The sequence below is a fragment of the Cohnella nanjingensis genome (assembly GCF_014212125.1).
GTDB classification, from domain to species: domain Bacteria; phylum Bacillota; class Bacilli; order Paenibacillales; family Paenibacillaceae; genus Cohnella; species Cohnella nanjingensis.
In genome coordinates this window covers 1-57,212 of sequence record NZ_JACJVP010000036.1, presented here as the reverse complement: position 1 = coordinate 57,212, position 57,212 = coordinate 1, and the positions used below count along the sequence as shown (strand labels likewise).

Sequence of the window (57,212 nt, the reverse complement as noted above, 5' to 3'; positions counted from 1 at the left end):
ATGTCGGTTATTCCGGCGGGGAAATGAATGCGCAGCCCTAAACGCGCCCCGCAAAAAAAATCCTCCGCCCGGCGGGACGGAGGATTGGTGCGCGGTTCGCGGCGTCTTACAGCTTGATCTCGTAGATGTCCGCCAGCTGATCGACCATCAGGTTGGCGGCGATGATGCCCCCCGCCGTGTTCCAGACGGCGTCGTCGACACGGTAGACTTTGCCGTTCTTCACGGCGTTCAGGCTCTTCCAGATCGGATCGGCCGTCGTCTCCTGCTCCAGCGCCGTTCCTTTGCCGTCGCCGGTCTCGTACGTGAAGTAGAACAGGCGGTCGGCGTCGGCTTCGGGCAGGCGCTCCTTCGTGATCTCGTCGACGAATTGCTCCTTCGCGTTCAACGTCATCGGGTTGCGGGCAAGGCTGATTTGCTTGAAAATGATGCCGGTAAACGTATCTTGATGATAGACGCGCGTCTTGCCGGCCATGAACCGGACGACGGAGACCGTCTCCTTCAGCTTGTCGCCGGCCTTGGTTCTAAAGTCGTCGACCTTGGCGTCGAAGTCCGCGACCAGCTTGTCTCCTTCGGCTTGCTTGTTCAATGCTTCGGCGTAGAGCTTGAAGTTGGTCTTCCACTCGCCGCGCAGCGTCTCGGATTCGACCGTCGGCGCGATCGCTTTGAGCTGGTCGTAGATCTTCTCGTGGCGCATCTTGTTCGCGAGGATGAGGTCCGGCTTCAGGCCCGCGATGAGCTCGAGGTTCGGCTGGCCTTCGTCGCCGACGACCGTCACGCCTTCCATCCGATCCTTGATGTGATCGTACCAAGGATCGGCCGTCCACGACTTGACCGCGCCGACCGGCTTGATGCCGAGCGCCAGCACCGCTTCCGTCCCTTCGTTCGTCAGCACGACGACCCGCTCCGGGTGCGCCTTGACCTGGGCGTCTCCCATCGCGTGCTTCACCGTGCGCAGCCCGCCGTCGTCCCCGGAGGCCGAGGCCGAAGCCGACGCTGTGCCGGTCGCCGAAGGCGAACTCCCCGCGTCGTTTCCGTTTTTATTTCCGCATCCCGCCATAACCACGACGAGAATAAGCGCCAAGATGCTCCAACCCAACTTCTTTCTGTTTGCCACCGTTGCTCCCCCTTATTTCCCATAACCGTTGATAATCATTATCACTCACAGGGTCCACTATATCGGATCGTTCCTGCCGCTGTCAACGATTTTGTGATAATCATTCTCATTGACATCAAATCGACAATAATCTAGAATTCTTCAATGAGACATGATGCGCCCTCCGGGGCTATTAGATAGGAAGCAGGCCGCCATGAAATGAAATCTCTTCTCTTCGCCTTGTTCGCGCTCCTCCTCGCCGTCGCCGTCGCTTGCAGCATCGCCTTCGGGATCACGAACATCTCCTTCGCGGAGATCGTCCGTTCGTTCACGCACTACGACGCCTCCCAAGCGCAACTGATCATCCGCACGGCGCGCGTCCCGAGGGCGCTCGTCGCCGCGTGCGTAGGCGGCAGTCTCGCCGTCGCCGGCGCCCTCATGCAGGTCATCTCGCGCAACCCGATCGCCTCCCCCAGCACGCTGGGGATCAATTCGGGCGCCGCGTTCTTCGTCGTGCTCGGCTCCGGGCTGCTGGGCTTCACCGGCATGCGCGCGCTGACGCTCGTCGCGCTGGTCGGCGCGGCGGTCAGCGGCGCGATCGTCTACATCCTCGGCAGCATGGGACGCGACGGCATGACGCCCGTGAAGATTACGCTCGCCGGCGCGACGATCGCCGCGTTTTTCTTCTCCCTGACCCAGGGCTACATGCTGGCGGACGGCCGCATGTTCGACCAGGTGCTCATCTGGATGGTCGGCTCCGTCGCCGGCCGGGACATGAACATGCTCGTCGCCGTTCTCCCTTATATGGCTGCGGGCATGGTCATCGCGCTGCTGCTGTCCCGGCACTTGAACGTGCTGGAGATGGGCGACGACGTCGCCCAGGGGCTCGGCCAGTCGACCGCGAAGATCAAAGGCTTCGCCTCGCTCGCGGTCATCCTCCTGGCGGGCGCCTCCGTAGCGGTCGCGGGTCCCATCGCCTTCGTCGGCATCATCATCCCGCACATCGTTCGTTACTTCATTAGCGGCGACTACCGTTGGCTCATCCCGTTCAGCGCGCTCTTCGGGGCGATCCTGCTCGTGGCCGCCGATCTCGGCTCGCGGTATATCGCGATGCCGTCGGAGATTCCCGTAGGAGTAGCTACGGCCATCCTGGGCGTTCCGTTCTTCGTCTATATCGCACGGAAGGGGAGACGCATCGGATGAGCAAATACGTCGCGTGGCGGACGGACAAACCCCGCCTCTCGCTCTTGGTCGACCGGAAAGCCGTCCGCTGGACGGTCATCCTCTTCCTGCTGACGGCCGCCGTCATGATCGTCAGCACCGGCATCGGCAGCACTTGGATCTCGCCGACGAATGTCGTCCGCGCGGTGTTCGGCGGCGGCGAAGCCATGAGCCAGATCGTCGTCAATCAACTGCGACTGCCGCGCATCGTCGTGGCCGTGCTGGTCGGCGCCTCGCTCGCCGTCGCCGGCGCCGTCCTGCAAGGACTCGTGCGCAACCCGCTCGCTTCCCCGGATGTGACGGGCATCACGGAGGGCGCATCGCTCGGCGCGGTGTTGTTCCTCTACTTCTTCTACGGGACGCTGTCCATCAAGTGGATGCCCGTAGGGGCGATCATCGGAGCGTTCGCCGTTACCGCCCTGCTCTACGCGCTAGCCTGGCGGAACGGCGTCTCGCCGATCCGGCTGGTGCTGATCGGCACCGGGCTATCGGCCGCGTTCAAAGCCGTCGCCTACATGCTCATCATCTCCAGCCCGTTCATGCTGGCCGTCAAGTCGGTCACGTTCATGACCGGCAGCATCTACGGCGCCTCCTGGCAGAAGGAAGTGCTGCCGCTGCTGCCCTGGGTGGCGATCCTGCTGCCGCTGACCTGGCTGCAGGCGCGGCACGTCAACGTCCAAGCGCTCGGCGAGGAAGTCGCCGGCAGCGCGGGCGCGAACGTGCCGCGGCAGCGGCTGATTCTGCTCTTGCTGAGCGTCGCGCTGGCGGGCGCGGCCGTCGCCATCGGCGGCGCGATCTCCTTCATCGGGCTGATGGCGCCGCATATGGCGCGGAAGCTCGTCGGGCCGTCCTTCGGCGGCCTGCTGCCAGTCAGCGCGCTGCTCGGCGCGCTCATCCTGCTCGGCGCGGATCTCGTCGCGCGCACCGCCTTCTACCCGCAGGACGTGGCGGCGGGCGTATTCACGGCCGCGGTCGGCGCGCCGTTCTTCCTGTTCTTGTTGTACCGTCAAGGGAAAGCTTAGTAGCGAGGAGGGATACGCATGGCAACTTTGGAAGCCAAGCAGTTGACGCTATCCTACGGGGGAACGTCGATCTTCAAGGAATTGAGCCTCACCATCCCTTCGGGAGAGACGACCGTGCTCATCGGCAGCAACGGCTGCGGCAAGTCGACGCTGCTCCGCGCGATGGCGCGGCTCCTGAAGCCGCAGACGGGCTCGGTCGTCCTGAGCGGCGAGGATATCGCCAAGCTGACGACCAAGGAAGTCGCGAAGCGCATGGCCATCCTCCCGCAGGGGCCGACGGCGCCGGAAGGGCTCACCGTGCTGCAGCTCGTGAAGCAGGGCCGGTACCCGTACCAGAGCTGGCTGCAGCAGTGGTCGGCCGAGGACGAAGCCAGCGTCAAGGCAGCGCTCGCCGCGACCGGCATGGACGAACTGGCCGAGCGCTCCGTCGACTCGCTCTCCGGCGGCCAGCGCCAGCGGGCTTGGATCGCGATGACGCTGGCGCAGCAGACGGACGTCATTCTGCTCGACGAGCCGACCACCTATCTCGACCTGACGCACCAGATCGAGGTGCTCGATTTGCTCTACGAGCTGAATGCGCGCGAGCAGCGCACCATCGTCATGGTGCTGCACGACATTAATCTTGCCTGCCGCTATGCGGACCATATCGTGGCGGTGAAGGACGGTGCCGTCTACGCGCAGGGCAATCCGTCCGAGATGGTCGACGCGCGCCTCATCGAAGCCGTATTCGGCCTGCAGTGCGACATTATGGCGGACCCGCTCTACGGCACGCCGCTCTGCATTCCGCACGGCAAGGGCAAGAAGCGGGCCGCGCCGCCGGCATCCGTGCTGGCTGGCACGGTGTAGCCGCGGCAGCGAAGGGGTCCGGCACAAGCCTTCGGCCATGCCGATAGACGCAGCTGGACGGGGATAACCGCTTTCTGCGGTTATCTCCCGCAGAATGAGGCTGGCACGGGCCGAGATAACCGCTCTCTGCGGTTATCTCCCGCAGAATGAGGCTGGCACGGGCCGAGATAACCTCTCTCTGCGGTTATCTCCCGCAGAATGAGGCTGGCACGGACCGAGATAACCGCTTTCTGCGATTATCTCCCGCAGAATGAGGCTGGCACGGGCCGAGATAACCTCATTCTGCGGTTATCTCCCGCAGAATGAGGCTGGCACGGACCGAGATAACCGCTTTCTGCGGTTATCTCACACCGAGGATGGTCGCACCTTGGCCCCGGTATACCTCATGAACGGAGATTCTGCGGCATAGAGCTGGCTCATCCCTACTGACGAACGAAAAAAGCTGGCTCGGCGGTCGACTCCATGACCCCGGACCAGCTTTTTTACTATACGATCCGCCGCTCTCGTTCAATGCCCCAAGACTTCCGCAGCGGCCGGCGCGCCGTCTTCAAGCGCAAGCAGCCGCTCCTTGATCGCGAGCCCCCCGCCGTAGCCGACCATCGCGCCGTTGGCGCCGATGATCCGGTGGCAGGGCACGACGATCGGGACGGGGTTGCGGTTGTTCGCGCCGCCGACGGCCCGGACCGCCTGAGGCGCGCCTACGGCGGCGGCGATGTCCCGATAGGCGGCCGTCGCGCCGTAAGGCACGTCCCGCAGCGCCTGCCACACCTTCCGCTGGAACGGCGTCCCTCTCATATCGAGCGGCAGATCGAACGCCTGCAGCTCGCCCGCGAAGTAGCGCCGAAGCTGGCTGACGGCCTCCCGAAGGACTTCGTCTTCGGCGTCCTCGCGGAACGCGAAGGACGGCCACCAGCGGTGCGCCCAAGCCTTGGCCGAGCAGCTCCGGGTCTCCCAGCCGCCGAATTCCACGCGGCAGATCCCCGCGTCCGTCCGGCAGAGGGTCAGCTTCCCGAGCGGCGAGTCCATCTCCGTCCATACGAGCGCTTGGGCTGCTGAAGTGCCGCCGGCCGCTGCCGGCGCTTTCCGGCCGATTCGATTCATCATCCTAGTGGACGCCTCCATTATCGTTCGCTTTCTCTCGCGTCGTGCGCAGGCTTGGATCGGCGAGTGCGGCTAACGCCCGGTTCGCCGCCTCGACCACTTGCTCGTGCTGCTCCGTCTCCGCGGCTTGCCGCAGCGCCGCTTCCGCTTGATCGCCGCCGATGCGGCCCAAAGCCCAGGCCGCCGTCGCGCGCAGCTCGAAGCGCGGGTCCTCGCGCAGCACGCGCGCGACATCCGGCACGGCCGCCGCGTCGCGGAAGTTGCCGAGGCCGATGAGCGCGTTGCGCTGGATCGGCTTGCGCCCCCGCCAGGCCGCGCTGCTGGTCCCGAACCGCTCCTTGAACTGGCGGTTGCCGAGCGCGAGGAGCGGCTGGAGCAGCGGCTTGGCGACGTCGGGGTCGGGCAGCAGCTCCGCGTGGTGCCTGGCGTCCTTGCCCCGGTTGACGGGACAAACGATCTGGCACGTGTCGCAGCCGTACAGCCGGTTGCCGATCTTCAGCATCATCTCGTCCGAGACGATCCCTTTGTTCTGCGTCTGGAAGGAGATGCACTTCTGAGCGTTCAGTTGCCCCGGTCCCACAAGCGCCCCCGTCGGGCAGGCGTCGATGCATTTGGTGCATTCGCCGCAGCCTTCCTCGACCGGCGTATCCGGAGGCAGCGGAAGGTTCGTGATCATCTCCCCAAGATAGACCCACGAGCCCCATTCCTGCGTCAGGATCATGGTGTTCTTGCCGCTCCAGCCGATACCCGCGCGCTCGGCGACGGCCCGGTCCGACAGCGCGCCGGTGTCCACCATCGATAGTCCCCGCGCGTCGGGCACCCGCTCCGCAAGCCAGGCCGAGAGCCGCTCGAGACGCCGATTCAGCACGGCGTGATAGTCCTCGCCCCACGCCGAGCGTGACAGGATGCCCCTGCGCGCGCCCGGCTCCGATATCGGCGGATTTTTCAGCTTCGACGGATAGGCGACCGCGATGGCGATGATCGAGCGGGGCTCTTCGAACAGCAGCGACGGATCGGTCCGTTTGTCCAGATCCGGTTCTTCGAAGCCGGATTCGTATCCGAGCTCGCGATGCCGGACGAGGCGCTCCTTCAGCTCGAGGAACGGATCGACGGTCGTTACGCCGATCTTGTCGATGCCAAGACCGGGCGCCGCCGCGACCATCTCTTCCTTCAAGTGGGTCCAGAAAGCCCGGTCCCGCTCTCCTGCGCGCAAGGTCATGTTCGCGTCCATCCGTCGTCCCTCCGTTCTCTGCCGGCGGGCCGGATGGATCGCTTTGCGCGCCAGCGCGTCGCCGTCGTTGTCGATTCTGCGTTGTTCGTGATTAGAGCTGGGTCCATCGCGTGATCGGCCACAGGATGAATTCCGCGCGGCCGATGATCGCCTTCTCGGGTACTTCCTTGAACGTTCGGCTATCTTTGCTGGCGTCCTTATGGCGGTTGTCGCCCATGACGAAGTAATGTCCGTCGCTTACCTTCACCGGCCCGAAGTCGCCGTCTTCGATGGCCGCGTCGGTGTAAGCCTCGACCTTCAGCTCGCCGTTCAGATAGAGCTGGCCGCCGCGCGCCTCCACCGTATCTCCGGGAACGCCGATCACCCTTTTGACGAGAAACTTCTTCTTGCCGTCGTCATTGCTCGGGTCCTTGAGGACGACGACGTCGCTCCGCTTCGGATGCCCGGTCTCGTAGACGATCTTGTTAATGAACAGCCACTCCCGTTCGTACAGCGTCGGCTGCATCGAGATGCTCTTGACCGTGGACAGCTGGAACACGAACGTCTTCAGCAGGAACACGATGACCAGCGCGATGGCGATCGCCTTGGCCCAATCCACTACTTCTCGCAGCCATGCGGGTCGGGGCGGCTTCACGGCGCGCGATCTCCCCGCCGGGGCCGAACTCACGGGATCACTCATACGTGTCTCTAGTCTCCCTCGCTAGCGATCTGTTGTCGTTTCCATTCTTCGTAGTACCGGCGTACCTGGCCGTCTCCGAACGGAGAAGCGTAGGCCGCGATTCGTCCATGCAGCGCCTGCAAGCCTCTCTCCACCTGATCCTGCACCGACGGGCTGTAGCGGTAATCCTCTTTGTGCCTGTCGTACTCGTCGCGGTCCAGTTCCTGGCTCGTCCCGCCCGGGAGCAGCACGACGTCCAGATCGTAATCGATGTAGGTGAGCACGTCGCTGTAACGGTATGGCGGCGAAGCCACATTGCAATAGTAACGGACCCCTCGGTCCTCCAACAGCGCAACGACATTGAACCACTCGCCGGGAATGAAGAACGAGACGGCCGGCACGCGGCTGACCCACTCCTTGCCGTCCGCCTCCCGGATCGGCGTGTGATCGTTCACGAATACCATCATCGCTTGATCGGCGTGCATGGGATGCAACTTCTCCGGCGGCACCTGCCAGTTCTCGAGCCACACGCGGTGAACCGAGCCGTTATGTTTGAAACTCTTGATCGTACAGCGCTCGTAAGAAGACGGAATCAGGCCGCTGCGCTCCATGCCAAGCCTCCTGCCGAAATCCGGATAAGATAATATAAGAAAAGCATATCTTATGGCCAAAAGCAACCGAATAATCGGTCCCTATCGACGCGTAAGATATGCTCTCCTTAGCCAAGCTTGTCCGCTCGAAGATCGTCAGCCGGCCACGATCGACAACGGACGCGACAGCTTCACGAGATCAAGCGCCTGCTCGCCTACGGATTGGTAGAACGGAAGCAGCATTTCATTATGCTTGTCCCCTGCAATCAACACCTTCATCACGTTGCGCTGACGGAATCGCACGTTCATGGCGGAGACTAGCGACCTCCCTACGCCTTGGCGGCGGTTGTCCGGATGGACGGCGATGCGATACACATACCCTTTGCTCTGGTCGATCGTGCCGATCATGACGCCGACGATCGCGTCTTCCCGCTGGGCGACCAGAACCAATTCGCTGTCCCAAGAGAGCTGTCTGGACAAAGCCGACATCGTCTCTTCGCAGCATTCCTCCGATAACGCAATTTCAAGAAGCTCGGCAACGGAACGGTAATCCGATAGTTGGAACGCTCGAATCTGCATGTGTGATCTCCCCGGATTCAGTTAAAGTAGAGGCGGCGGTGTTGATTTAACGTCGCTTTAACGTAATTTAATCTTACGACAATTTTTCGAAAATTTCCTCCCCTTTTGTTAAGAAAACATAAATTTTTTTGTAGAAATCGAGGGAATTATCGTGAAAACGCTTTAAATGAAGCGGTTACATGGTGTAAACCTCAATAAATCTGCCAATTTCGCCGAATTCGGCGAAATACGGGGATTTCGCTTGTATCCTGCAGGACCCTTCCTGCGCCGTTGGCCCTATCGCATAGCCGCGAGCGAATAGGACATTCTAACCGGGTTGATCATTTTCGTTCGACTTTCTAAACATCCTTGTTGATTTACTATGTAAAATCAGAGATAATACGGAGGAAGGTTACTACCCAGTTTATGAAGGAGGTTTTCTAATCATGGCACACGTATTGCCCGCTCTTCCTTACGCGAACGACGCACTCGAACCGCACATCGACGCACAGACGATGGAGATTCACCACGACCGTCACCACAATACTTACGTAACGAACCTCAACAAGGCGCTGGAGTCCGCTCCCGAGCTTGCTGAGAAGAGCATCGAAGATCTGATCTCCGATCTGAACGCCGTTCCCGAATCCATCCGTACGGCTGTTCGCAACAACGGCGGCGGCCATGCGAACCACTCCCTGTTCTGGGAAGTGATCGGCCCGAACGCCGGCGGAGCTCCAACGGGCGCCCTGGCTGCCGCGATCGACAGCGAGCTTGGCGGCTTCGACAAGTTCAAGGAATCGTTCGCCGCTGCGGCGACGACGCGCTTCGGCTCCGGTTGGGCATGGCTTGCCGTAGGCAAAGACGGCAAGCTCAAAGTATACAGCCTGCCGAACCAAGACTCCCCGATCATGGAAGGCGACACGCCGCTCCTCGGTCTGGACGTCTGGGAGCACGCTTACTACCTGAAGTACCAGAACAAACGCCCGGACTACATCGGCGCCTTCTGGAACGTCGTGAACTGGGACGCCGTCGCGAAGCGCTACGACGCCGCGAAGTAAGCAACCCACTTGAGGCAATTGAAGAGGCCACCCGCGCGGGTGGCCTCTTTTTCGTGGGCGGGGTGTTGTCTCGAGAGGACTGCGGCTGCCCTGGATGGCGACAGCCGATGATCGCGTAGGGTCCGGAGGGTGGATATTGGCGGGTGGATATTGGCGGGTGGACGATGATATGCGCTGTGGTCAGGCGGCAATATGCCCGAATGTAGGTAGTTTAAGTACCCTCTTTGGCGGTCGGGCGGCAAAACGTGCGAATGTAGGTAGTTTAAGTACCTTCTTTGGCGGTCGGGCGGCAAAACGTGCGAATGTAGGTAGTTTAAGTACCTTCTTTGGCGGTCGGACGGCAAAACATGTGAATGTAGGTAGTTTAAGTACCTTCTTTGGCGGTCGGGCGCCAAAACGTGCGAATGTAGGTAGTTTAAGTACCTTCTTTGGCGGTCTAGCGGGCAGGCAAAGCCTCGTCACTGCCTCTCCCCTTGTTCGCGCTCCTCAGCACGCTGTTCGTCGAAGCGCCTATCCGCTTCGCGGATCGCTTGAGCGGACCGCTTCACTAACGGAGCGCCCAATTCCCATGCATAGAACAGCAAACCGACAACGCCTAGCCATATGGCGATCCTGTGCCCCGCCATTCCGCCCGTGGCTTGCAGCGACGTCGCATACGGTCCCGGCGGCGTACTCCAGCCCGATAATTGCGACATATAATGCGCCGCAGGGATATGAACCCCGATGTAGAGTGCGATGCCGCTCAGGAGCAAGACGCTGCCGATCACGATCTTCTTCATGCTCCCCCTCCTTCTACTTCCGGTCAACGCTTATGGGCCGTTCCACCGCGTACAGTTCGTCCTCCAGCTCAGACATCTTCAACAGCAGCGACTGGCGCGCATCCCCGATCGCTTGATTGTAGATCGGTGCGGCCAGCTCTCCGATCATGAAGTCGAGCAGCTGCTCGGCAGCCAGCCGGCCGAACTCCTCGGATCGCTCTGTCTCGAAGTACGATTGCACACGGTCGACGATCCGGTCTTTGTGTTCCTTAGGCAGCTTCAACGGTACGGTCATACGGCGCCTCCTGTCCGGTATCGCTTCGCGCCTTCATCCAGGGCGAATATCCGGCGTTCTTACCGACTATCGTATCACGAAAAAAAGATCGCACCAACCGGCATAGCAAGCCGTGGAGCGATCTTGAGTGCTGGCTCGGCTATCCGATGAAGCGATCTTGGTCGCTGGCCCTACCAGCCGATTGACCTGCGTTGCCACGCACAAAGTCGGCGCCGATCCCAAGGGTCAGTATGCTTGTACAGCGATTCCCTGCGCTAAATCCGCCGCTCCGCTCCGGCCGCGGCTTCCAGCGCCCCGGAGAAATGCTGCGCCAGCAGCTTGCGAAACAGGTTCGGCCAAGCGAGCTGCTCGAATTCGGCCGGCCCGATCCACCGGTATCCCTCCGGCAGCGAGCCCGAGCCCGTTCCCGCCGCCTCGCCTCCGTCCGTCAGCTCGGCCGTCCAGACGCGGACATACCAGTGCAGATGCGTAAAGATGTGCTCCGCGTCGGCGATATGCCGCTCGGCGCGTATGGCCAGCCCTTCGGCCGCCATCGCCGCTTCGAACAGCGCGGGCGCCGCCTCCGCGGAGCGCCACTGCTCCGCGTCCGGGATCTCCGCATGCGGCAGCTCCCAGAGCCGGGCGAGCAGCCCCTGCTCCGGCCGCTGCCGCACCAGCACGCGCCCTGAGGCGTCCAGCGTCAGCGCTGCGAGCCGATACTGCGGCTTGGGAGGCTTTGCCTTGGTCTTGATCGGCAGCTCCTCCTCCCGGCCGGCTTGGCGCCCCTGACAATGCTCCATCACGGGACAGACCAGACAGCTCGGCGACTTCGGCGTGCAGATCATCGCGCCGAGCTCCATGAGCGCCTGGTTGAAGTCAGCCGCTTCGCCCTCGGGAATCAGCTTCCGGGCGAGTCCCTCCATCCCGATCCGCGTCGCCGGCCGGGCGATGTCCTCGTCGATGCAGAAATACCGGGACAGCACGCGCATGACGTTGCCGTCCACCGCCGGCTCGGGCCGGTTGAACGCGATGCTCATGATCGCGCCCGACGTATAAGGCCCTACGCCTTTCAGCCCGGAGACAGCCGCTTTGTCGTCGGGCACCCGGCCGCCGTAACGCTCCGTCACCTCGCGGGCCGCCGCCTGGAGATTGCGGGCGCGGGAGTAGTAGCCGAGTCCCTCCCAAGCCTTGAGCACGTCCTCCTCCGGCGCCGCCGCCAGATCCGCGACGGTGGGGAACCGCTCCACGAACCGGTTGAAGTATGGGATGACCGTATCCACCCGCGTCTGTTGGAGCATAATCTCCGAGATCCAGATATGATAGGGATCCCGGCTTCTGCGCCATGGCAGATCCCGCTTCGCGACCTTGTACCAGCCCAGCAGCCCTTCGCTGAAGGCTGCCTTCAGCGTCCGTTCATTCATGCCGATCATCTGTCAGCTCCTCCTGCCGTGCTCTGCGCTCTTCAGATATCGCCGTCCGCTCCGCTCGTCCAGCCGCCTTCTCGTCGGGCGACGCCGGCTTCTCCTGCCGCACGGCCGACTCCTCGGCCGCCGCGGTCTCCGCTTGGCCGGGCACGCCGGTCCCCAGCGATCCGGAGGCCGCGAGCTTGCGGTACCGGCTCGGCGTCAAGCCGGTGTGCGCCTTGAACATTCGCGAGAAATAGTAGATCTTCATGCCGATGCTCGCCGCGACGTCCGAGACGTTCCAATCGGGCTGCGCCAGCAGCGCTCTCGCCGTCTCCATCCTGCGCTGGTTCACGTATTGGATCGGCGAACAGCCCATCATCCCCTTGAAAAAGACGATGAAGTAGTTCGGATGCAAGTAAACCAGGCCCGCGAGCTCCTCTACCGTAATGCTGTCGGCGAGATGCGCGTCGATATATCGCAGCACGGACTCGATCTTCACCATCTCCGGCGAAGGCGCGACGTCGGACAGGACGAACTCGCTATGTTCGAGATACAGGCTGATCAGCTCCAGCAGCGCGGCCTTGATCCGAAGCCGCGACGTCAGCGCGGACTTCACGGCCCAAGAGGCGATCCCGTCCAGCAGCGCGGCCGGCTCGCCCCAGGGCTCGAACCGGACCGCATGGGGAATCCGCAGGATCCTGTACAGCTCCCTGTCCGTGTAGCTGGCCCGGAAGTGGCACCATTTGTAGGTCAGCGTCCCTTTTGCATCCGCTTCCACGGCATGCGGGACGCCCGCCTGCAGAATGCTGCAGACCCCCGGAAGGAGTTCCTCCGTCCGCTCCTCCAGCCGGAGCGTTCCTTGGCCGCCGGTCACGAGCAGAATCCGGTTGCAATCGTAGGCGCGCGACTCTTCGGCCGGCTGGCCCGGTTCGAGGCTCGTTTGGGATGCCGCCGTCAATTCCACTTGCATATGTTCGAGATGGTTCATAAGTATGGTAAAATAATGAATGGTCATTTGCGCTCCTCGTGATGTCGTCGATGCCGTTGATTCAAGCGTGTATGTACTTCACTCATTATACGGAACTAAAGGAGCAGGGTACATTTGCAAAAAGACCCAATTGTCCTTCGCCGGCTTCGAAAGGCCGGATGGACCGGAGCCATCCTGGCGGCCATGGCTTTGTCGGCCTGCGGCGGAGGCGGCGGCTCAGGCAAATCCCAGACCGGGGCTACCCCCGCCCCCTTGGATGGACCGAAGGAGACCGTCGCCCTCTATCGCAACAACTGCATCTCCTGTCACGGAGGCGAACTCCAAGGCAAGATGGGGCCGGAATCCGACCTCCGGGAGGTCGGCGCGCGGATCGATCAGGACCAAATCCGCCGGCAGATCGCGGATGGCGGCAGTCTTATGCCCGGCTTCGGCAAACGCCTGAAGGCCGAAGAGATCGACGCCCTCGCCGCATGGCTCGCCGCCCGCAAATAAAGCCCGTACGTCCCTCGGACGCCCGGGCTTTCCCTCTTAACCTGCGTTCACCGTCTCTACGATCGCCGTCGCGGCCGCCAGCTTGCGTTCGTGCGTGATCGCGACGTGGATCGAATGTCCCGCCTCCGGCAGGCCCAGTCTCTCCCACGCATCCGCGCCGAGGCGACACATTGGCCGCCCGCTCGGATCCGGGAGCAGCTCGATGTCCCGAAAGCCGACGGTCGCGCCGATGCCGCAGCCGAACGCCTTCACCACGGCTTCCTTGGCCGCGAACCGGCCCGCGGCGAACTCGACCGCGCGGCGGGGCTGCATGCCCGCATAATGGACGAGCTCCGCTGCCGTGAGCACCCGCTCCGCGAACTTGCGGCCGGTGTCGCCGGCGAGCAGCCTCGCCATCCGTTCCATCTCTACGACGTCGAGACCGATTCCGATGATCATCCGCCGCGCTCCCGTCAGATGCCGGGAATGGCCTGACGTTTGTGCTGCGTGCGGAGGTAGTGCTTCTCCAGCGTCTCCCGGGCGGCCGGATCGATCTCCTTGCCCTCCAGATAGTCGCTATTGGCTTCATAGGAGACACCCAGCTCGGTCTCGTCCGTCTGGCCGTCCCACAAGCCTGCGGTCGGCGCTTTGTCGATGACCTCGGCGGGCACGCCCAGCGCCCGCGCGAGCTGGCGGACTTGACGCTTGTTCAGCGAGCTGAGCGGCGTGATGTCGACGGCGCCGTCTCCCCACTTGGTGTAGAAGCCGGTCAACGCTTCCGAAGCGTGATCCGTCCCGACGACGAGCAGGTTCAGGTCGAACGCGAGCGCGTACTGGACGACCATGCGCGTGCGCGCCTTGACGTTGCCCTTGCCCCCGCGGCTGATGTGGCGGGAGAATCCGATCGACTTCAAGGCGTGCTCCGTCTCGAGCGCGATCTCGTCGACCGCTTCCTCGATGTTGGTCTCGGCCTTGTGCGTCAGGTTGAACGCCTCGGCCACCGCGTAGCTGTGCGCGATGTCTTCCTGCTGCCCATAAGGCTGGAACACGCCGAGCGTCATATATTCCTTGCCCGTCTCCGCGGACAGCTCGTCGGTCGCGCGCTTGCAGAGTCCCGCGGCCACGGCGCTGTCTACCCCGCCGCTGATGGCGATCAAGAGCCCCGTCGCGCCGGCCTGCTTCACGTAATCCTTCAGGAATGCTACGCGTCTCGCGATCTCGGCTTCGGGATCGATAGTCGGCTTGACGCCCAGCAGGGCGATGATGTCCTGTTGCAAGCTCATCGTCATTCACGCTCCGTTCTTATGTAAGGAGGCGCGCCTAGGCGGACGGCCCCAGATAATAATACACCCGCCGGTTCGTCTGCCAAACCCGCGGGTGGTCGATGATTAACGGCAGAAGCGATCGAACGCGCCCGTCAGGTCCGCTGCGATGTCCGCGGCGCTGCGGTTCTCGATCTGATGCCGCTCGATGAAGTGTACGAGCTCTCCGTCCTTCAGCAGGGCGATCGACGGGGAAGACGGCGGGTATGGGGCGAAGTACTCGCGAGCCTTGGCGGTCGCTTCCTTGTCCTGACCGGCGAATACCGTGTACAGGTGATCCGGCAGCACGTCGTGCTGCAGCGCCTGAGCGACGCCGGGACGGCATTGGCCCGCCGCGCAGCCGCAGACGGAGTTGATGACGACCAGCGTCGTTCCCTTCGCTTCGGGGATCGCCGCTTCGACTTCCTCTGGCGTCCGAAGCTCTTGGATTCCGATCCGGGTCAGATCGTCCCGCATCGGCTGGACCATGTCCAGCATATATCTTTCGAAAGACATTGACATGTTAAACAACCTCGCTTCCATCGTTCCGAGTTGGCGGTGTTGCCGCTTCATTCTATTATAACGCGATGATTCGGCAACCGTCAAAATAGACAAGCCCGTCCGGCGAAGACGGGCTTGTCTGATGGAGAAGCGGCGGAATCGCGAGCGGCAGCCCGTCGCCTTAGGGTTCGTCAAGCACCTCGGGCACGGGAAAATAATCGTAGTATCCTTCGGCGCCTTCGGCGCTCCTCGCGCCCTCTGCGTCCTCGTCCGCCCAGCCGTCCGGGTCGGCCGTCCGGTGGCTCGGGTGCATGAAGCGGTCGGGCGACGGCAGGATGCCGTTCTCGAACAAATCGCGGTTCTCGGGCGTGCGGAAACCGATGTCCCTGTAAGGATGCACCCACTGCTCGCCGGCCATGACGGCCGGATCGGTATCGCGGCTCCATTGCTCGAGCGGGGATCGCGGTGATTCGTACTCGTGATCGCCGATCACCGCGCCATGCGCGTTGACGAACGGATCCCGCGGTCCGGGGTTGTCGCGGAAGTCCTGCCTGAACGCAATCTCGAAGGGATCTAGCGTCGGATCGTCTCGCCCGGGCGCCGGAACGACGCGCTCATAGCCGGCGTTATCGGCCGTCCGCTGCGGACGTTTCTCGGTCACGGCTTCAGGTTGACGGACGATTCGGGCCGTCCAGTTTCTTGTCGTACCCCGGGGATTCTGGCTGACGGTCGGGTCTCGCCTTGGCTCCTGCCTTGCGTTCGGCTGGTGCGCTATGCGGCTTGGGCATGGGAGCATCCTCCTTGTCTGGATGAGTCATGCCTAGTGTGAGCGATCTTCCTTTCCTTTATGCGGCCGAAGCTACCAGCAATCGAATCCCGTCTTGCAGAAGGAGACGAGGAAGGTCGTGCCCTCTCCCACCTTCGACTCGACCTGAATCTTGCCGTGGTGCCGTTCGACGATGCTCAGGCACAGCGCCAGGCCGAGCCCCGTCCCTTGCGCTTTGGTCGTGAAGAACGGCTCGAACAGCCGCTCCAGCTTCTCGGGCGGAATGCCGACGCCTTCGTCCGAGACGCGGAGCAGCACCCGATCGTGCAGATCCTGCGTCGAGATATGCAAGACGCCTTTGTCGTGCATGGCTTCCATGCCGTTGCGCGCCAAGTTCAGGACGAGCTGCTTGATCTCCTTTACATTCAGCTCCAGCAGCCCGGTATCCTCGCTGAGCGCCAAATCGACCGTCTGCCCGCGCATGTTGGCGTCGGCCCAGATGAGCGGCATCATGTCGTTCAGAACGTCGTGAAGGCTGCTCATCTCCTTCTCGACGATGCGGTTCTGCGCGAGCGAGAGGAAGTCGTTGATAATCGCGTTCGCGCGGTCCAGCTCTTCGAGCACGATGCGGAAGTAGGATTGCTGCGCCGGCGGACTGCGTTCGTTCAGCAGCTGAACGAAGCCCCGGATGACCGCCATCGGGTTGCGGATCTCGTGGGTGATGCTGGCCGCCATCTGACCGACCAGGCTAAGCCGCTCCATCTTGTCGACTTCGTCCTTGAGCCGCTGCAGCTCGGTCATGTCGTGGGCGATGAACAGGACGCCCTCCATCTTCTGCATCCACACTTCCCAGATCGGACAAGCGGTCGTATAGAAGGTGCGGCCTTGAATCTTGATGACCTCCGCCACCGGGTCCGCCCCGTTCAGCACGCGATCGACCGATCGGACGACCGCGTCGCCGTCCAGCAGCCGAAGCACGGTCTTGTAGGAATGGCCGACGATCTCCCGGGGATCGAGCTGCGTCAGCTTGAGCGCCAGCTCGTTCACGTGCGACACCCGCCCATGGCGGTCGATGAAGACGACCACGAGCGGCGCGATGTCGATGAACTGCTGGAGACGGCGGACTTCGTTGCGGTACTTGATCGACACCTCCCGAAGCTGCACCTGCAGCTGCACGCGTTCGACGCCCAGATCGACGTAATAGACCGAGAGAACGGTCGCGACGCAGAATACGGCCGCATAGACGCCAACCATCAAGAGCGTATGGTCCGGATGCGCGGTGGCGCCGCTCAGGTAGACTTTTCCGACCGCGACGATGTCGACGACGAGCATGAAGGCGCAGAACCGGTATGCGATTATTATTTTGCGATCGCGGGACGCGCCTTGAAAAGGAATGATAGACTTGAATAGAATGGGAATGAATATAAGGAAGAAGATCAACAGCCCGATCACGCTCTCCGCCGAGGAGGCGCATTGGATCAAACGAACGACGAGAAACAGCGCGCTCAGCACGGCGGCGACGGGGATGCCGCCGTATAGCGAGCCGATGATGTACGGAACGAAGCTAAGCTCGAACATGATTTGGTTGCAATCCATCGCATAGTACATGCAGAGAAGCATCGACAACCCGCAGACCGCGCCGAGGAATAGAGGCATCTGTCGCATTTTGGCTGGGCGGTTGAACCAAATCTGAAACGTTCCGATCGGCAACAGCGCGATCAGAATCTGCAGCAGCAATTTATGCCACACGGGTAGTCCTCCCGCTATTCGTCCGTCCTCGTCAACCGTGTTCCGTCTATTATTTCGATTAAAGCACATCTATCAAGCCTTGACAATAAAAGGAACACGAATGGGAAATATTTGCAGCAACATTCATCTTACACTACCAAGTCAGAAAGCGTGATGAATCATGAATCCAAATGTTATCGTCGTCGGCGGAGGACCGTCCGGCCTCATGGCGGCCATCGCGGCCGCGGAGAGCGGAGCCGACACCCTGCTGCTCGACAAAGGCGACAAGCTCGGGCGAAAGCTCGGCATCTCGGGCGGCGGACGCTGCAACGTCACCAACAACAAAGACGCGGCTGAGCTGATCCGCTTCCTGCCCGGCAACGGCCGGTTCCTGCACAGCGCGCTGTCGCGCTTCGGCAGCCGGGAGATCATCGAGCTGTTCGAATCGTTCGGCATCGCGTTGAAGGAAGAAGATCACGGGCGGATGTTCCCCGTGACGGACAAGGCGAAGACGGTCGTCGACACGCTGGTGAACCGGGTCCGGGATCTGAACGTCCGTATCCGCGTCAACCAGGCGGTCGGACAGGTGCTGTTCGACGGCGGCAGAGCGTCGGGCGTGGAGCTGAAGTCGGGAGAGCGCATCGCGGCCGGCGCGGTCGTCGTCGCGACCGGGGGCAAGTCGGTACCGCACACGGGCTCGACGGGCGACGGCTATGCCTGGGCGGAGCTGGCCGGCCATTCGGTGACGGAGCTGTATCCGACCGAGGTGCCGATCACGTCGGACGAGCCCTGGATCCGGGACCGCGAGCTTCAGGGCCTCTCGCTGCGGGAAGTGCGGCTCACCGTTCTGGACGGTCGGGGCAAAGCCGCGATCGCGCACGAGGGGGACATGATCTTCACCCACTTCGGGCTGTCGGGTCCCGCGGCGCTCCGCTGCAGCCAGTTCGTCGTTCGCACGCTGCGCCAGGGCAAAGGCCCGGCAACGGTGGCGATCGACCTGTTCCCCGGCGAATCCGAGGAGCAGCTCGCCGCGGCCTGGATGGCCGCCGCCAGGGAGGAGCCACGCAAGGCGGTCAAGACGCTCGTCCGGCAGAAGCTGCCGGAGCGGATGGTGCCCCTTGCGCTGCGCAAGGCGGAGCTCGATCCGGAAGCCGTCGTCGCAGGCGTGTCGAAGGGGGCGTGGGCCGCGCTGGCCGCGCTCTGCAAGAGCTTCCCCGTATCGGCGACGGGCACGCTCTCGATCGAGGAAGCGTTCATCACCGGCGGAGGCGTGAACGTGAAGGAGGTCGATCCGCGGACGATGGCATCCAAGCGAATGCCGGGGCTGTTCTTCTGCGGAGAGGTGTTGGACGTGCACGGGTATACCGGCGGTTACAATATTACGGCCGCCTTCGCCACCGGCCACGCGGCCGGCACGGCGGCGGCGGCTTCCGCGTTCGCGTCGTCGGCAGTCGACGGCGCCGAAGGCAATTGATCAGGCCATATGGGCATCGAGATAGCACGAACTTGCAAAAGTACAACTTATTTTACCCATTTTGGCGTTAGGGTGGGAAGGACTTGTAATTGTACAACTTATTTGGGCCAAAAGTACCGAACGAGCGAAAACCGGCCGAAAAAGTGGTACCTTTGCAACTTTTTCTTGTTTGGGCGACGTTAACGGCGAAAAAAGTGGTACATTTACAACTCTTTCAGTCTGTTGGCTACACTGTAACGATTACAGTATCGTTGCTGCGGCGAATAGCGCGCCTTGATATGCAGGCTATGATGAAAATGCCTGCTTAAGGCAGTGCATTTTCACAGTAGAACCGGCTTAGCGTCTTTCCAAGCGCGACACGTTTTTATCGGGGACGGATCAGCAAAGGATAGGCGAAACTTATACTTTCTGAGACGCAAGTAAAAACGGCTCCGCCGTCTTCAGGGATGATGGCGGCACGTTTTTATCGGAGGTCATACAGAAATGAATAGGCGCTCAACTTATAAATTCAGTATGACTTAAAAAAGCGCCCCATATCGGCTGACAACCGGTACGGGGCGCTTTGTCGATAGACCTGCCGTTCGCGCGGGGCTTATTTGCCGCCGGTGAACGTGATGCCTTTGACGAAAAAGCGGTTGAAGAAGATGTAGATTAGCAGCGCCGGCAGCGTCATGATGATCGAGGCCGCCATGATGTAGTTCCAGAAGCTGATGTACTGCCCCTTGAACGTGTTCAGGCCCAGCGACAGCGTGAACATCGCTTTGTCCGACATGAGCATGAGCGGCTTGAGGAATTCGTTCCAGGCGCCCATGAAGATGAAGATCGTCTGCGCGGCGAGCGCCGGCTTGGCGAGCGGAAGGACGACTCTGAAGTACATGCCCATCCGTCCGAGACCGTCCAGCTCCGCCGCTTCCTCCAGCTCCTTCGGGAAGTTGATGAAGAACTGCCGCATCATGAAGATATAGGTCGCCTGCGCCGCCATCGGCACGATGATCGCCTGGTAGCTGTTCAGCCAGCCCAGATACTTGATGATCAAGTAGCTCGGGATAATCGTCAGTTGCCCCGGGATCATGATCATGCCCAGGATGGCGTAGAACATCAGCGTGCTGCCCGGGAACTTAATGCGGGCCAGCGCATAGCCCGCCATCGAGTTGAACAGCAGATTGAACACGGTCGCGGACAGCGCGATGATGGCGCTGTTCAGGAACCACCGCGGGAACAGCGGCTCCTGCTTGAAGATCGTCCGGTAGTTGTCGAAAGTGAAGTGCTTCGGGATGATGTCCATGCCCCCGCCTACGATCTCGGGCAGCGATTTGAACGAAGCGGATAAAGCCCATAGAAAGGGAATGAACGTAACGACCGCGTAAGCGGCCAGCAGAATGTAGACGAGCGGCTTGAACCGCCGTGCTTTCGGTCCCATCCGGGGTCCCTCCTAATTCGCTTTGTCTTCTTTGAATATCAATCGCTGGACGAGCGTAATCAGCATAATGACCACCGCCAGCATGAAGGCGAGCGCCGAAGCGTAGCCCATATCCATGTTCTTGAACGCGTATTGGTAGATGAGCAGCACCATCGTGAGCGTCGCGTTGTTCGGTCCGCCCGACCCGCCCGAGAAGATATACGACTGGTCGAACAGCTGGAAGGTGCCGATGATGCCCATGACGAGGACGTAGAACGTAACCGGCTGCAGCTGGGGCACCGTGATGCGCCAGAACTTCTGCCAAGCGTTCGCCCCGTCGATCTCCGCCGCCTCGTACAGGGAATCGGGAATGTCCTGCAGCGCGGCCAGATAGATCACCATGAACAGCGGCGCCGTCGACCAGATGTTCATGATCATGATGCCGAACAGCGCGACGGTCGGATCGCCCAGCCAGTTGTAGGTCGGCAGGCCGACCGCTTCGAGCAGGTAGTTCAGCAGCCCGTTGCGGTTGTAGATCCACATGAAGATCAGCACCAGCACCGCCGAGGAGGTAACCGTCGGCAGGTAATAAGCGACGCGGAAGAAGTTGCGGAACCGCAGCTTCATGTTCAGGATCGCGGCCAGCACCAACGCCAGGAACGTCTGGCAAGGCACGACGATGAGCGCGTACTTGGCCGTGTTGCGGAGCGCGATCCACAGCCGGGGATCGTCTATCATGCGCTCGAAGTTCGCGGTCCCGGTAAATTTGTAGCTGACGTGGCCGAGCAGATTCACCTTGTGCAGCGACAGGAAGATCGCATAGAGGATCGGCAGCAGCAAGAAGCAGCCGAGAATCAAGATGACGGGGGACATGAACGCGTAACCCGCCATGGCCTCCTTCAACCTTCTTTTGCCTCCCGGATTAGCCATAAGCCTTCTTGTCTCCTTCCATGATTTGAGAAATCTTGAAGCCGCGTTGGGACGTCAAAACGACTAAAGCCGTAACGCCGAAGGCTTTGCGGCTTCACTCGTTTCGCGCCAACCGGCGGCGCCGTTCGGCGGGCGGACCGCGTCTGGCGACGCGGCGCGCCCGGACGGCGCCTGGGGCGCAAAGCGCGGTTATTGTCCCGCTTTGATCTCTTTGTTCGCGGTCTCTTGGCCCTTCTTCATGGCATCCGCCAAGGAAGACTTGTTCGTGTACGCCGCGATGAATTGGTTGTTGAAGTTGGTCATGATCGTAGGCAGCGTAGCGCCCGCTTGCCAAGGCGTCGAGTAAGAGCTGCCTGCGGCCAGCGCGCCGCGCAGCGCGTCCTTGTCATAGCCGAGCTCTGCGGATACGGATTTGCGGGTCGGCAGCGCGAAGCCTTTGCTGGTCCAAGTCTTCATGCCTTCTTTGCCCGTCAGGTAGGACAGCAGCTTCCATGCGGCTTCCTTGTGCTGCGATTGCTTGTTCATGACATAAGCGACCGTGAAGGCCATCGTGCCTTTCTTGCCGTTCACCGTAGGCACTTCTGCGGTAGCGAAGTCCAGATCCTTAAAGTTCGATTGCAAGTACGGGATCGCCCAGTTGCCTTCCAGCACCATAGCCGCCTGCTGCTTGCCGAACATCTCGCCGCCCCATCCGGCGCCGACGTCGGACGGTTGACCTGCCGTGCCTGCTTTGAGGTGCTGATCCACGATCAGTTGAAGTCCTTTAAGCGCTTCCGGCGTATCGAACGCCGCCATGCCTTGGTCGTCCGCGAGCTTGCCGCCGAACGCGTTGATCATGAACATCTGGCGGGCCAGTTCGGGCGCTTGGCCGAGTCCGTACACTTCGACTTTGCTGCCTTTCTTCTTGGTCAGCTTCTCGGAGACGGCTTGCAGTTCGTCCCAAGTCGCCGGAGGCGCGGTAATGCCGGCGTCCGCGAACATCTTCTTGTTGTAGAACAGCGCGAGCGTCGAAGTGTCCTTCGGGAAGCCGTAGATCTTGCCGTCCTTGGCCTTGAAGGCGTCGACCATCGGCTGTTCGAAGTCGCCCAGATCGAAGTCGTCGGTCACGTAGCTGTCGAGCGGCTCCAGGACGTCCTTCTCGATCAGGCCCGGCGCTTCGAAAGCGTCCAGGTAGAACACGTCGGGCGCTTCGTTGCCGATGAGGCGCGTCTTGATGACGTCCATGTATTGATCGGCGATGACTTCGTATTTCACCTTGATGTTCGGGTTCTTGGCTTGGAACTCATCCAGCACCTGCTGCAGCAGCGCTTGCTCTTCCGGCGAGGCGCCCCAGCCGGCCAGCGTGACTTCGACAGGTTCTTGAGAGGCTTCGGGAGAAGCGGAGGCTTGGGTAGATGGGGATGCCGAACCGGACGGAGAAGCGGATTCCCCTTTGCCGTTGTTCGAATTGCCGCCGCAAGCGGAAGCTAACATCATAACCGAAAGCAGGAGTGCAGCCGTGCCTGTTGCTTTGCGTTTCATACTGATCTTCCTCCCTTTTTTAATGTGTGCATCTATATAATCAAACGGATGGGAAATGAGCGATCGCCGGCAGCGGAACCGGAGGTACCGTCCGGGAAGGCTGCCGCGGCGGCCGTCATCCCCGTCTCGTTCAATTCCTGGTTGCGCCTGCCGCCGCGCCGGCAATCTCGACTCGGCAGCCGGTCGTATTCTCCGCGACGTCGACCCGGATCTCGCCGGATTCGCGCTCGCGGCGCAGCGTTACGGATAGTTTGCCTCCGGCGACCGGCAGGTCCGCTACCCGCAGCAGGTTTACGCCGTCCGGCAGATAAGGCTGGAGCCGGATCGAACGATTCAGCGCGTCGGGCCATACCCCGAGCATCGTCTGCACGAGCGTGACGGAGGTGCCCGCCGCCCAAGCTTGCGGCGAGCATGCGACCGGATAGGACACCGGGTAGCCGACGGACTCGTCGTACCCGCAGAACAGCTCCGGCAGGCGGTTGTATTCGAACCGTCCCGCGGCCTTCAGCAGTCCGCCGGCGACCTTGGCCGCCTCTTCGCCCAATCCCGCCCGGCTCATGCCGAGCAGCGCCATCGCGTTGTCGTGGGGCCAGATGCTGCCGTCGTGGTAGCTCATCGGATTGTATCCGGTGGCTTCGCTGGACATGGTGCGAATGCCGTAGCCGCTGAACATGTCGGGCGCCACCAGCCGCTCCGCGACCTTTGCCGCCCGATCCGCCGGCACGATGCCGCTCAGGAGCAGATGGCCGGGGTTGGACGTTACGGAACGGACCTGCGCGTTGTCCCCGTCGAGCGCGATCGCGTAGAACGATTCGTCCTCCATCCAGAAGGCGGAGTCGAACGCGTCCCGCAGCCGCTGGGCTTCCGTCCGCAGCCTGCCCGCCAGCTCCGCGAGTCCGAGCCGTTCGGCGATCGGCGCCAGCCGGATTTTCGCCTGGTACACATACCCTTGCACTTCGACCAGGGCGATCGGCGCCGCCGCGAATCGGCCGTCCGCGTGAATGACGGAATCCGCGGAATCCTTCCAGCCTTGGTTCGCGATGCCTTTGGACGACTCTTGGAAGTATTCCACAAATCCGTCCGAATCGCGATCGCCGTATTGATCGATCCACGTAAGCGCTTTCTGAAGGGCCGGTAGCAAATCGGCGATCGTGTCCGTATCCCCCGTCCAGTGCGCGTATTCCGCTGCGAGCAGCACGAACAGCGGCGTGGAGTCGATGCTGCCATAGTACGGAGCGAAAGGCACCTGACCGGACTTCGCCAATTCCCCGTTGCGCAGCTCATGCATAATTTTGCCGGGCTGCTCGTCTTTCCACGGATTGACTTCCTCTCCCTGGTAGGCGGCCATCATCTTCAGCGTTCCGCGGGCAATCTCCGGGCTTAGCGGCAGCATCTGCAGCGCGGCGATCAAGCTGTCCCGCCCGAAGGGCACCGCGAACCACGGCAATCCCGCGACCGGGAACAGACCGTATCCGAAGTCCGTCAGCAGAACGCGCAGATCCTGAACGCCCCGTTCGTAGAGCCCGTTAAGCACCGGATTGTCGCTGGACACCTTCATGCTGTCTTTCGTCCACTCTTCGTACGATTGCTTCAGGTCGGCCAGCGCCGCTTCCTTCGTCTTCGCCGCTCCCCGCTTCCCGTCGATCGAAGGGAACACGGTGAACGTGATCTGCTTGGACTCGGCCGGCGCCAGACGAATCGCGAACCCGAACTCTCCGCGCTCGGAGACGCTATCCGCTTCGACGCTCCAGTGGATGTCCGTCTGCTTGCTCACGCCGTCGGCGCCTTGATAGGCGGCGTGCCAATGCGTCTTATCCGCGCTGCGGGCCGTGATCTTGCCCAGTTCTTCCGCCGGTTGGAATCCCCGGACGAGGAACATGTCCGCGAAGTCCGCCTCGAACGATACCTTCAGGTCGAACGCGAGCGCGGTCGTCGAGTAGTTCTTCAGGGCGACGGTCTCGTAGAGCACGTCGTCGCTGATGAAGCGCTCGCGAATGAGCTCGACCGACTCCCGCCACAGACGCACATTTCCTTGCTCTTCCATATGCTCGTTCGTCAGCCGGATACGGGCGATGTAGTTCTCGTCCGCCGCCGAGGAGAGCAATACGGGCCGCTTGTCATTCAGGGTCAGCTTCATCTCGCTGAGGAATCGGGTGTCCCTCATGTATAAGCCGCTCTGCGAATCGCCCCCGGGGATGTCGCCGTGGTGGTCGGTCATAAGGAAGACATCGTTGTTCTTAATGACTCTGTAGTCCATATGTTTCTCTCTCCTGGTGTTTTTTATATTTGCAGCCAACTTTATCCGAAACGTTTCGGAAATAGGATAAAAGAAAATCCGAAGCCAAAACGTTTCGGATCAACGCCCGAGAAAACGCGGTTCACTTTGCGAGAGGCCGCGTGCTTTCACGTACGATAAGTTGATTATTCAGCATGATCTTGCGGTTGTCGGTCCGGTTCTCCAGCATGTCGATCAGCAGCTGCGCGCCTTGATAGCCCAGCTCGTACTTGTCCTGGCGGATCGTCGTCAGCTTCGGCGAGCAGTACGCGGCGATGCTGATATCGTCGAAGCCGATAACGGACATGTCCTCGGGCACCTTGCGCCCCATCCGCTCCAGCGTCCGCAGCGCCCCGAGCGCCATCAGGTCGCTGGCGCAGAATACGGCGGTCACTTCGGGATGGCGGATCAGAATCTGGTACATCGCCTCGGCGCCCCCGTCTTCGGTGAACGACCCGTCGTAGACGCAATCCGGTCGAGGGGCGAGTGCCGCTTCCTCAAGCGCATCCTGGAATCCCGCCAGGCGCTCCTTGCTCACGAAGGCTTGATCGTGTCCGTTGATCATCGCGATCTGGCGGTGTCCGCCGTCGAGCAAGTGGCGAACGGCCATCCCCGCCCCGATCCGGCTGTCCGACGTAATGTAGGCGACGTTGTCTCCGGTTTTCGGAATGTCAATGAGCACGCATGGGAACGAGTTCTGGTCGATGACTTCCTGAAGGTACGGGTCGTTGAGCCGAAGTCCGGAGAGGATAGCCCCTTCTACGTTCCGCTCCTTGCACAGCGCCGTGTACGACTTCTCCATCTGTTTGGACGGATTCGTGCTGAACAGCAGCAGATCGTAGTTCAGGTCCCCGGCTCTGTCGTTGATGCCGCACAACACTTCATAGGCGAACGCGTCCTTCGCGCCCGCGCGGTTGATATCGGAGATGATGAGGCCGATCGTCCGCGTCTTCTTGGAAACGAGGCTTCTCGCTACGGCGTTGGGACTGTAAGACAACTCTTCCGCGATTCGTTTGATCTTCTTGCGCGTATCCTCGTTGACGTCGTCGTAGCCGTTGAGTGCCCTGGATACCGTAGTGACGGAAACACCTGCTTGTTTTGCGATGTCTTTTATGGTAGCCATGTGCAAACACCTTTCCAAAACGTTTCGGGTTCATTATAGATCAATCGCCCGGAAAGATGCAAGCGCTTTTTTTGAAGGCTTGTTCGGATAAGGCGGGAAAAGGGGCTGATCGCGCGAGCCGGCAGGCGGCTTGGGCAACCGGAAGGTGCCGCGAAGCGCCGGACGCCAAGGAACCGTCAGCCGCGGCCGACGGCCCGGAACGGCCTGTCTTGCTCTTCGTTTGGGGTTGGCTGGGGCGAGACGTTATCTGGCTTCGAAGTGATCGTACGACCCGTCGTCCGGTTCGAATCTTCGCCCGCTCCCGTCCGTATCCCTTTCTTGCACGGCATGGATGGGGGCATCGTATCCGTCCTCGTTCACGAGGTGGGCCGGGATCGGAATGCAGTCCAACCCGTAGGCTTCGGACGTGATCGCCGATTCCTCGGCCGGCGCCTGCTCGATCAGCTCGCCCCCGAAGCTCTGCACGATCTCCAGCGCCGACGTCAGGTCCTCGTTCACGATATGAATGTGGAGCCTTCCTCCTTCGTGCAGATGCGGCTCGTAGCCCAGCTCTTCGAGCGTATCGTAGGCGAGGCGGGCGTTGTTCTCCTGCGGAAACCGAAACATCAAAGCCGCGTGATGATTCATGTCGCGCATCTCTCCCTGTCTTGGTCTTAAGCTTCCGCCTTTAACATTTCCGGCAGCCGCGTACAACATGTATGACAGGCGTAAGGCGGCTGCCGTTCAGCCGGAGATCCCGCACTCGGTCGTGCCGGACGGCGCGACGCGCACGCCGTCCAGCACTTCGCGTCCGGCTGATGTCAGCTGGTAGCGCAGCGCTTCGCACATGGCGATGTCGTCATGCAGCCGCGGCAGCCGCGGCGGGAGGGCGCGCGCCGCCCCGCTCGCCGTCATGACGCGAACCAGCGGCGGATCCGACTCGGCCAGCCGCTCGAGGCAGCGCCAATACTGCAGATCGCCCAAGCCGAACAGCGGTACGCGAGGGGCGACCCGACCGAACAGCGCGAGAGCGGTCAGCCCCGCGCCCGGGCGCTTCGATTCCTGTCCGGCCTGTTCTTCGGCGGCCTCGTCCAACGCGAGCAGCGTCTCCCGCTCGACGATGCCGAGCCCATCCTCCCCCGGGAAACGCAACAGATGGAATCGGAGCGCATTCGCGAGCGCAGACAACCCCTGCGCTTCGCCATCCCGCTCCAACCAATCTCGCACGGCGGCAGGTTCGCCCGAGACATAGGCTCCCCATGCCCGCGCGGCGGCTCCGATCGCGGCCGGGGTGACCGCCTCCCTCCGCGACCAAGCGGCTCGCATCGCAAGCGCGTCAAGCGATCCGGCCGGCAGACGCACGAGCAGCAGCGTCTGTCCCGGCTTCGTCGCTTCCTCCTGGACGAGCCCCCAGCAGACGGCCATGAAGATCGTCTGGTCGAACAGATCGGGGTCCGCCCAGACCGCTAGCGGCGCATGCAGCGCCATCGCCGTCGCCCACACGCCGCCGCGTACGAAGGACTCCCTCACGAAGTCGCCCCGGGGAATGCCGTACCGCGTCTCCAGCCATGCCATCCGACGTTCGGTCCGCCACAGCGCGCGCCAGTCCGCAGCCAGCGGCCCCGCCGTATAGATCTCCCGCCAGACGAATCGCATGCCGGGGATGCCGGTCTCCCTAAGCGCCGCCTCCGCCGCGTCTCCATTCAACAGATGAACCGGGTTATCCGGCTTCATGGGCCTCCGCCTCCTTGGTTCTTCGCGCCGCCTCGAGCTGCGCCTTCACCCGCGCGCGCATGCCGTACCAATCGGTCGCCCGCGCGTTCGCGAACCAGGCGATCGCCCAGCCTGCGGCAGGAGCGGCGATCGCGGCCAACCACCCATACCCGCCATGCTGGATGCCGAAACGCAGTCCGACGAGCAGCCCCCAGAACGCGGCGATCGGCAGGCCGATGCCCATCCGCCCGGACTCTTCTCCTTTGTGCAGCGTCTCATCTCGCCAGTCGAAGAGGGCGATATAACGCTCAGTCACCCATTGATTCCATTGCCCGTGCAGCCACAGGATCGTTAGCGCGACCATCCCGACCCAGGCGATAACCGCGAGCCATGCCGGCGAGAGCCACACGGCGGCCGAGCCGGCTCCGGTCAGAACGAGCAAGCTGCGCACCATGCTGGGATCGCGAAGCGTGGCGCGCAGCCAGAGCTCCGCCACGCGCTGCCTCGCTTCTCTGCGCCGGAACAGCCTGCCCGACTTCGGGAACAGCAGCGGCCGCTTCGTCGAGGGGGGATTCACGACTTCGCCCGCCTCCATGAGGATCCATCGGACGCAGGCCGCATAGGCGTCCCGCTCGACGTCCACTTCGTGGGCGAACGCGCCGGACGCGGACAATCTCCGCCAGGCGAGCCAGATCGCCAGAGGGACCAGCACCGCATCGGCATACAGCAGCGGTCGCCCCGCCTGGAACAGCAAGCCCGTCCCGAATCCCCATCCTGCCAGCACCGCGATGCGCGCCGTCGCATTGGCTACCGTTCGCCGCCAGCCCGTCCATCGGCGCTCCACCCGGTCTCTCGCCAGCGTCCATACGAACCCCAAAAGCGCGGACGAGACGGCCAGGATCAGGCATTGTCCGTCGGTCCAGCCGAGACGCGACGTAGCGAGCGGAAGCATGACCGCGGTTACCGTCAAGGCCGTGAGAAGGCGGGCCGCCAGCGTGTAGAAGAACCCCACCGCGATCATCCGGGCGGTCCACGACCGATTGTTCCGCAGGAACAGGCCGTCGCCGGGCTCGGCGAACGTCCGCAGCCGACCGCGCAGCAAAGTTACCGCGAGTACGAGGATGGGCGTCGTCGCCGGGATCATGTCGACCCAGGGGGGCGGCTGTCTCATCGACTCCGTATAGATGCCGCCTCCGATCCATAGGGCAGGCAGCACGATGTACAGCAGCACCGTCCAATCCAGCACGAGCCGCCAACCCTTCCACACCTTGCGCCAGAAGGAGACGATACGCTCGAGCGTCAGGAGCATCGGATTCATCCGACCGCCGCTCAAGACCCGGTTCCCTCGGTCGTCAGCGCACGGAAGCAATCGAAGAGCGGCGTCCCGTCCGGGCTGCCGGCAGCGGCGCGAATGTCCGGAAGCGTTCCCTTGGCCGCGACGCCGCCCGCATGGACGAGCACGAACCGGTCGCACAACCGTTCCGCGGAGTCGAGCACGTGCGTCGTCAACAGCACCGCGGCGCCTCGCCGCCGTTCCTCGTCGAGCGCTTCGAGCAGCTCCATCACGGCAGCCGGATCCAAGCCGATGAAGGGCTCGTCCACGAGGAAGAGCTCCGGCTCGAGCAGGAAGGCGACGACCAGCATGACCTTCTGCTGCATCCCCTTCGAGAACCGAATAGGATAGTCGTGCCGGGCGCGGTCCAGTCGGAACCGCCTGAGCAGCGGAGCCGATCGCTCCCGAAGCTGCGCCTCGGAGATGCCGGATACCGCCGCGGCGAGCTGCAGATGCTCCCATAGCGTGAAGCGCTCGTAGAGAATCGGCTGCTCCGGGATATAGGCGATCCGGCTCGACATCTCGCGTTGGCGCACGCCCGCCTCCCCCCGTCCCGGCCAAGCGACGGTCCCGCGCCAATGCGGCAGCTGTCCGAGCAGTCCCTTCATGATCGTGCTCTTGCCCGCTCCGTTCGGACCGAGCAATCCGACTCGCTCGCCCGGACGGATGTCAAAAGCGACATCGCGCAAGATCGGCTTCCCGGACTCGTAGCCCGCTTCCCGAATCTCGACCTCCATCAGCGGCCTCTGTTCGTTCATGTCGTTCGCACTCCTTCCTTCCGTGCATGCGCTGTCGTTATGATCTATGTACGGCAAACCCCGGCCGTCGGTTGCTGCGCGTTCCGACTAAGAGGCCGTCCATTAGCACCCTGTAACGATAAAAAGGATCGCTGCAGCGGCGGGACGGACGCTCTGGCACGCTGTAACGATAAAAAGTATCGCTACAGCGGTGGGACGGACGCTCTAGCACGCTGTAACGATAAAAAGTATCGTTACAGCGGCGGGACGGACGCACTGGCGAGCCGCGGCCTCCCCAGCCGATCAATCCCGCCCGCGCGGGGCGACGGTCTTCAGGACGGCCGCCTCGATCCAGCGCCACGGGAGGAAACGCTTGGCCGCCAGCGTCCGATATTCGGCGCGGCTCGGCAGGTAGCGCAGCTTCGGGCGGGCTGCCGTCAGCGCCCGGACGATCGTCCGCGCGACGAGGTCCGGGTCCCCCCCGTTCGCGCCCGAACGCTCGATCTGCGGCAGAAGCCTGGCGTAATAGGCGGCATACGGGGAGGCTTCGTCCGGGGGCGCTCCCCCGGACAGACCCTTCCGCCAGATGGCGGTCTTGTAAGGCCCAGGCAGGATCAGGCTCACCGCGATGCCGAACGGCGCGAGCTCGAGCCGCATCGTCTCGCCCAGCCCCTCGAGCGCGTGCTTGGAGGCGGCATACGGCCCCATCGACGGGAAGCCGATCTTCCCGCTCACGCTGCTAACCAGCACGATGCGTCCGCCGCCCTGCCGGCGCATCGCGGGCAGCACGGCTTGCGTCGCCGCGATGACGCCGAACAGATTCGTCTCGAACTGCTCGCGCCACTTGGCGAGCGGCACTTCCTCCACGAAGCCGCCGGCTGCGAAGCCCGCGTTGTTGACGAGCGCGTCGATCGCCCCCGCCTCCCGCACGATCGTCTCCGCGGCCGCGCGCGCTTGGCTCTCGCTCGTCACGTCGAGCGCGATCGGCCGCACCCTGGCGCTAACGCCCGCTTGCTCCGCGGCCGCGTGTAGCGCGTCGCCGCGCCCAAGATCGCGCAAGCCCGCGTAGACGAGCCAGCCCTGCTCGGCCAGTCGCACGGAGACGAGCAGTCCGAATCCGCTCGACGCCCCCGTGACCAGCGCCGACTTTTGCCGACCGCCGCCGTTCCGTTTTCCCATCGCTCCCGCCGCCCTTCGTCTCTTCGCTCTCATGAGAAAGAGCCTCCTTCCGGTTACCGGCCGGAGTAGCAGGAGGCTCGCGTTCGAAAAGGGAGGCAACCGGTCACGAATGACAAGTTCCCTCCCGATTATCTTACCAAACAAAACCTAACTTCGAAAAGCACTTAACGCTTGATTCATCTCGCGGGTCTGCGCATAGACCTGCTGGTAGATGCGGAACAGCGCTTCGTACCTTTCGGCGCGTCCGGCGTCCGGCCGGTACGTCTTCGCCCGCTTGACGAACGCTTCGGCGCAAGCGTCCAAGCTCGGGAACCACCCGCAGCCGGTCGCGGCCAGCATCGCGGCGCCCAGCCCGGGACCCTGCTCGTTCTCCATCGAGACGACATCCGCTTGGAAGATGTCCGCCTGCATCTGCAGCCAGGTCGGGTTCTTGGCGCCGCCGCCGATCGAGACGATCGTGGAGACGGTCTTCCCCGCCTTGCGGAACAGATCGACCGATTCGTTCAGCGAGAAGGTGATCCCCTCCATGACCGCCCGCGCGAAGTGCGTGCGCGTATGCGATCCGTCCACGCCGATGAAGCTCGCGCGGATCGCGGCGTTCGCATGCGGCGTCCGTTCGCCGACGAGATACGGGGTGAACAGCAGCCCGCCCGAGCCCGGCGCGATCTCGTCCACGCCGGCCAGCAGCGTATCGTAAGACTCGCCCTTGGCGAAGGCGTTGCGGAACCAGCTCATACTGTAACCGGCAGCCAGCGTCACGCCCATCGCGTAGAAGGCGTCTTCCTTGCCGTGGTTGAAGAAATGCACCTTGCCCGCATAGTCGGCGGATGCGTCCGGCTCATGGGTAAGCACGACGCCGGACGTGCCGATGCTGCACAGCGTCAGCCCCGGCTTCAGGATGCCCGCGCCGATCGCGCCGCAGGCATTGTCCGCGCCGCCCGCGAAGACGCGGGTATCCGCGGAGAGCCCCGTCGCTTCGGCCGCTTCGGCCGTCAGCGTGCCGGTCTGCGCGCCGGCTTCGACGAGCGGCGGGCACAGATCGGCCGGGAGCTCGAACGCGCGAAGCACCTCATCGCTCCAGCGCTTGCCCGCTACGTCCAGCAGGAGCGTACCCGCGGCGTCCGACAGATCCATGCGGATCTGGCCGTTCAAGCGGAAACGCAAGTAATCCTTGGGCAGAACGAAACAGCGGGCCTTCGCATAGGATTCCGGCTCTTGCTGGCGCACCCAAAGCAACTTCGGCAGCGTGAAGCCTTCGAGCGCCGGATTGCGAGTCACCTTCAGCAGCCGGTCGCCGAGCGTTCGCTCGATCTCTCGGCACTGCTCGGTCGTGCGCGTGTCGTTCCAGAGAATCGCGCGCCGGACGGGGCGGTTGTCCGCGTCCAGCAGCACGAGTCCGTGCATCTGGCCGGAGAAGCTGAGGCCCTCGATGTCGGCCGGATCCGCGCCCGATTCTCTCACCAGCGCCTGGAGCGCATCGATCGTCCCCTTCACCCAATCTTCCGGGTCCTGCTCGCTCCAACCCGATTTGTCGTGGTACAGCGGATATTCCCGGCTCGCTTCCGCCGCGACGGTGCCGTCCCGCGCGACCAGCAGCGTCTTGACCGCGCTCGTGCCCAGGTCGACGCCAATGACGTATTTCATGCAATAGGCCTCCCGATCTTGGATTGGCAGGGCGGCGGCGCCTCGCGCGCGATGAACGCCTCTGCCCGCATGGCATAGGGCCGCCTGCCCCTGGGGATACAGTAGATAGGATCGCAGACGGCGATTGGACGCGCCGCCCCGATCAGACGAACAGCGCGGACTCCGCCGCGCTGTTCGTCTATGCCGATCGGCTCAAGCTTCGCGCCCGCATACGGGCTCTTGCCCGCCGCGCGCGGATCCCGCTTCAACCCGTTATCCTTATACGCTGTAAATGACTTCGTTCAACGTCTGACGGATCTGCTCCAGACGGCCGGAACGGTTCTTGATCGGCTGCTGCTGCCCGAGCACGTAGGCTTCGAGCGACTTCAGCGAGTGCTTGCCGGCGACGATCTCGGCGCCGAGACCTTCGCGGTAGCTGGCGTAGCGGTCATCGACGATGCCGTCCAGCACCTTGTCTTCGATCAGCTTCGCCGCCGCCTTCAGCCCGTGCGCGAACGAATCCATGCCCGCGATGTGCGCGTAGAACAGATCCTCGTCCTCGAACGATGTCCGGCGAACCTTGGCGTCGAAGTTCACGCCGCCCTTGCCGATGCCGCCGTCGTTCTTCAGAATCTCGAACATGGCGAGCGTCGTGGAGTACAGGTCGGTCGGGAATTCGTCGGTATCCCAGCCGAGCAGGTAATCGCCCTGGTTCGCGTCGATCGAGCCGAGGACGCCGTTCAGGCGGGCGACGCGCAGCTCGTGTTCGAACGTATGGCCGGCGAGCGTCGCGTGGTTGGCTTCGATGTTCAGCTTGAATTGATCCTTCAGGCCGTACTTCTGCAGGAACGACAGCGTCGTCGCGGCGTCGAAGTCGTATTGGTGCTTGGTCGGCTCCTTCGGCTTGGGTTCGATGAGGAATTGCGCGCCGAAGCCGATCTCCTTGGCGTAATCGACCGCCATATGCAGCATGCGGGCCAGGTTGTCGAGCTCGAGGCCCATGTCCGTGTTCAGCAGCGACTCGTAGCCTTCGCGGCCGCCCCAGAAGACGTAGTTCTCGGCGCCGAGCTCCTTGCCGACCTCGAGCATCTTCTTGATCGTCGCGGCCGAATAAGCGAACACTTCGGCGTTGTTGGACGTGCTGGCGCCATGGACGTAGCGCGGGTTGGTGAACAGGTTCGCCGTGTTCCACAGCAGCTTCTTGCCGGTCGACTGCTGGAATTCCTTCAGCTTGGCGACGATGGCGTCGATGTTCTTGTTCGTCTCGGCGAGCGACGCGCCCTCCGGCGCGATGTCGGCGTCATGGAAGGCGTAGAACGGCACGTTCAGCTTCTCGAGCAGCTCGAAGTTCGCTTCGACGCGGACCTTCGCTTTGTCCAGCGGGGACAGCCGATCCCAGCTGCGGACCGCGGTGCCGGCGCCGAACGGATCGGTGCCGTTCGCGTTGAACGTATGCCAGTAGGCGACGGCGAAGCGCAGGTGCTGCTCCATCGTCTTGCCCAGCACGACTTCCTGAGGATTGTAATGTTTAAAAGCGAACGGATTGGCGGATTGGCGGCCTTCGTACTGAATCTTCGGCACGTTAGGGAACAAGCTCATGACAGGCGGTTGCCTCCTTGAGAGTAGGATGAATTCGGTTACATTCGTTTCTGGTATCAGCATAACACCCCAAAGTTAGTTTGTCTATCCAATAAACTAAGTTTTATGCTATGATGAATGCATTCGATTTATGGACGTATTCACGCGAGGAGCCAGGGCCCCACATGAAGACCACCACCGGCGATCAAGCCTTAATCAAACGAATGAACACGGCGATCGTGCTGGAAGCGATCCTGCGCGAAGCTCCGCTCTCCCGGGCCAATATCTCCGAGCTGACCGGGCTGAATAAAGCCACCGTCTCCAGCCTCGTGCAAGATCTGATCGACAACCAGCTGGTCCGCGAGACCGGCATCGGCGCTTCGAGCGGCGGCCGCAAGCCCGTCATGCTCGAATTCGTCGCGACCGCGGGCTACGCCGTCGGCATCGATCTGGGCGTCAACTATCTGCGCGGCGTGCTCACCGATCTGCTGGGGACGGTCGTGGCCGAGCGCACGCTTCCGCTGATCGGCGTTCAGCCCGAAGAAGTGTTCGGGATTTTGCGCCCCTTCATCCAGGGCCTGATCGACGCAGCGCCGGGCAGCGCCTTCGGGATCGTCGGCATCGGCGTCGGCGTCCCGGGACTCGTGGATCGCCAGGGTACCGTCCTGTACGCGCCGAACATGGACTGGCGGGACGTGCCGCTGCGGGATGCGCTGAACCGGACGTTCGGCATTCCCGTCATGATCGACAACGAAGCGAACGTCGGCGCCATCGGCGAGATGAAGTACGGGATCGGGCGCGGCGTCTCGAATCTGGTCTACGTGAGCGTCGGGATCGGGATCGGTACCGGACTTATCCTGCACAAGGAATTGTACAAAGGCGCATCCGGCTTCTCGGGGGAGATGGGCCACCTCTCGATCGAGGCGAACGGCAAGCCTTGCCGCTGCGGCAACCAAGGCTGCTGGGAACTGTACGCCTCGGAGCAGGCGCTGCTGGAGCGCGCGGCCGAAGCCGGCTATACGGGCGGCCTGGACGAGCTGCTCGCAGCGGCCGAAGCCGGCGACGAGGCGGTGCGGGGCATGTTCGCCGAGATCGGGCGCGCGCTCGGGGTCGGCATCTCGAACATCGTCAACGTGTTCAACCCGAATGCCGTCCTCATCGGCAACCGGATGAGCCGCGCGCGCGTCTGGCTGGAAGACGCCGTCCGCGAGACGGTGGAACGGCGGGCGCTGAACTTCCATCTAAGAAACGTCCATCTGCTCTACGCGGAGCTGGGAGAACGGTCCGCCGTCATGGGCGCGGCCGAGACGGCGATCGCCGCGTTTTTCGTTCGCCTGCGCTCGGCTTGATTCCCGTATAGCGGCATTAAAAAAGGTACGTGCCTGCAGGCACGTACCTTTTTTGTGAGAATGGCCTATTCCGACCGGGATGCGGCCTGGATCGCTCCGTATGCCCAGTGTCCTGACGGCACATCGGTATAGCGGGGCCGATCCGATGGCGCAGGCGCGCGTCCGACCAGCTGATTCAGAATCGCCGCGGCTTCCGCGCGCGTCAGGATCCGATCGGGCTGGAACGTGCCGTCCGCGTAACCCTTCAAGTATCCGTTCCGCTGCGCTTGCAGGATGGCCGCTTCGGCCCAATGCCCGCGAATGTCGGAGAACGGGGGGCGATCCGTTTGATCCGGCGCTTCGCCTTGCCTAGGAGCGAGGGCCGCCAGCAGCGCGGCCATCTCCGCTCTCGTCAGCTTCGCGTCCGGACGGAAGCTGCTGTCGGGATATCCCTTCATCCATCCGCGCGCAGCCGCCGCCGAGATGCCCGAGACCGCCCAATGGGACGGGGCGACGTCCCGGAACCCCGCTGACGCGCCCGGATCTTCCGCGCCCAGCAGCCTCGTCAGCATAACGGCCATCTCGGCCCGGTTCACGCCCGCGTTTGGCTTGAACGTCCCGCCCGGATAACCGCTCATGTAGGCGGTGCCCGTGTCATGCACCGTTTGGCCTGCCGCGTCGGACCAGCCCGCGATCTCGACGATTCCGAACGTGCTGAAGCGGTCGACGTCGAACGCGATCGCGGATTGGTCGCCCAGCGCGGCGATACGGCCTTGCACGAGCTCGGTCTTGCCGTCGCCATGCTCGATGTAGACGCCGGTATCCCGCGGCAGCCCGGTCAGGCCGGACGGGCCGAGCGGGCCGAGCGGCAGCGTCACTTCGATCGCGCGACCCTGGAGGGTGGTGCGGATATCGACCGGCGCGCCGATCGCGCGAACGGTTCCTTTTCCCGCCGCAGCGACGACGTCCGGCGAAGCGGCGGCGCGGGCCGCGAGGGAACGTCCGGCGGCATCGCCGCGCAACGGCCGCAGCTCCCACTCGATCGGCGCGGTCGCGCCGCGCAGGGAAGCCGACGGCATCTTGACGCCGACTTCCGGCGCGAGGATGCCGAGCGCGATGCCGGCATCCGCGAGCAGGGTAGACGCGGCGGCCGACAGCCGGACGACGCGCAGGTCCGGCTGCGCCGGCTTGTCGTTCAGCGCGATGTCCAGCGACGCGAGCCCCGCCGCCCGCAGCTTGGCGATGGCTTCCCGGACCCAATCGTCCGAGACGGTCAGCGTCTGCACGAGCTCTCCACGCGCATTCTTCTCCAAGCGAACCGGGAGCGTGCCGAGCGCGAGGCTTCCGGCTTTGGCCGTCGCATAAGCTTGTCCGGGATCGGTTGGTGGAGGCGTACCAGCGCCGCTGCCACCCCCGCTGCCGGGGCCGGGGCCAGGATTGCTGCCGCTGCCAGGATCTCCTCCCGTGCCGGCTGCCGGCGTGACCGGTGCCGACGGCGCGGATGCCTCCGACTCGCCTTTGGCGTTCAAGGCCTTCACCGTGAACGTATACGCCGTGCCGTTGGTCAGCCCGTCCACCGTCACGGTCGTCGACTCGCCTTCGCTCTCGATCGTCTTCGCTGCCGCATCGCCGACCCATGCCGTCACGGCGTAGCCTTGGATCGGCAAGCCGCCGTCATTCGCCGGCGCCGCGAACGTCACGGTCGCCCGGCCGTCTCCGGCTGCGGCCGACACGCCGGTCGGCGCATCCGGCACGGTCGTCGTGTCCGGCGCGGACGGCGTCGCCTCGTTCGACGGCGCGGACGCCTCTGACTCGCCTTTGGCGTTCAAGGCCTTCACCGTGAACGTATACGCCGTGCCGTTGGTCAGCCCGTCCACCGTCACGGTCGTCGACTCGCCTTCGCTCGCGAGCGTCTTCACTTCCACATCGCCGGCCCACGCCGTTACGGCGTAGCCTTGGATCGGCAAGCCGCCGTCACGGACTGGCGCCGAGAATGTCACCGTCGCCTTCCCGTCGCCCGCAGCCGCCGTCACGCCGGTCGGCGTATCCGGCGCGCCGTAGGGCACGACGGTCGCCGACGCGAAGTCGGACAGGCCTTGCGCATTGCCCGCGGCGACTTGGACGGCGTACTCGGCTTCCTTCTCCAACTGCTCCCACGAATAGGTCAGTTGATCCGCCGGAAGATCGGCGGTCGCGACTTCGATTCCATCTTTGACCAACCGAACCCGATAAAGGTCGATCTCGCTGCCGCCGTCGTTCTCCGGCGATTCGAAAGTCACCGTCGCCGACTCGAACCCTGCCGTCGCGGCGACCTGGCGCGGCGGCAGCGGCTTGCCCCGGGGAATGACGGGATCGGTCCGTTCGGACTCGGCGGACCAGCCGTTCGCATTTTGCGTCCGGGCGCCGAACAAGTACGCTTTCCCGTTCTCCAACCCTTCCACGACCATCTTCATCGGCTGCTCCGGATCCGCGTCGGCTTCGAGTTCTTTCACTTTCTCCGCCCGCGCGTCGTAGACAAGGACCCGATATTTCGTGACCGACCACGCGCCGTCCACGCCGGGAACGACGGTCACCTCCGCCCCGCCGTCCAGCGGGTTCGCCGCAACGGACGGCGCGCCGGGCGACTTCGGAAGAACCTTCAACGTGAAGCGCCAGTCGCCCGCGGAAAGCCCCGCGTAAGGGCTGCCGTTGGCGTCCAGGAACGCCCCCGCCTCGATCGCCACGCTCAGCGTCGCCCCTTCCGGCCATTGACCGTCCGGTCGGATCTCCACGGTCGCGCCGTTTATTGTCACCCTGTCTCCGGTCGCATCGATGTCGTCGCACTGATCGTGCAGATCGCAAACCGAGATCGTCTTGCCGGCCACGCCCGTCACGGGCCTGCTGAACGTCAGCTGGAGGTTATCGCGCGGATCGAAATTCTCTTCTCCGTATACCGGCAGCGTCTCCTCGAGCGTCGGCGGCGTCCAATCCGCATACGCGGCAACGTGAAAATTCCCTTCCGCATCCGTATACGAGAGATAGGGCGTTCCGTCGTCTCCGACGGCGACGGGCATCAGCCTGACGTAAGCGTAATCCCGAATGCCGAGAGAACCGATCTCGCTCCACGACGTACCGTCCCACTTGATCGCATGCAGCCAGCCTCCCGGGTCGTAGGTTTCTCGATAGGCCAGAACCGGATGGCCGTCGGTCGGATCAATCGCCATTTTCCCGTAGTACCCCGGAAATTGACCGATCCGGCTCCAATCGCCCGCGACGTTGCGGTGCCAGACGATGTTTTGGTTGTTCGTCCCGTTGCCGCTATTGTAGTACAAATACAGGCTGCCGTCGGACGCCGCCTGCAAATCCGTGTAAAAGCCCCACGGATCGAGCGACCCGATATCGCGCCATTCGCCGCTTGCGGAGCGCGACTTCACGATCGGATTGTAAAAGCCGCCAGCCACGTCGAAAAAGGCGACAGCCGGCTGCTCTTGCGCATCTACGGCGATCGCCGGCATGTACGCATCGCCGCCCGAGACGACCTCCAAGCCGCTCCAGGCGCCGTTTTCCAGCGCGCTCACCGTCGCCCTGCCGCCATTGTTCGAATTGCTGACCGCCAGCCAGATCCGGCCCGACGAATCGGATGCGATCGTCGGCTTGCTGCCCGGTCCGATCGACGGGAGCGGACTGCCGACCGCGGACCACGCTTTGCCGCCGGCCTGCTGCTGCCGAACGACGATCTCCCGGCTGTACTTGTCATAATAGGCCACCGAGGGGCGCACCCCGGGCGCGACTTCGAGATCGAACTCGCTCATCCCTTCCGCCACATGGTCGTCTTCGCTCTCCCGCGTCCAGACTCCGTGTTCCATACGGTCTACGAAGAGCCGTTCCGCGCTCGTCCTGGCGAACCACAGGGAACCCTCCGCAAAGGCCAACATGGCATCCTGGGTGGCAGACTGCGCCCCGAAGGTTCCGACGTCCCGCCACTCCTTCGCGGCGGCGGCTTTCGCTTCCTTGGCCGTCCCCCAACCGGCCGCCGCAGGCTGCAGCGCCAGCGCGAGCGCCACTCCTGCGAGCAGCGGGCGGAATCTGCTTTTTCTTTTCATCGATCGCTCTCCCCTCGACATACGCATCGGACTTTTGTCCGCACTTGTCGAAGATTAGCGGAGACCGCTCCCAAAACGCTCCCAAGCGGCAGAACGAACCGTTCTCCCCCCGTCCCCCGCGCTTTCCAGGGACGCAGAGAACCCGCCGATCCGGTTCGGATGCGGCGGGCGCTCTACGCGATCTTATGTTCCTTGGTTCCGGTCAGTCCGGCTTGACGACGCCTTTTTTCAGGATCAGGTTCGCGTACAGCGCCCCTTCTCCCGTGGCTACGACGGCATAGGCCCGTTTGGCCCGCTCGTAGAATGCGAACCGCTCGACTTCCTCGAACGGCTCCGAGAGGCCCGTACGGTCGCGGATAATGTCGCCGTACGTTCCCCAGATCGGGGTCTCGACCGTTTCTCCCGGCACGACCTGCATCAGCGCGGCCGGCCGCTCGACATAGGGGTCCAGCGGCAGCAGCTGCAGGATCGCATCCAGCAGCGCCGGGATGCCGTGTCCGTCGCAGCGGATCAGACGCTGCGCGTGGCTGGCCGCCGGGAAGTTGCCGTCGGCGAGGACGATGTCGTCGCCGTGCCCCATTTCCATCAGCACCTTGAGCAGGTCAGGCGAGAGGATGGGCGGGATTCCTTTTAACATAGGGTCAGCCTCCAAAATTCCTATAGATGTATGTAAGCGCTACGAGAATTGTACCACGATCTAGCGGGACCGAGTAGCCGCCGTTTTCGCGCTTTGCGGGATCGCGAACTCCCAATCCCCATTACCAGAAATAATAAGTATAATAAGGATTAAAAGGAGCCGGAGACGCGAACCCCCGGCTTCGAAATCTAACGAAGAGGGAGGCGCTGCCGATGACGACGAGCCGCGTGACCGAGCTGAATGCCGACCATGATTACGTGCTGGCACTCTGCGCCGCCGATCCGCATCTGGCGAAGCTGATCGGATTGATCGGGGATCTCCCGTTCAAGATCAGCGACGACCCGTTCTCCTCCCTGGTGCTCTCGATCGTCGGGCAGCAGCTCTCCGCCAAGGCGGCCGCGACCATCCGCTCCCGCGTCAAGACGCTGTGCGGCGATCGGGTGAGTCCCGACGCCATCCGCGCGCTATCGGAGGAGGAGCTGCGGGCGGCCGGCGTCTCTCGACCCAAGATCGCCTATATACGGGACTTGGCCGAGCGGATCCACTCCGGCCGGCTCGACATCGCGGCCCTCCGGGAGATGGACGACGAAGCGGCCGTCCAGGCTTTGACGGAGATCAAAGGCATCGGAACGTGGACGGCCGAAATGTTCCTCATCTTCGCCCTCGGCCGACTGGACGTGATGTCGTACGCCGACGTAGGGCTGCAGCGGGCCGCCAAGTGGGCTTACGATCTCCCCGAGACGCCCAAACTCCGGTACTTGCAGCAGGTGGAGGGACCTTGGTCGCCTTATCGAAGCGTCGCATCCTTGTATCTGTGGGCGGCGATCGACCATGGATACGTGGATTCGGGGCGGCGCCTCGACGCGCTCGCCTCCGCGGACTAAATGGTGAACCAAAAGAGGACGCCCCCTGCGGCTCGGGGCGTCCTCATCTTCTATGGTTGCCGTCGGGAATCGTCCTAAGCGCACGGCCTTACCCGTAGACCTGCCGGATCAGATCGGCGATCGTCTTCCTCCCTAGCTGCTCCATCATCATCTGCTCCGATTGCTGGACGACTTCGGTGAACGCGTCCCTCATCTCTTGGCCGATCGGACCGCAGCTAGCGGTATCCATCATGCCCGCGTACAGCGGGTCCGTCATCTCGAGCGCGCGGTACACCTCGGCGAGCGTAATCTCGGAGGGCGGTTTCTTCAAGAAGTAGCCGCCGTCGCGCCCTTCCCTCGCCTCCACGATCTGCGCCCGCGCCAGACGGGCCAGAATGCGGCGCATCAGCGTCGCCTCCGTGTAGCACTTGCCGGCGATCTCGCCGCTCGGACAGCGCGTCCCGTTATCGGCGTGATGAGCCAAGTATACCAAAGACTGCAGAGCGAATCCGAACCACCGGGGCGTCGCCACGCCTCCGCACCTTTCAGTTGCCATTGACACACCTCCGTCCGACGGAATGCTGATGTTAGCTATTGCTCTCTAGTATAGCGCATTTTCCGTCGGATTGCCTTGGAATTTATGCGGATCCGCGCACGCTCTCCGCGACCTCGGCGGCGATCCGGTCTCCCCCCGACCGCTTCCATCGTTCGACGAACGCGTCGAAGGCGTCGATCGGCCATTCCCCGCTGATGATCTTGGCATAGGTCTTTTCTTCGAGCTTGCGCAGCGCCTCTCCTTCCTGCAGCATCGTCGGCGTCGGATCCGGGAAGAAGCTCTCGACGCGGATCATCTTCGTCTTGCTGACGGCGCCGCCCAGCAGATACGCCTGGGAATCGCTCCAGGCGTTGATATTTTTGAGCGGGTTGTCCCGCTCGGTGACGGCATCGTCATAGAGGCGCTTCGTCTCCGCGTCCAGCTGGTCCGGATCGATGTCTCCCGCGAGCGCCTGCACGAGGCGATCGTGCCGCTGCACGACCGCGTCCGGATGATCGAGCAGCAGATCGAACGGATAATAGTTGCGCAGCTGCACGCCCGTCTGCTCCGTATAGGCGAGCAGCTGCTTGCCGTTCGGATCCTGATTGCGCTCCAGTCGGGTGAATACGTTCAGCAGCTTCAGCACCGCCTCCGGGTGCGCGAAACCCTGACGCACGACCAGATAGCGGTCGGTCGTCGGCGCCGTGCTCGTGACGAATTGGCCGCTGTCGTCGATCGGCACCGCATAGACCTGCCACTCCGCCTTCGTGTCGGCGGCGACCGACTTGGGCAGCGGGTAATACGGCGCCCACCAAGGACCGAAGAACAAGCCCGCCTGATTGGTGGCGACGAGGTCCTGCGGATCCTGCCGGAGCATGAAGTCCCGGTCGAGGATGCCCGCGCGGTACCAGTCCGCCAGCAGCGCGAGCGCCCGCTTCGCCTCCGGCTGGATCGAGCCGTAGACGGGCTTGCCGTCCGCCCCCGCGATCCATCGCTTGGGGAAGGCGTGGAACGCCGCAAAGACGCCGTTCAGCCCGTTGTTGCCCGTCGTCTGGTCGAAAACGAGCGAGCGGTCGACGGGGATGCCGGCCGTATTCGCCCGGCCGTCTCCGTCCGGGTCCGCCTTGCGGAACGTCTGGACGATGCGTGCGATATCGTCCAGCGTCCTCGGCGGAGCCAGCTTCAGCCGGTCCAGCCAGTCCTGGCGCACCCAGACGTAGGTCGGCGCGTCCGCCTCGATCGCGACGTTCGGCAAGCCGTACAACCTGCCGTCCACGGTCGCGTCCCGGATCGCCTTGCCGTCCGTCGCGTCGTACAGCGATTGGACGAGCGACGAAGCGTACTTCGGATAAATGTCCGTCAGATCGGCCAGCTGCCCGCTGCGGGCCAGCTCCAGGAACTGCTCGCGATTGACGACGAGGGCGTCCGGCAAATCGCCGCTGCGAATGGCGTAATCCGTCTTGGAGACGTACTGCAATTCGTCCTGCGCTTCCCAGACGTAGCGGATAGAGATGCCGGTCTGCTTCGTCAGATAACGCGTCAGGAAGTTGTTCTCGCTCGTATCGCCTTCGGGAAGCTGGATGTCCGCATAGAGATGCGGGATGCGCAGCGTCACCGGGGCATCGTAGGGCGCATAGGCGGCCGGCTCGGCTGCGGAGCCGGCCGGTGCCGAGCCGTCTCCGCCTCCGCCGAAGCACGAACACAGCATCAGCAGGGCCGCCGCGCTCGCGGCGAACCGTACCCAGGCACATTTCGCTGCTCTCAAGTCGGCTTCATCCTCCCCCGCCCGCCGCCTGCCGGAACTCGGTCGGCAGATAACCCGTCTTGTCCCGGAACACCCGGCTGAAGTACTTCTCGTCCTCGAATCCGACCCGGTTCGCGATGTCCCGCACCGGCAGCCCCGTATGCAGCAGCAGCGCCTGCGCCTGCTCGATCCGCATCCGGCGCAGCGCGTCCCCGAACGGCTCCCCGCCCGCGAACTTCTTGAAGCATTGGCTGAAGTAGCTCCGGCTCATGCCTGCCTTCCGGGCTACCTCGTCCTGCGTAAGCTCCTGCCCCGCATGCTCCTTCATGTAGAGCACCGCGCGAATCAGGCTCGCGAACACCTCGCGGGAGAAGGACGCCGACGTGAGCTGCTGCTGAACCTGGAGCGCCGCCGAGGAGAGCCAGCTCTTCCACTGCTTCCACCGATCCCACTCGCTCATCTCCGCCGGGAGCGCTCCCGTGCCGCCTCCTCCCGTCTTCGCCCACCCGAAGTAACCGGACCAGGCCGATGCCGTCTCCGCCGCGAAGCGCCGCAGCCGGTCCGGATCTACCCGCCAGCGCTCGATGCGTTCGACGAACCGTCGCCAGTCCTCGCCGAACACGAGCCACTTCAACTGCTTCCACTCCTCGAACGCCGCTTCGATCTCGCGTTCGGCGGGCGCCCCGTCGGGCTTCAAGGCTTGGATCTCCACCGGTCCGGCCGGCTCCAGCGCATAGAACAGATACGTGGGCAGATGCTCGCGCAAGAGATGCTCGGCCTCCGCCAGCGGCATGCCGCCTGCCGCGTTCACCTGCACCGCCTGCCAACCCCCGGCGATCCGCGAAGGCAGCTCGCGCGCCCAGTCGGCGCCGTCGGTCTCGGCGAGCAGCGCCATCCAGAGGCGCTCGCCGAGCCGTCTGATCTTGCGTCCTCCGATCGCGCCGAGCGGCGGACCCGCTTCCGCGGCCGCGCGCGGGTGAAGCGGACAGAAGACGACCGCCGAACGGAACGCGCGCTCCGTCCCGCCGCCGGGCTCCCGCGCCTCCCGGGCGTAACGCCTGGCGATCCGCTGCATCGTCTCGTCTACGTTGCTCTTGTTCAGCAGCGTCTTGACGATGTAGTCGATCGCGCCGATGCGCAGCGCCTCCTGCACGTAGTCGAATTCATGATGGCAGGTCAAGATGACCGACTTCGTCCAAGGATACCGTCCCCGGGCCTCCTCGATCAGCTCGAATCCGGACATGCCGGGCATGCTGATGTCCACGAACATCAGATCGACTTCCTGCCGGCCTAGCAGATCCATGGCCGAAGGACCGTCCTTCGCCTCTCCGACGATCTGCATGCCGTAGGCGGACCAATCCGCGAGCGATATGAACCCTTTGCGTACGCGTTTCTCGTCATCGACCACCAACGCTTTGATCATGGAGCTCGACCTCGTTTCGAATCGGAATCTCCGCGAAGAGGACGGTGCCCGCTCCCGGCCGGCTCCGGATCTGCAGCCGGTCGCCGCTGCCGTAGAAGCTCTCGAGCAGCCTGCGCACATACTTCAGGCCGATGCCCATGCCTCTCCTCGGGCGCTCATCTTCATCCGCGAACAGCTTGCGGATCTGCTCTTCGTCCATTCCCGGCCCGTTGTCCGTCACCTGCAGACGCAGCGTCCCCGCCGGCGTCAGGCGCACCGCGATGACGATCAGGCCGTGCTCGTCGTTCTTGCCGTGATAGATGGCGTTCTCCACCATCGGCTGCAGCAGAAAACGCGGGATCGCGACGTTCTCGGCCGCCGTGTCCACCTCGATCCGGAAGCTCAGCTCGTCCTCGTAACGGTAGCGCTGCAGTTCGATATAGTCCCGGAGCGCGGCGATCTCTTCCTTCACCGTAACGATCAAGCTATGCTTGCCCATGTTGTATTGCAGCACCTTCACGAGCAGCGTCACGATCATATCGATCTCTTCCTGGCCGTTCGACCGGGCGACCCACTGCACCGTGTTCAGCGTATTGTGCAGAAAATGCGGATTGATCTGGCTCAGCAGCTTCTCCGTCTCGAGCTGGTACTTGGTCCGCTCGTTGCTGCCTACCTCGGCGATGAGATGGTTTACCGTCGTCTTCATCACCTGGAAATTGCCGAGCAGCTGGTCGAATTCCTCCACCTTCGTATATTGGACGGGCGCCTCCCGCTCTCCGGTCATCCGCACGATCTCCCGATTCACCTTGCGCAGCGAGCCGTACACCTTGCGCCAGATAAGCATCGCGAGCACGATGGCGAAGGCGAAGGCAAAGGCGAACAGCAGGATCATCCGCCGCAGCCAGATGTCGATCTCGTGATTGAAAGCGCTTTTGCTGACGGCCGTCACGAGCTTCCAGCCCTGCGGACTCTCGTAGCCGAACAGATAGTATCCCTGATAAGGCTTCCCGCCGTCCCGCGCCGCCTCCCAACGCAGCTCCCCGGGAGCGATCGGAGGCGTCCCCTCGTCCGCATATACCGCCCGGCCGTTCTCGCCGATCAGGTAGTGGGACACCTTCATGCCGTACCAGGCGCCGTTCATGAACTTGCGGAACGAATTGTAGTTCGTCTCCAGATAAATAAAGACCGACCGGTTCGGATCGGTGCGGACGACCCGCAGCGAGGAGAACACCGTGTTCTCGCTGTTCTTGTATTGGGTCCGGTGCGGACCGTGAATCTCGGCGCCTCGGTATCGGACAAACGGCGGGAGCCCGCCGATGCCGAACGCGGGCTCGACCGGCAGATTGGTGAACAGGACCGGATCCGTCGCCTGGGGCATGTAGTAGACGGTCAGACCCAGGTCCGGGCTGGTGAAGTTCACCACGTTCAGGCTGTCTTCGATGTCCTTTTTGATGGCCGCCTTGTCGTAGGGTTGGGTAGTTCGCAAATATTGGTTCATCAGCTCCGCGATGCGGCCGTCCAGCGCGAACTGCTTGGAGACGAAGTCCAGGTTGTTCACTACGGTCTCCAGCCCCGTCGCTTCCTGCTTCAGGCTGGCGTCGATGCCGCTGCGGATCTTGTTCGACAGGATGCCGTGCAGCGAGGCGTACGTGAAGGCGGAGAACAAGATCGGCGGAAACAAGCACGCGACGAGCAGGTAGATGACCAGCGTCTGGCGCAGCGTGCCGGGCTTGAAGGGATGCGGCATCCGAAAAAAACGCGTAGCGAACAGTGTGCGGCATCCCCTCTCGGCGTATGAAGATCTGTGATCCCATTCTACCAGCTTGATCGCCGGCAGGGAACAGAGCAAGGTATGGAAGCCGCGTCTCCGCGTCCCCCATACCTTGCTTATGCCGCCGGTCTTAGCCGTTTATTGTTTGCGGTATGCGAACACTTTCTCGTTCTGCTCCTTGTTGAACGCGAGCACGTCGTCGTAGCCGAGCCCTTTGGCCTTCGCGATCATTTCCTTCTTCAGCTTCTCGAACTCGGCGTCGTTTTTCGCGAACACCATTTTCCACGAGTATTGCTTGATCACTTGCGCTACCTGGCCCTGCTTCTGGGTCAGATCGTCCGGCATGACCGTCGGCGCGGTCCCGGTGAAGATCTGCTTCTCGACGGCGAGCAGGTTGTTCTTCTCGAGATATTCCTTGGCCGTCGTCGCGCCGCCCATCGCCGCCCGCCAGTTCTCCTCCAGCTTGTTCGGCGCTTGGGCAAGCGTCGAGGACCACAGGTTGTAGTCGTACGGCTCCCCGGTTTCGGGGTTGATACTCGTGATCTTGAACGTAGAGTTGTTGATCTGGTTGGATCCGTCTCTCCACGTGCCGCCGCCGTACTCTGCGGGTACCGGCGTCGTATTCGACGGGAGCGCCTCTTTGCCGAAGTCCGTCAGTACTTGCTTGCCGCCTTCGAGCTTCCAGGCGAGCCCTTCCGGACCGTAGTTCGCGACCGTCGTCCCTTCCGGGCTGTACAGCCAATCGAGGAATTCCATGATGCGCTCCGGATGCTTCGCCTTGGCGCCGATCGCCCAGACGCGGTTGCCGCCGTACGGATTGAAGCCGTAGGAGAACGTGCGCTCTTCCTGGAACGGCACGAGCGCAAAGCCTTTGCCCTCGGCCAGCCGTTCCGGCGTATTGTAGGTGTTCAGCCACGGGAACCAGGTAAAGAGGATCTGGCCGTCCTTCATCTTGTTGGTGACGTCATCGAACTTCTGCGTGAGGGAGTCCGGGTCGACGAGACCCATCTGGTTTGCGTCGTAGTAAAGCTTGAGGCCGCGCATATAGAAGCCGTCTTCGTCGAGCACGCCCTGCATCTCGTCCTTGTCGGCCGAGATCAGCGTGAATCCGCCGGGGTTGAATCCGTCGCCTTCGTCGAAGCCGTTGAGCCCCGCCCAAGCCTTCGTGTTCATCATCATGTTGCCGTCCCAATCCTGCCACATGGAGAAGGCGTACGTCGGACGGCCGGAATCGCTTTTCGGCTCCAGCTCCTGCATTTTCTTGAGTACCGGCAGGTAGTCTTCCATCGTCTTGATCACGGGGCTGCCGGCCTTCTGATACAGATCGAACCGGAGGTTCGGGTGGTAGGTCAAGTCCTTCGCTTCGGAAGGACCTGCCTTGTCTTCCCCGACGTCGAAGCCGATGCCGTATACTTTGGAGCCGCCGCCGAAGTTGGCCTTGTTCTTCTCGATCGCCTTCGGCGCGTACTTCAGGATATTCTGGCCGTACTTGTCGAGCAGTCCGTCCTGCGTCCAGTCGAGCAGCATGCCCGTCTTGATCGCATCCAGGTACTTCTGCCCGTCGTCGCCGAATACGACGAGTTCGCCCAGACTGCCGGCGGACATCATCGCGGAGAACTTCACGTCGCCGCCTCCCTCCAGGTTGGAGGAGATGATGTTCAGATCGAGATTGAATTTGTCCTTGACGACTTTGGCGAACCAGCCTTGCTGCTCGCCGGAGAAGTTCGACAGCATGGAGAAGACGTCGATCTTGTAGGCGTCCTTGTTCGGAGCCGACGAAGCCGAAGCCGACGGATTCTGCGAGGAGCCCGAGGCCGATGGGGACGAAGATGCGTTCTTGTCGCCGCCCGACGAGCAGGCCGCGAGACTCAAGGCGAGCAGGACGGCGGTCGAAGCCAGGCCTGTTTTTTTCATTTTGTTCAAAGCGATTGCCTCCCTTTTGGTATCCGGTAAATGAACCTGCCAACGCTCGGAAATGTCTTGCCTTGCGCTTGCCTTTGCTCTTGCCCGATGCCGCCCGCGGACGATGCCGCAAGCCCGGCGCCGCCCCGCTCACCCCCTTTCCTGTCGCGCTTGGGCGTTTCTCCGGTTCGATCCGTGCGGCCTCGCGTCAGCCTTTGACGGCGCCGATCATGATGCCTTTGACGAAGTAGCGCTGGAAGAACGGATAGACGAACAGAATCGGGATGACCACAATCATGGATACCGTCGTCCGGATGGACGTGGCGGTCTGCATCTTGGACAGGTCGATATTGGCCGCTCCGCCGCTGCTGCGGATGATCGAAGCGATCGAGTTGGACTCGTTCAGATACTTGTAGAGCACGAATTGGAGCGTGTAGTACTTCTGGTCGGTCATCAGGAACACGGTGTCGATGAAGGAATTCCACTGGCCGACGGCGGCGAAGATCGCGATCGTGGCGGCGATCGGCATGATCAGCGGGAGGATGATGCGGCCGAACAGCGTCATCGTGCCGGCCCCGTCGATCTCCGCCGATTCTTGCAGCACCTCGGGCAGCGATTCGACGAACGTCTTCACCAGGATGACGTAGAACGGAGAGACGATTGCCGGCAGGATATAAGCCAGGAAGTTGTTGGTCATATGCAGCTTCATCATGATGACGTACCATGGGATGATCCCGGCGTTGAAGTACATCGTGATCATCATGAAGCGGTACCAGAACGTGCGTCCCCACATCTTGCGCTTCGTGAAAATAAAGCCGAGGAACGCGGAGCCGAGGACGGCGGTCGCGGTCCCGATGACCGTCCGGCCGAGCGAGACGATCGCCGCCTGGGAGAGCCCCTTCAGCTTCAGCACCTGGACGTAGTTGTCGAAGTGGATCTCCTTCGGGTACCAGGTGACGAGGCCGCGCGCGCTGAGGTCGTTGCTGCTGATCGTATTGATGAACAGATAGTAGAACGGGAACAGGCATAGGAACGTGAAGATCGCGAAGAACAAGTAATTCAAGGTCTGGAACGCCGCGTCGCCGAACCGGATGCGCGATGTCATGAGCCTCACCCCTTATGTCGGATTCAAATGATCGATTCGCCGCGTACCCATTTGGACAAGCGGTTGGCGAAGAACAGCAGCGCGATGCTGACGAGGGATTTGAGCATGCTCACGGCCGTGGCGAACGAGAAGTTGGCGCCCAGCATCCCGGTGTTGTAGACATACAGGTCGAGCACTTCGATATGGTCCTTGTTGATCGCATTCTGGAAGACGAAGTATTGCTCCATCCCGTTGTTGATGAAGTTCGCGATGGACAGCAGCAGCAGGACGAAGAAGGTCGGCATGATGCCGGGCACCGTGATGTTCCACATCACCCGGAACCGGCCGGCGCCGTCGACCTTCGCCGCGTCGTACAGCTCCTGGTCGATCGAGGTGATCGCCGCGATGTACATGATGGCGCCCCAGCCGAGCCCTTTCCACGTGCTCCACAGGATCATCGCCAGCCAGGTATGGCTGTCGGTGGCCAGATAGTTGACGCCTCGGTCTTGGAAGCCCAAATCGATCATGAGCTTGTTGATCAGGCCGTTGTCGACGTTGAACATCATGAAGGCGATGGAGTAGACCAGCACCCAGCTGATAAAGTTCGGCAGCGTCGTCAGGATCTGCACCGTCTTCTTGAACCACAACGTCCGAATCTCCGTGAGCAGGACGGCGAACGCCACCGGCAGCACCGACGTGAGGATGCCGAGGCTGCTCATCGCCAGCGTGTTGCGCATGACGCGCATAACCTCTTGCGTCTGCGTCGGGTTCGAGAAGATGGACCGGAACCAGTGCAAGCCGACGAACGGCGTGTCGCTCAGAGAGTAGCCGGGACGGTAATTGTACAGCGCGTAGATCCAGCCGTAGAGCGGCAAATAACTGAACAGGAACACCAAGACGAGAAAAGGAAGCGCATACAAAAACAGCCGGTATCGATCTGGAATTCCTCTCCCGCCCCGGGCGAGCGGACTGGCCGTGCTGACGACCGGTTTCATGTGGACCCCTCCTGCCGGAACGCGCGTGCTAAACCGCTTACAGAAATCGTTTTCCAGTTCAGTCGCGAGTTACCGTGTTGTTTCGATCTGCTTCTCATTGTAAAGAGTTATCGGTAACATACGGGATACAAAACCGTTCGCCGATGCAGGATTCCCGTTGCTTGGCGGAGAACGAATTTCTACCTCGAGCGAACCGTTTTCACCCTTGCGGGCGCGAAAAAGCCGCCGGGTAGGCGGCTTTGGGACAGCTATGAAGGCGAGAAGCAAACGACCGCGTGTTGAAAGTTATATTTCGTCCTATTCGGTTTCGTTCTCTAGAAAACCGGTTTTATTGGTTTAAAGACAGAAGGCATGGCTTATATCGCAAATAGCACAAAGGAATTTACGGACACAAACGGTCATTTGGTTAACGGCGAATACACCATGGCCATCGATTTATCCGATTTTGAGAGCAACATTGGAAAAGAATTGTACAATGATGGCACTTATAGAATCGATGTGCCGAAAGGTCCCCTATATCATCAAGAAATTGGCGCATATTCGCTGCTGCTAGGCCAAAGGGGCTGTCTCAGGTCGCTTTACGACCTTATGAGACAGCCCCTTTCGCTCATAAACGATGGGAAACGCTTCATTAAGCGGCGGTACGCTTCCGGTCGGATGGCAGCAGCATGGTGAGCAGCCCGACGAACGGCAGGAAGCCGATCGACTGCATGACGCTCGTCATGCCGAACACGTCCGCTGCCTTGCCCAGCACGACGGCGCCGATGGCGCCCATGCCGAAGGCGAGGCCGGTCGTGAGGCCCGAAGCCATGCCGACCTTCGCGGGCATGAGATGCTGCGCGTATACGACGACGACCGAGAAGCCGGACAGCAGGATGAGCCCGAGCAGGAAGATGGCCGGGTACACAAGCCAGAGCGGCAGATAGGGGAGCATGAGCGAGAACGGAATGGCGCCCGCGATGGAGAAGACGATCATGTTTTTCAACCCGATGCGGTCGGCGGTCACCCCGCCGAGGAAGGTCCCGAGCACGCCCGCGGCCAGGAACAGAAACGTCGGAATCTGAGCCTGCTGCGTCGTGAGACCGTAATGCTCGATGAGATAGAATTGATAATAACCGCTGATCCCCGAGTGGTACCAGGAACGCCCGAAGACGATAAACACGAGCAAGCTCATCGCGAAGACGACTCTCGGGTGACTCCGCTGCTCCAGGTTCAAGCCGCGGCCGCCCTTCTTCGCGCCCGAAGCTTTCCAATTCTGCAACTGCTTCTTGTACCATGGCACGAGACCGAGCAGGACCGCGATCGCGAGGCCCGCGAAGAGCGTCCCCCAGATCGCGCCGAATTGGCCGAACGGGATGAAGATGGCGTACGCCATGAGCGGCGCGAGCGAACTGCCGGCGTTGCCGCCGACCTGGTAGACGGATTGCGCGAAGCCGCGCTTTCCGCTCGCCGCGAAGTAGACGACGCGAGAGCCTTCGGGGTGGAAGATGGCGGAGCCGAGGCCGATGAACAGTACCGCGACCAATACGCTCCAGAAGGCCGGAGCGAGCGCGATGCCGACCATCCCGAGCAGGCTGAGCGCCATCCCCATGGGCAGCAGATAAGGCCGCGAGGTCCGGTCGGTATAGCTGCCGACCACCGGCTGCATGACGGAAGACGTCATATTGAGCGCGAACGTGATCCAGCCTACTTGGACATAGGACAAGCTGAGCGATTTCTCCAGAACGGTGTACATGGCGGGCACGACGGCCTGCATCGAATCGTTCATCATATGAACGAAGCTGATGGCGAGCAGCACGGGCATGACGGTGACCGAAGCCGCAGCGGCGCTGCGCGTCTCCGGCGCGGTGGAAGCTGACACGATCGAGGTTCCCTCCTCGCCTTGTCGGTTACGCGATCCTGGCGGAGGGCGAGGCAAGGCTTCTGATGAATCAAAAGTTTAGAAGCGGACTACCGGGAAGTCAAGGATAATTTGAGGGCAACCGCTCGCAGGACGCCACGATCGACACACGGACGGCAAAAAGCGACCGAGGCGCAAGGCCCGATCGGCCCTGCTACCCCTGTCGCCCTTTGCCCCTTGCTCAATGGCCGTTGAAGTCCGGGATCGCCTCGTAGAACAGGCGATCGTACAGCGTGCCTTCATCCGTAGAAGCGTCCAGAATACCCAGTTCCTTCTGATACTTCCAGCGAATGAATGCCGGACGCCTTCGGCGCGACAAGTTGAATGCAGCCCGCGTGCTGGCCGCCGGTCAGCTTCACGTCGAGCCCCTGCTCGATCGGCTTGAAATTCTCTGTCTCGCCTATGTTCACTGTCTCAACGAAGTTCTCTGTCTCGCCTGAGTTCTCTGCCTCCGACGTTCCTCTCCGTCTCCTCCCGCTCCCTCCCTTCCGGAGCCGGCTCTCCGCATTCACGGCGCCGCGACCGGCGTTCGCGCGTGCCGGATCGCTTGGGCCAGATCGTCGATCAGATCGTCCGGATCCTCGATCCCGACTGACAGCCGGATCAGCTCCGGCGTCACGCCCGCGCGGGCTTGCTCCTCCGCAGACAACTGCGCGTGCGTCGTGCTGGCCGGATGGATGACGAGCGACTTCGCGTCCGCCACGTTAGCGAGCAGCGAGAACAGCCGCAGCCGGTTGATCGTCTCCTTCGCCGCCTCGTACCCGCCTCTTACGCCGAAGGTGAAGATCGCGCCCGGACCTTTAGGGAAATACTGCTGAGACAGCGCATGATATTTGTTGTCCGCCAGCCCCGGATAGTTGACCCACTCCACGTCCGGGTGACCGTTCAGGAACGCCACCACCTTGCGGGTATTCGACAGGTGCTTCTCCACGCGCAGCGACAGCGTCTCCAGCCCCTGCAGCAGCAGGAACGTGTTGAACGGGCTGATGGAGGCGCCAATGTCCCGAAGAAACTGCACCCGGACCTTCGTGATATACGCCAGCTCTTTGAATTTCTCGACGAAACGGATGCCGCCGTAGCTCTTGTCCGGCTCGGTAAAACCCGGAAATTTGCCGTTCGTCCAGTCGAAGCGTCCGCTGTCGACGATGAGTCCGCCGATGGACGTGCCGTGTCCCCCGATGTACTTGGTGGCGGAGTGGACGACGATGTCCGCGCCGTGATCGATCGGGCGGAGCAGGTACGGCGTGCCGAACGTGTTGTCCACGATGAGCGGAATGCCGTGCGCGTGGGCGATCTCGGCCACCCGCGCGATATCGATCAAGTTGATCCCCGGATTGCCGATCGACTCGATGAAGACCGCCTTCGTCTTGTCGTTGATCGCCCCGCGGAAGTTCTCGGGATCGTCGGGATCGACGAAGCGCGTGCGGATGCCAAGCTTCGGCAGCGTCACGTCGAACAGGTTAAACGTCCCGCCGTACAGCGTCTGGGCGGCGACGATCTCGTCGCCGGCGCCCGCCAGGTTGAAGATGGCATACGTCACGGCTGCCGACCCGGATGCGACCGCCAGGGCGCCGACGCCGCCTTCGAGCGCGGCGATCCGCTGCTCCAGCACGTCGTTCGTCGGATTGCCGATTCGGGTGTATAGATGCCCTTCCTCCTCGAAGCTGGCGAGCCGCTGCCCCTGCTCCACGCTGTCGAATACGAAGGACGTCGTCTGATAGATCGGCGTGGCGCGGGCGCCCGTCGTCGGATCGGGTCTGGCTCCCGCGTGAATCTGCAACGTGTCGAACTTCCAATTGGGCTTAGCTTCGCTCATACCGCACATCTCCTCGGTCATATTGGGGTGGGAAAAAGAAAGAGACCGGACGGCGCACCCGATATCGGGAACGGCATTCGGTCTCCAGCGGCCTGGTCAACGCGATCGGGAAATGCTTTGTCATTTTACCGGATTGATACGGTGTTCCGGAATCATCGTCCAAACTTTGTCAACCCTGATTGGAAACCGGGACGTTGGGACATATTTACAGAAAGCGAAGAAGGATAATCTCCGGTTTATCAATGGATATAATCGGAAATAACATGGCGAAAGGTTGTGTCTCCGATGAACAAGGTTAAAACTTGGCTCGTCCTGATCCTCGTAGCTGGCACCGCGGCATTCGCCCTCTATCACGCGTTCGCCGGCGGCGAAGCCGCGGCCAGGCCACGCGCGAATCCTGCGGCGGCGCTGAAGGAGGCGCCGGAGATCGACGCCCTCGCCCCCGGCTTCAATCTGCATGGCATGGACGGGCGGTCCTATACGCTCAGTCAGTTCAAGGGCAAGCCGGTGATCCTGAACTTCTGGGCCTCCTGGTGCGGCCCCTGCCAAGACGAAGCGCCGAGCCTCGCCCGGCTGTATGCCCGGCACAAGGACGATCTGCAGATTCTAGCCGTCAATCTCACGGCGGCGGACAACGAATCGGATGCCCGTAAATTCGTCAAAGATCATGGCTTTGCATTCCCCGTCCTCCTCGACGAAGACGGCAAGACCGGCCGCCGGTACCGCATCCGGCCGATCCCGACGACGTTCTTCATCGACGCGCGGGGCGTTATCGTGGACGGCGTCCTGGGCGCGCTGTCCGCCGAAGCGCTGAATAACCGCGCTGAGCAGCTGCTGAAGACGCACGGCTAAGTCCGCTTGCGCCGCGCCTTCCGCGCGGCCGTCGTCGCGATCGCCGCGGCCAGAACCAGCCCGCCGGCGACAAATGCCGCCTTGCCGATGCGATCCTCGGTCCGCTCCGCGCCCGAGCCTCGGATCCCGGCGTCTCCGCCCCGATCCGGGGTCGTGCCGGCTGCCCCGGACAGCCGGACCGGCTTCGGCGCCGTCCCGCCGGAAGCTGCGATCGTGTCGCTCTCCGGAACCTGGATCGGCCTTCCGTCGTCCGCCGGCGAATAATGACACGATGGCAGCGTTCCCGTTTGCGCCTGCGCCGTCTCGGCCGCGGTCGTCTGCCCGCCCGCAGCCGAGACGGCGGACGGCGTCAATCCCAGCGTTAGCACACATCCGGCTAGCCAGGGCGTTTTTCTCAGCTCATCGGCTCTCCTCCTCTACGCTCGACTCACTCCACCTCGAAATCGAAGCTTGCCATCGTCATCGTTCCCGTTTCTTTGGGCGTCATATGGACGAAGACATAATAAGCACCCGGCTCCGAGAACGAGCCCCGCGCCGGCTAGCGGAATCTTCTCGGTGGCTTCCATGCGTTGCAAATCCTCCTTCGATATCGGACAATAAAAAGAGACCCGCTCCGCGTAGGAAGGGGTCGCCGGTTAAACCGGTAGACGGCTTTTTTATTATTCCGATAATATTAGTCGGTAATTATGCTAATACAATAGCACCGGCCAGTCGGATATGTCAACCGCTATCTGTCAGCTTAGGATTCGAATGGAAATCCAAAGGAGGCGCTGCACATGGACTCGTTTCGGGCATTGGTCGTCGACCGCCAAGGAGATTCGCTATCGGTTAAGGTACAAGCGCTGACGCTCGATCGGCTGCCGGAAGGAGACGTGACGATCCGGGTTCGCTACTCAGGCGTCAACTACAAGGACGGGATGACCGTCGTGCCGAACGGTCCCATCGTGAAGCACTTCCCGCATGTGCCCGGCATCGACCTGGCCGGCCACGTGGCGGCTTCGAACGACCCGCGGTTCAAGGAGGGCGACGAGGTGCTCGTCACCGGGTACGGCCTCGGCGTCTCGACCTACGGCGGCTATAGCGAGTATGCTCGCGTGCCCGGCGATTGGGTCGTGCCGCTGCCGGCCGGGCTCAGCATGAAGGAAGCGATGGCGCTCGGCACGGCCGGCTTCACGGCGGCGCTGTCCGTGCACCGGCTGGAGGAAGCCGGTCTCGCGCCGGGGCAAGGCCCGGTACTCGTGACTGGCGCGACCGGCGGCGTCGGCAGCGCGGCGGTGTCCATGCTGGCCGGGCGCGGATACGAGGTCACTGCCAGCACGCGCAAGGAAGAGGAACACGGCTTCCTGCAGGAACTGGGCGCGAGCGAGGTGCTGGCGCCTGATGCGCTGCGCATGCCCGAAGGGCGCGCCCTGCATCGGGAACGCTGGGCGGGCGCCGTCGACCCGGTCGGCGGCAGCTTCCTGCCGCACGTGCTGGGCACGGTACGGTACGGCGGCGGCGTCGCGCTGAGCGGGTTCACCGGCGGGGCAGACTTCGCGACCAACGTGTATCCGTTCATCCTGCGCGGCGTCCAGCTGCTCGGCATCGATTCGGTGCTCTGCCCGATGCCGCTGCGCAAGCGGACCTGGGAGCGTCTCACAGGCGAGCTTAAGCCCTCCGGGCTGCTCAGCGCCATCGCGCGCGAAGCGACGCTGGACGAGCTGCCGGACGCGCTCGACGCGATCCTGCGGGGCGAAGTCCGCGGCCGGGTGCTCGTCGCGCTGTAAGCCGGCGGCGGCCTCGCTGCATTCCGCGAGGTTGGTGGTGGGTCGGGGGCGAGGCGTAGTTGAGGCGGGATTGGTGTTGGGACGGGGTTGGTGTTAGGAC

Annotated in this window: 51 protein-coding genes; 11 read left to right on the top strand and 40 right to left on the bottom strand. The window is 62.7% G+C overall.

All coding sequences use genetic code 11. The features are described 5' to 3' along the window. Nucleotides 1–106 precede the first annotated feature (106 nt). The gene (locus H7C19_RS21670; RefSeq protein ID WP_185671169.1) at nt 107–1,057 is read right to left on the bottom strand and encodes an ABC transporter substrate-binding protein; all 951 of its coding nucleotides are present in this window, start codon (nt 1,055–1,057) and stop codon (nt 107–109) included. Between the two features lie 255 nt (nt 1,058–1,312). Here H7C19_RS21670 and H7C19_RS21665 point away from each other — a divergent pair, with 255 nt between their 5' ends. From H7C19_RS21665 to H7C19_RS21655, 3 genes are read left to right on the top strand one after another with little or no spacing between them, the layout of a single operon-like run. After that, a complete protein-coding gene (locus tag H7C19_RS21665; protein ID WP_185671150.1) occupies nt 1,313–2,296 on the top strand; it encodes a FecCD family ABC transporter permease in 984 nt (327 codons plus the stop codon). Beyond that, nucleotides 2,293–3,336: a FecCD family ABC transporter permease gene (locus H7C19_RS21660; protein WP_185671149.1), complete on the top strand. Its 1,044-nt coding sequence runs from the start codon at nt 2,293–2,295 to the stop codon at nt 3,334–3,336. Before H7C19_RS21665 ends, H7C19_RS21660 begins: the two co-directional genes overlap by 4 nt. Nucleotides 3,337–3,354: 18 nt before the next feature. Beyond that, nucleotides 3,355–4,182 (top strand): ABC transporter ATP-binding protein, encoded by an 828-nt coding sequence (locus H7C19_RS21655; protein WP_185671148.1) that lies wholly within the window; start codon nt 3,355–3,357, stop codon nt 4,180–4,182. 507 nt (nt 4,183–4,689) lie between these two features. On the opposite strand, the gene H7C19_RS35310 is transcribed toward H7C19_RS21655, so the two are convergent. The 5 genes from H7C19_RS35310 to H7C19_RS21630 all read right to left on the bottom strand — a co-directional run bounded on the left by H7C19_RS35310 (nt 4,690) and on the right by H7C19_RS21630 (nt 8,341). Beyond that, a complete protein-coding gene (locus H7C19_RS35310) occupies nt 4,690–5,283 on the bottom strand; it encodes a methylated-DNA--[protein]-cysteine S-methyltransferase (RefSeq protein WP_281384922.1) in 594 nt (197 codons plus the stop codon). Between the two features lie 4 nt (nt 5,284–5,287). After that, nucleotides 5,288–6,514, bottom strand: a complete 1,227-nt coding sequence (queG, locus tag H7C19_RS21645; RefSeq protein WP_246469650.1) for a tRNA epoxyqueuosine(34) reductase QueG — start codon at nt 6,512–6,514, stop codon at nt 5,288–5,290. Between the two features lie 91 nt (nt 6,515–6,605). Beyond that, nucleotides 6,606–7,193 (bottom strand): signal peptidase I, encoded by a 588-nt coding sequence (gene lepB / locus H7C19_RS21640; RefSeq protein WP_185671147.1) that lies wholly within the window; start codon nt 7,191–7,193, stop codon nt 6,606–6,608. An 8-nt stretch (nt 7,194–7,201) separates the two neighbouring features. Further along, complete coding sequence (locus tag H7C19_RS21635) at nt 7,202–7,783, bottom strand: DUF402 domain-containing protein (protein ID WP_185671146.1); 582 nt, start codon at nt 7,781–7,783, stop codon at nt 7,202–7,204. Nucleotides 7,784–7,918: 135 nt separating this feature from the next. After that, entirely contained in the window at nt 7,919–8,341 is a 423-nt protein-coding gene (locus tag H7C19_RS21630; protein ID WP_185671145.1) for a GNAT family N-acetyltransferase, read from the bottom strand. Nucleotides 8,342–8,766: 425 nt separating this feature from the next. Here H7C19_RS21630 and H7C19_RS21625 point away from each other — a divergent pair, with 425 nt between their 5' ends. Then, nucleotides 8,767–9,378 (top strand): superoxide dismutase, encoded by a 612-nt coding sequence (locus H7C19_RS21625; RefSeq protein WP_221469392.1) that lies wholly within the window; start codon nt 8,767–8,769, stop codon nt 9,376–9,378. Between the two features lie 458 nt (nt 9,379–9,836). On the opposite strand, the gene H7C19_RS21620 is transcribed toward H7C19_RS21625, so the two are convergent. The 4 genes from H7C19_RS21620 to H7C19_RS21605 all read right to left on the bottom strand — a co-directional run bounded on the left by H7C19_RS21620 (nt 9,837) and on the right by H7C19_RS21605 (nt 12,804). After that, nucleotides 9,837–10,157, bottom strand: coding sequence for a hypothetical protein (locus H7C19_RS21620; RefSeq protein ID WP_185671144.1), 321 nt, complete (start codon nt 10,155–10,157; stop codon nt 9,837–9,839). Nucleotides 10,158–10,170: 13 nt separating this feature from the next. Next, nucleotides 10,171–10,431 (bottom strand): DUF2164 domain-containing protein, encoded by a 261-nt coding sequence (locus H7C19_RS21615; RefSeq protein WP_185671143.1) that lies wholly within the window; start codon nt 10,429–10,431, stop codon nt 10,171–10,173. A gap of 254 nt (nt 10,432–10,685) precedes the next feature. Further along, a complete protein-coding gene (gene mutY / locus H7C19_RS21610; protein WP_185671165.1) occupies nt 10,686–11,831 on the bottom strand; it encodes an A/G-specific adenine glycosylase in 1,146 nt (381 codons plus the stop codon). After that, a complete protein-coding gene (locus tag H7C19_RS21605; protein WP_221469391.1) occupies nt 11,824–12,804 on the bottom strand; it encodes an AraC family transcriptional regulator in 981 nt (326 codons plus the stop codon). Before H7C19_RS21605 ends, mutY begins: the two co-directional genes overlap by 8 nt. A gap of 114 nt (nt 12,805–12,918) precedes the next feature. Here H7C19_RS21605 and H7C19_RS21600 point away from each other — a divergent pair, with 114 nt between their 5' ends. Continuing rightward, a complete protein-coding gene (locus tag H7C19_RS21600) occupies nt 12,919–13,296 on the top strand; it encodes a c-type cytochrome (protein ID WP_246469649.1) in 378 nt (125 codons plus the stop codon). Between the two features lie 36 nt (nt 13,297–13,332). Here the strand turns inward: H7C19_RS21600 and acpS are convergent, their stop codons facing one another. The 5 genes from acpS to H7C19_RS21575 all read right to left on the bottom strand — a co-directional run bounded on the left by acpS (nt 13,333) and on the right by H7C19_RS21575 (nt 17,592). Beyond that, nucleotides 13,333–13,734, bottom strand: a complete 402-nt coding sequence (acpS, locus tag H7C19_RS21595) for a holo-ACP synthase (RefSeq protein WP_185671141.1) — start codon at nt 13,732–13,734, stop codon at nt 13,333–13,335. Nucleotides 13,735–13,748: 14 nt separating this feature from the next. Continuing rightward, entirely contained in the window at nt 13,749–14,558 is an 810-nt protein-coding gene (nadE, locus tag H7C19_RS21590; RefSeq protein ID WP_185671140.1) for an NAD(+) synthase, read from the bottom strand. A gap of 105 nt (nt 14,559–14,663) precedes the next feature. Next, complete coding sequence (locus H7C19_RS21585) at nt 14,664–15,098, bottom strand: BrxA/BrxB family bacilliredoxin (protein WP_185671139.1); 435 nt, start codon at nt 15,096–15,098, stop codon at nt 14,664–14,666. Nucleotides 15,099–15,258: 160 nt separating this feature from the next. Further along, the gene (locus H7C19_RS21580; RefSeq protein WP_185671163.1) at nt 15,259–15,738 is read right to left on the bottom strand and encodes a DUF3905 domain-containing protein; all 480 of its coding nucleotides are present in this window, start codon (nt 15,736–15,738) and stop codon (nt 15,259–15,261) included. A 198-nt stretch (nt 15,739–15,936) separates the two neighbouring features. Beyond that, nucleotides 15,937–17,592 carry a two-component system sensor histidine kinase NtrB gene (locus H7C19_RS21575; protein WP_185671138.1) on the bottom strand — a complete coding sequence of 552 codons (1,656 nt, stop codon included), beginning with the start codon at nt 17,590–17,592 and terminating at the stop codon, nt 15,937–15,939. Between the two features lie 160 nt (nt 17,593–17,752). Here H7C19_RS21575 and H7C19_RS21570 point away from each other — a divergent pair, with 160 nt between their 5' ends. Both H7C19_RS21570 and H7C19_RS21565 read left to right on the top strand, forming a co-directional pair. Further along, nucleotides 17,753–19,045: a BaiN/RdsA family NAD(P)/FAD-dependent oxidoreductase gene (locus H7C19_RS21570; RefSeq protein ID WP_185671137.1), complete on the top strand. Its 1,293-nt coding sequence runs from the start codon at nt 17,753–17,755 to the stop codon at nt 19,043–19,045. 89 nt (nt 19,046–19,134) lie between these two features. Beyond that, on the top strand, nt 19,135–19,353 hold the full coding sequence (locus tag H7C19_RS21565; protein ID WP_185671136.1) for a hypothetical protein: 219 nt from the start codon (nt 19,135–19,137) through the stop codon (nt 19,351–19,353). Nucleotides 19,354–19,637: 284 nt separating this feature from the next. Here H7C19_RS21565 and H7C19_RS21560 read toward each other — a convergent pair whose 3' ends face one another. The 12 genes from H7C19_RS21560 to xylA form a co-directional block, all read right to left on the bottom strand. Continuing rightward, complete coding sequence (locus tag H7C19_RS21560; protein WP_185671135.1) at nt 19,638–20,465, bottom strand: carbohydrate ABC transporter permease; 828 nt, start codon at nt 20,463–20,465, stop codon at nt 19,638–19,640. 12 nt (nt 20,466–20,477) lie between these two features. Continuing rightward, nucleotides 20,478–21,374, bottom strand: coding sequence for a carbohydrate ABC transporter permease (locus H7C19_RS21555; protein WP_185671134.1), 897 nt, complete (start codon nt 21,372–21,374; stop codon nt 20,478–20,480). A gap of 189 nt (nt 21,375–21,563) precedes the next feature. Continuing rightward, the gene (locus tag H7C19_RS21550) at nt 21,564–22,895 is read right to left on the bottom strand and encodes an ABC transporter substrate-binding protein (RefSeq protein WP_185671133.1); all 1,332 of its coding nucleotides are present in this window, start codon (nt 22,893–22,895) and stop codon (nt 21,564–21,566) included. A gap of 130 nt (nt 22,896–23,025) precedes the next feature. Beyond that, nucleotides 23,026–25,152, bottom strand: coding sequence for an amylo-alpha-1,6-glucosidase (locus H7C19_RS21545; protein ID WP_185671132.1), 2,127 nt, complete (start codon nt 25,150–25,152; stop codon nt 23,026–23,028). Nucleotides 25,153–25,273: 121 nt separating this feature from the next. Then, nucleotides 25,274–26,311 carry a LacI family DNA-binding transcriptional regulator gene (locus H7C19_RS21540; protein WP_185671131.1) on the bottom strand — a complete coding sequence of 346 codons (1,038 nt, stop codon included), beginning with the start codon at nt 26,309–26,311 and terminating at the stop codon, nt 25,274–25,276. 225 nt (nt 26,312–26,536) lie between these two features. Then, on the bottom strand, nt 26,537–26,920 hold the full coding sequence (locus tag H7C19_RS21535) for a hypothetical protein (RefSeq protein WP_185671130.1): 384 nt from the start codon (nt 26,918–26,920) through the stop codon (nt 26,537–26,539). Nucleotides 26,921–27,016: 96 nt separating this feature from the next. Further along, nucleotides 27,017–28,006, bottom strand: coding sequence for a hypothetical protein (locus H7C19_RS21530; protein ID WP_185671129.1), 990 nt, complete (start codon nt 28,004–28,006; stop codon nt 27,017–27,019). After that, nucleotides 27,993–29,303 carry an ABC transporter permease gene (locus tag H7C19_RS21525; protein ID WP_185671128.1) on the bottom strand — a complete coding sequence of 437 codons (1,311 nt, stop codon included), beginning with the start codon at nt 29,301–29,303 and terminating at the stop codon, nt 27,993–27,995. Before H7C19_RS21525 ends, H7C19_RS21530 begins: the two co-directional genes overlap by 14 nt. Before the next feature lie 11 nt (nt 29,304–29,314). Then, nucleotides 29,315–30,076: an ABC transporter ATP-binding protein gene (locus tag H7C19_RS21520; protein ID WP_185671127.1), complete on the bottom strand. Its 762-nt coding sequence runs from the start codon at nt 30,074–30,076 to the stop codon at nt 29,315–29,317. Between the two features lie 282 nt (nt 30,077–30,358). Further along, nucleotides 30,359–31,267 carry an SDR family oxidoreductase gene (locus H7C19_RS21515; RefSeq protein WP_246469647.1) on the bottom strand — a complete coding sequence of 303 codons (909 nt, stop codon included), beginning with the start codon at nt 31,265–31,267 and terminating at the stop codon, nt 30,359–30,361. A 114-nt stretch (nt 31,268–31,381) separates the two neighbouring features. Further along, entirely contained in the window at nt 31,382–32,878 is a 1,497-nt protein-coding gene (xylB, locus tag H7C19_RS21510; RefSeq protein ID WP_185671125.1) for a xylulokinase, read from the bottom strand. Nucleotides 32,879–33,136: 258 nt separating this feature from the next. Next, on the bottom strand, nt 33,137–34,456 hold the full coding sequence (gene xylA / locus H7C19_RS21505; protein ID WP_185671124.1) for a xylose isomerase: 1,320 nt from the start codon (nt 34,454–34,456) through the stop codon (nt 33,137–33,139). 164 nt (nt 34,457–34,620) lie between these two features. Between xylA and H7C19_RS21500 the strand changes: the two genes are divergently transcribed. Beyond that, entirely contained in the window at nt 34,621–35,784 is a 1,164-nt protein-coding gene (locus tag H7C19_RS21500) for an ROK family transcriptional regulator (RefSeq protein WP_185671122.1), read from the top strand. A 65-nt stretch (nt 35,785–35,849) separates the two neighbouring features. Here the strand turns inward: H7C19_RS21500 and H7C19_RS21495 are convergent, their stop codons facing one another. Together H7C19_RS21495 and H7C19_RS21490 are read right to left on the bottom strand one after the other, a co-directional pair. Continuing rightward, complete coding sequence (locus tag H7C19_RS21495; protein ID WP_185671120.1) at nt 35,850–39,845, bottom strand: fibronectin type III domain-containing protein; 3,996 nt, start codon at nt 39,843–39,845, stop codon at nt 35,850–35,852. A 202-nt stretch (nt 39,846–40,047) separates the two neighbouring features. After that, on the bottom strand, nt 40,048–40,482 hold the full coding sequence (locus H7C19_RS21490; RefSeq protein WP_185671119.1) for an RbsD/FucU family protein: 435 nt from the start codon (nt 40,480–40,482) through the stop codon (nt 40,048–40,050). Nucleotides 40,483–40,694: 212 nt separating this feature from the next. Here H7C19_RS21490 and H7C19_RS21485 point away from each other — a divergent pair, with 212 nt between their 5' ends. Then, a complete protein-coding gene (locus H7C19_RS21485) occupies nt 40,695–41,366 on the top strand; it encodes a DNA-3-methyladenine glycosylase family protein (protein ID WP_185671117.1) in 672 nt (223 codons plus the stop codon). Between the two features lie 88 nt (nt 41,367–41,454). Here H7C19_RS21485 and H7C19_RS21480 read toward each other — a convergent pair whose 3' ends face one another. The 10 genes from H7C19_RS21480 to H7C19_RS21435 form a co-directional block, all read right to left on the bottom strand. After that, nucleotides 41,455–41,901 (bottom strand): RrF2 family transcriptional regulator, encoded by a 447-nt coding sequence (locus H7C19_RS21480; RefSeq protein ID WP_185671116.1) that lies wholly within the window; start codon nt 41,899–41,901, stop codon nt 41,455–41,457. Nucleotides 41,902–41,983: 82 nt separating this feature from the next. Next, nucleotides 41,984–43,645: an extracellular solute-binding protein gene (locus H7C19_RS21475; RefSeq protein WP_185671114.1), complete on the bottom strand. Its 1,662-nt coding sequence runs from the start codon at nt 43,643–43,645 to the stop codon at nt 41,984–41,986. Between the two features lie 7 nt (nt 43,646–43,652). Continuing rightward, complete coding sequence (locus H7C19_RS21470; RefSeq protein ID WP_185671113.1) at nt 43,653–45,047, bottom strand: response regulator; 1,395 nt, start codon at nt 45,045–45,047, stop codon at nt 43,653–43,655. Further along, a complete protein-coding gene (locus tag H7C19_RS21465; protein ID WP_185671112.1) occupies nt 45,022–46,773 on the bottom strand; it encodes a sensor histidine kinase in 1,752 nt (583 codons plus the stop codon). The genes H7C19_RS21470 and H7C19_RS21465 overlap by 26 nt, the downstream gene beginning before the upstream one ends. Nucleotides 46,774–46,935: 162 nt before the next feature. Continuing rightward, nucleotides 46,936–48,711: an extracellular solute-binding protein gene (locus H7C19_RS21460; protein WP_185671161.1), complete on the bottom strand. Its 1,776-nt coding sequence runs from the start codon at nt 48,709–48,711 to the stop codon at nt 46,936–46,938. 196 nt (nt 48,712–48,907) lie between these two features. Further along, the gene (locus H7C19_RS21455) at nt 48,908–49,804 is read right to left on the bottom strand and encodes a carbohydrate ABC transporter permease (RefSeq protein WP_185671111.1); all 897 of its coding nucleotides are present in this window, start codon (nt 49,802–49,804) and stop codon (nt 48,908–48,910) included. Nucleotides 49,805–49,827: 23 nt separating this feature from the next. Then, nucleotides 49,828–50,778, bottom strand: coding sequence for an ABC transporter permease (locus H7C19_RS21450; RefSeq protein WP_185671109.1), 951 nt, complete (start codon nt 50,776–50,778; stop codon nt 49,828–49,830). Between the two features lie 631 nt (nt 50,779–51,409). Continuing rightward, the gene (locus H7C19_RS21445; protein ID WP_185671160.1) at nt 51,410–52,582 is read right to left on the bottom strand and encodes an MFS transporter; all 1,173 of its coding nucleotides are present in this window, start codon (nt 52,580–52,582) and stop codon (nt 51,410–51,412) included. 277 nt (nt 52,583–52,859) lie between these two features. Then, entirely contained in the window at nt 52,860–52,997 is a 138-nt protein-coding gene (locus H7C19_RS21440; protein ID WP_185671108.1) for a hypothetical protein, read from the bottom strand. Between the two features lie 189 nt (nt 52,998–53,186). After that, a complete protein-coding gene (locus H7C19_RS21435; RefSeq protein WP_185671107.1) occupies nt 53,187–54,494 on the bottom strand; it encodes an O-acetylhomoserine aminocarboxypropyltransferase/cysteine synthase family protein in 1,308 nt (435 codons plus the stop codon). 285 nt (nt 54,495–54,779) lie between these two features. Between H7C19_RS21435 and H7C19_RS21430 the strand changes: the two genes are divergently transcribed. Further along, on the top strand, nt 54,780–55,346 hold the full coding sequence (locus H7C19_RS21430) for a TlpA family protein disulfide reductase (RefSeq protein ID WP_185671105.1): 567 nt from the start codon (nt 54,780–54,782) through the stop codon (nt 55,344–55,346). Here the strand turns inward: H7C19_RS21430 and H7C19_RS21425 are convergent. Beyond that, nucleotides 55,343–55,714, bottom strand: coding sequence for a hypothetical protein (locus tag H7C19_RS21425; protein WP_185671104.1), 372 nt, complete (start codon nt 55,712–55,714; stop codon nt 55,343–55,345). The two genes, H7C19_RS21430 and H7C19_RS21425, sit on opposite strands and share 4 nt — an antisense overlap. Before the next feature lie 408 nt (nt 55,715–56,122). Between H7C19_RS21425 and H7C19_RS21420 the strand changes: the two genes are divergently transcribed. Beyond that, nucleotides 56,123–57,112: an acrylyl-CoA reductase family protein gene (locus H7C19_RS21420; protein WP_185671103.1), complete on the top strand. Its 990-nt coding sequence runs from the start codon at nt 56,123–56,125 to the stop codon at nt 57,110–57,112. The last annotated feature ends 100 nt before the right edge of the window (nt 57,113–57,212 follow it).

Bases quoted from the DNA above. Each gene is read 5' to 3' on its own strand.
- H7C19_RS21670 (WP_185671169.1), bottom strand. From the start codon at position 1,057: ATGGCGGGATGCGGAAATAAAAACGGAAACGACGCGGGGAGTTCGCCT.
- H7C19_RS21665 (WP_185671150.1), top strand. From the start codon at position 1,313: ATGAAATCTCTTCTCTTCGCCTTGTTCGCGCTCCTCCTCGCCGTCGCC.
- H7C19_RS21660 (WP_185671149.1), top strand. From the start codon at position 2,293: ATGAGCAAATACGTCGCGTGGCGGACGGACAAACCCCGCCTCTCGCTC.
- H7C19_RS21655 (WP_185671148.1), top strand. From the start codon at position 3,355: ATGGCAACTTTGGAAGCCAAGCAGTTGACGCTATCCTACGGGGGAACG.
- H7C19_RS35310 (WP_281384922.1), bottom strand. From the start codon at position 5,283: ATGAATCGAATCGGCCGGAAAGCGCCGGCAGCGGCCGGCGGCACTTCA.
- queG (WP_246469650.1), bottom strand. From the start codon at position 6,514: ATGGACGCGAACATGACCTTGCGCGCAGGAGAGCGGGACCGGGCTTTC.
- lepB (WP_185671147.1), bottom strand. From the start codon at position 7,193: ATGAGTGATCCCGTGAGTTCGGCCCCGGCGGGGAGATCGCGCGCCGTG.
- H7C19_RS21635 (WP_185671146.1), bottom strand. From the start codon at position 7,783: ATGGAGCGCAGCGGCCTGATTCCGTCTTCTTACGAGCGCTGTACGATC.
- H7C19_RS21630 (WP_185671145.1), bottom strand. From the start codon at position 8,341: ATGCAGATTCGAGCGTTCCAACTATCGGATTACCGTTCCGTTGCCGAG.
- H7C19_RS21625 (WP_221469392.1), top strand. From the start codon at position 8,767: ATGGCACACGTATTGCCCGCTCTTCCTTACGCGAACGACGCACTCGAA.
- H7C19_RS21620 (WP_185671144.1), bottom strand. From the start codon at position 10,157: ATGAAGAAGATCGTGATCGGCAGCGTCTTGCTCCTGAGCGGCATCGCA.
- H7C19_RS21615 (WP_185671143.1), bottom strand. From the start codon at position 10,431: ATGACCGTACCGTTGAAGCTGCCTAAGGAACACAAAGACCGGATCGTC.
- mutY (WP_185671165.1), bottom strand. From the start codon at position 11,831: ATGAATGAACGGACGCTGAAGGCAGCCTTCAGCGAAGGGCTGCTGGGC.
- H7C19_RS21605 (WP_221469391.1), bottom strand. From the start codon at position 12,804: ATGAACCATCTCGAACATATGCAAGTGGAATTGACGGCGGCATCCCAA.
- acpS (WP_185671141.1), bottom strand. From the start codon at position 13,734: ATGATCATCGGAATCGGTCTCGACGTCGTAGAGATGGAACGGATGGCG.
- nadE (WP_185671140.1), bottom strand. From the start codon at position 14,558: ATGAGCTTGCAACAGGACATCATCGCCCTGCTGGGCGTCAAGCCGACT.
- H7C19_RS21585 (WP_185671139.1), bottom strand. From the start codon at position 15,098: ATGTCAATGTCTTTCGAAAGATATATGCTGGACATGGTCCAGCCGATG.
- H7C19_RS21570 (WP_185671137.1), top strand. From the start codon at position 17,753: ATGAATCCAAATGTTATCGTCGTCGGCGGAGGACCGTCCGGCCTCATG.
- H7C19_RS21560 (WP_185671135.1), bottom strand. From the start codon at position 20,465: ATGGGACCGAAAGCACGGCGGTTCAAGCCGCTCGTCTACATTCTGCTG.
- H7C19_RS21555 (WP_185671134.1), bottom strand. From the start codon at position 21,374: ATGGCTAATCCGGGAGGCAAAAGAAGGTTGAAGGAGGCCATGGCGGGT.
- H7C19_RS21550 (WP_185671133.1), bottom strand. From the start codon at position 22,895: ATGAAACGCAAAGCAACAGGCACGGCTGCACTCCTGCTTTCGGTTATG.
- H7C19_RS21545 (WP_185671132.1), bottom strand. From the start codon at position 25,152: ATGGACTACAGAGTCATTAAGAACAACGATGTCTTCCTTATGACCGAC.
- H7C19_RS21535 (WP_185671130.1), bottom strand. From the start codon at position 26,920: ATGAATCATCACGCGGCTTTGATGTTTCGGTTTCCGCAGGAGAACAAC.
- H7C19_RS21530 (WP_185671129.1), bottom strand. From the start codon at position 28,006: ATGAAGCCGGATAACCCGGTTCATCTGTTGAATGGAGACGCGGCGGAG.
- H7C19_RS21525 (WP_185671128.1), bottom strand. From the start codon at position 29,303: ATGAATCCGATGCTCCTGACGCTCGAGCGTATCGTCTCCTTCTGGCGC.
- H7C19_RS21520 (WP_185671127.1), bottom strand. From the start codon at position 30,076: ATGAACGAACAGAGGCCGCTGATGGAGGTCGAGATTCGGGAAGCGGGC.
- H7C19_RS21515 (WP_246469647.1), bottom strand. From the start codon at position 31,267: ATGAGAGCGAAGAGACGAAGGGCGGCGGGAGCGATGGGAAAACGGAAC.
- xylB (WP_185671125.1), bottom strand. From the start codon at position 32,878: ATGAAATACGTCATTGGCGTCGACCTGGGCACGAGCGCGGTCAAGACG.
- xylA (WP_185671124.1), bottom strand. From the start codon at position 34,456: ATGAGCTTGTTCCCTAACGTGCCGAAGATTCAGTACGAAGGCCGCCAA.
- H7C19_RS21500 (WP_185671122.1), top strand. From the start codon at position 34,621: ATGAAGACCACCACCGGCGATCAAGCCTTAATCAAACGAATGAACACG.
- H7C19_RS21495 (WP_185671120.1), bottom strand. From the start codon at position 39,845: ATGAAAAGAAAAAGCAGATTCCGCCCGCTGCTCGCAGGAGTGGCGCTC.
- H7C19_RS21490 (WP_185671119.1), bottom strand. From the start codon at position 40,482: ATGTTAAAAGGAATCCCGCCCATCCTCTCGCCTGACCTGCTCAAGGTG.
- H7C19_RS21485 (WP_185671117.1), top strand. From the start codon at position 40,695: ATGACGACGAGCCGCGTGACCGAGCTGAATGCCGACCATGATTACGTG.
- H7C19_RS21480 (WP_185671116.1), bottom strand. From the start codon at position 41,901: ATGGCAACTGAAAGGTGCGGAGGCGTGGCGACGCCCCGGTGGTTCGGA.
- H7C19_RS21470 (WP_185671113.1), bottom strand. From the start codon at position 45,047: ATGATCAAAGCGTTGGTGGTCGATGACGAGAAACGCGTACGCAAAGGG.
- H7C19_RS21465 (WP_185671112.1), bottom strand. From the start codon at position 46,773: ATGCCGCATCCCTTCAAGCCCGGCACGCTGCGCCAGACGCTGGTCATC.
- H7C19_RS21460 (WP_185671161.1), bottom strand. From the start codon at position 48,711: ATGAAAAAAACAGGCCTGGCTTCGACCGCCGTCCTGCTCGCCTTGAGT.
- H7C19_RS21455 (WP_185671111.1), bottom strand. From the start codon at position 49,804: ATGACATCGCGCATCCGGTTCGGCGACGCGGCGTTCCAGACCTTGAAT.
- H7C19_RS21450 (WP_185671109.1), bottom strand. From the start codon at position 50,778: ATGAAACCGGTCGTCAGCACGGCCAGTCCGCTCGCCCGGGGCGGGAGA.
- H7C19_RS21445 (WP_185671160.1), bottom strand. From the start codon at position 52,582: ATGCCCGTGCTGCTCGCCATCAGCTTCGTTCATATGATGAACGATTCG.
- H7C19_RS21435 (WP_185671107.1), bottom strand. From the start codon at position 54,494: ATGAGCGAAGCTAAGCCCAATTGGAAGTTCGACACGTTGCAGATTCAC.
- H7C19_RS21430 (WP_185671105.1), top strand. From the start codon at position 54,780: ATGAACAAGGTTAAAACTTGGCTCGTCCTGATCCTCGTAGCTGGCACC.
- H7C19_RS21420 (WP_185671103.1), top strand. From the start codon at position 56,123: ATGGACTCGTTTCGGGCATTGGTCGTCGACCGCCAAGGAGATTCGCTA.